66 protein-coding genes (1 of these 66 running past the window's edge) are annotated in these 57020 nt (G+C 37.4%); 11 read left to right on the top strand and 55 right to left on the bottom strand.

Going from position 1 to position 57020, the window contains the following annotated elements; translation table 11 throughout:
• The 7 genes from ACQV2O_RS04750 to tsaE form a co-directional block, all read right to left on the bottom strand.
• Window positions 1-524, bottom strand: the beginning of a protein-coding gene (locus tag ACQV2O_RS04750) for an ABC transporter substrate-binding protein (RefSeq protein ID WP_428875105.1). 553 nt of this gene lie to the left of the window's left edge; 524 of the gene's 1077 nt are visible here — the first part of the coding sequence; it begins with the start codon at window positions 522-524; its stop codon lies off the left edge, out of view.
• A gap of 2 nt (window positions 525-526) precedes the next feature.
• On the bottom strand, window positions 527-1351 hold the full coding sequence (locus tag ACQV2O_RS04745; RefSeq protein ID WP_428873316.1) for an ABC transporter permease: 825 nt from the start codon (window positions 1349-1351) through the stop codon (window positions 527-529).
• The gene (locus ACQV2O_RS04740) at window positions 1344-2162 is read right to left on the bottom strand and encodes an ABC transporter permease (protein ID WP_428873315.1); all 819 of its coding nucleotides are present in this window, start codon (window positions 2160-2162) and stop codon (window positions 1344-1346) included. The genes ACQV2O_RS04745 and ACQV2O_RS04740 overlap by 8 nt, the downstream gene beginning before the upstream one ends.
• Window positions 2149-3258, bottom strand: a complete 1110-nt coding sequence (locus tag ACQV2O_RS04735; protein ID WP_428875104.1) for an ABC transporter ATP-binding protein — start codon at window positions 3256-3258, stop codon at window positions 2149-2151. Before ACQV2O_RS04735 ends, ACQV2O_RS04740 begins: the two co-directional genes overlap by 14 nt.
• Window positions 3259-3437: 179 nt before the next feature.
• Window positions 3438-4337, bottom strand: a complete 900-nt coding sequence (gene murB / locus ACQV2O_RS04730) for a UDP-N-acetylmuramate dehydrogenase (RefSeq protein WP_428873312.1) — start codon at window positions 4335-4337, stop codon at window positions 3438-3440.
• An 85-nt stretch (window positions 4338-4422) separates the two neighbouring features.
• The gene (locus tag ACQV2O_RS04725) at window positions 4423-4986 is read right to left on the bottom strand and encodes an N-acetyltransferase family protein (protein ID WP_428873310.1); all 564 of its coding nucleotides are present in this window, start codon (window positions 4984-4986) and stop codon (window positions 4423-4425) included.
• A gap of 3 nt (window positions 4987-4989) precedes the next feature.
• The gene (gene tsaE, locus ACQV2O_RS04720) at window positions 4990-5478 is read right to left on the bottom strand and encodes a tRNA (adenosine(37)-N6)-threonylcarbamoyltransferase complex ATPase subunit type 1 TsaE (protein ID WP_428873309.1); all 489 of its coding nucleotides are present in this window, start codon (window positions 5476-5478) and stop codon (window positions 4990-4992) included.
• Between the two features lie 124 nt (window positions 5479-5602).
• On the opposite strand from tsaE, the gene ACQV2O_RS04715 reads away from it, so the two are divergent.
• Window positions 5603-6142, top strand: coding sequence for a DUF4430 domain-containing protein (locus tag ACQV2O_RS04715; protein WP_428873308.1), 540 nt, complete (start codon window positions 5603-5605; stop codon window positions 6140-6142).
• A gap of 68 nt (window positions 6143-6210) precedes the next feature.
• On the opposite strand, the gene ACQV2O_RS04710 is transcribed toward ACQV2O_RS04715, so the two are convergent.
• The 3 genes from ACQV2O_RS04710 to ACQV2O_RS04700 all read right to left on the bottom strand — a co-directional run bounded on the left by ACQV2O_RS04710 (window position 6211) and on the right by ACQV2O_RS04700 (window position 10489).
• The gene (locus ACQV2O_RS04710) at window positions 6211-8241 is read right to left on the bottom strand and encodes an amidase family protein (RefSeq protein ID WP_428873307.1); all 2031 of its coding nucleotides are present in this window, start codon (window positions 8239-8241) and stop codon (window positions 6211-6213) included.
• A 144-nt stretch (window positions 8242-8385) separates the two neighbouring features.
• Window positions 8386-9363: a phosphate acetyltransferase gene (gene pta / locus ACQV2O_RS04705; protein ID WP_428875103.1), complete on the bottom strand. Its 978-nt coding sequence runs from the start codon at window positions 9361-9363 to the stop codon at window positions 8386-8388.
• Window positions 9364-9484: 121 nt separating this feature from the next.
• The gene (locus ACQV2O_RS04700; RefSeq protein WP_428875102.1) at window positions 9485-10489 is read right to left on the bottom strand and encodes a DUF4349 domain-containing protein; all 1005 of its coding nucleotides are present in this window, start codon (window positions 10487-10489) and stop codon (window positions 9485-9487) included.
• A 136-nt stretch (window positions 10490-10625) separates the two neighbouring features.
• Here ACQV2O_RS04700 and ACQV2O_RS04695 point away from each other — a divergent pair, with 136 nt between their 5' ends.
• The 8 genes from ACQV2O_RS04695 to ACQV2O_RS04660 all read left to right on the top strand — a co-directional run bounded on the left by ACQV2O_RS04695 (window position 10626) and on the right by ACQV2O_RS04660 (window position 20977).
• Complete coding sequence (locus ACQV2O_RS04695) at window positions 10626-11075, top strand: CopY/TcrY family copper transport repressor (protein WP_428873301.1); 450 nt, start codon at window positions 10626-10628, stop codon at window positions 11073-11075.
• A gap of 17 nt (window positions 11076-11092) precedes the next feature.
• Window positions 11093-11299, top strand: coding sequence for a heavy-metal-associated domain-containing protein (locus ACQV2O_RS04690; protein WP_428873300.1), 207 nt, complete (start codon window positions 11093-11095; stop codon window positions 11297-11299).
• A gap of 23 nt (window positions 11300-11322) precedes the next feature.
• Window positions 11323-13794: a heavy metal translocating P-type ATPase gene (locus ACQV2O_RS04685; protein WP_428875101.1), complete on the top strand. Its 2472-nt coding sequence runs from the start codon at window positions 11323-11325 to the stop codon at window positions 13792-13794.
• Between the two features lie 159 nt (window positions 13795-13953).
• Window positions 13954-14439 carry a nucleoside 2-deoxyribosyltransferase gene (locus ACQV2O_RS04680; protein ID WP_428875100.1) on the top strand — a complete coding sequence of 162 codons (486 nt, stop codon included), beginning with the start codon at window positions 13954-13956 and terminating at the stop codon, window positions 14437-14439.
• Between the two features lie 42 nt (window positions 14440-14481).
• Window positions 14482-16035, top strand: a complete 1554-nt coding sequence (locus tag ACQV2O_RS04675; RefSeq protein WP_428875099.1) for a Ppx/GppA family phosphatase — start codon at window positions 14482-14484, stop codon at window positions 16033-16035.
• A gap of 23 nt (window positions 16036-16058) precedes the next feature.
• Window positions 16059-18338 (top strand): RNA degradosome polyphosphate kinase, encoded by a 2280-nt coding sequence (locus ACQV2O_RS04670; protein ID WP_428875098.1) that lies wholly within the window; start codon window positions 16059-16061, stop codon window positions 18336-18338.
• Window positions 18339-18480: 142 nt separating this feature from the next.
• Entirely contained in the window at window positions 18481-20112 is a 1632-nt protein-coding gene (locus ACQV2O_RS04665; RefSeq protein ID WP_428873293.1) for an ABC-F family ATP-binding cassette domain-containing protein, read from the top strand.
• Between the two features lie 151 nt (window positions 20113-20263).
• Window positions 20264-20977 carry a YebC/PmpR family DNA-binding transcriptional regulator gene (locus ACQV2O_RS04660; RefSeq protein WP_428873292.1) on the top strand — a complete coding sequence of 238 codons (714 nt, stop codon included), beginning with the start codon at window positions 20264-20266 and terminating at the stop codon, window positions 20975-20977.
• A 374-nt stretch (window positions 20978-21351) separates the two neighbouring features.
• Here the strand turns inward: ACQV2O_RS04660 and ACQV2O_RS04655 are convergent, their stop codons facing one another.
• Genes ACQV2O_RS04655 through ACQV2O_RS04615 form a run of 9 tightly spaced genes read right to left on the bottom strand, consistent with a single transcriptional unit; the run spans window position 21352 to window position 29782 of the window.
• The gene (locus ACQV2O_RS04655; RefSeq protein ID WP_428873290.1) at window positions 21352-21978 is read right to left on the bottom strand and encodes a V-type ATP synthase subunit D; all 627 of its coding nucleotides are present in this window, start codon (window positions 21976-21978) and stop codon (window positions 21352-21354) included.
• 6 nt (window positions 21979-21984) lie between these two features.
• The gene (locus ACQV2O_RS04650) at window positions 21985-23361 is read right to left on the bottom strand and encodes a V-type ATP synthase subunit B (RefSeq protein WP_428873289.1); all 1377 of its coding nucleotides are present in this window, start codon (window positions 23359-23361) and stop codon (window positions 21985-21987) included.
• Window positions 23354-25135 carry a V-type ATP synthase subunit A gene (locus tag ACQV2O_RS04645; protein WP_428873287.1) on the bottom strand — a complete coding sequence of 594 codons (1782 nt, stop codon included), beginning with the start codon at window positions 25133-25135 and terminating at the stop codon, window positions 23354-23356. Before ACQV2O_RS04645 ends, ACQV2O_RS04650 begins: the two co-directional genes overlap by 8 nt.
• Window positions 25136-25148: 13 nt before the next feature.
• A complete protein-coding gene (locus ACQV2O_RS04640) occupies window positions 25149-25460 on the bottom strand; it encodes a V-type ATP synthase subunit F (RefSeq protein WP_258436826.1) in 312 nt (103 codons plus the stop codon).
• A complete protein-coding gene (locus ACQV2O_RS04635) occupies window positions 25450-26460 on the bottom strand; it encodes a V-type ATPase subunit (RefSeq protein WP_428873286.1) in 1011 nt (336 codons plus the stop codon). Before ACQV2O_RS04635 ends, ACQV2O_RS04640 begins: the two co-directional genes overlap by 11 nt.
• Before the next feature lie 12 nt (window positions 26461-26472).
• A complete protein-coding gene (locus tag ACQV2O_RS04630; protein WP_428873284.1) occupies window positions 26473-27051 on the bottom strand; it encodes a hypothetical protein in 579 nt (192 codons plus the stop codon).
• A 12-nt stretch (window positions 27052-27063) separates the two neighbouring features.
• Window positions 27064-27528: a V-type ATP synthase subunit K gene (locus tag ACQV2O_RS04625; protein WP_428873344.1), complete on the bottom strand. Its 465-nt coding sequence runs from the start codon at window positions 27526-27528 to the stop codon at window positions 27064-27066.
• Between the two features lie 17 nt (window positions 27529-27545).
• Complete coding sequence (locus tag ACQV2O_RS04620; protein WP_428873283.1) at window positions 27546-29471, bottom strand: V-type ATP synthase subunit I; 1926 nt, start codon at window positions 29469-29471, stop codon at window positions 27546-27548.
• Window positions 29462-29782 carry a hypothetical protein gene (locus tag ACQV2O_RS04615; protein ID WP_428873282.1) on the bottom strand — a complete coding sequence of 107 codons (321 nt, stop codon included), beginning with the start codon at window positions 29780-29782 and terminating at the stop codon, window positions 29462-29464. The genes ACQV2O_RS04620 and ACQV2O_RS04615 overlap by 10 nt, the downstream gene beginning before the upstream one ends.
• A 202-nt stretch (window positions 29783-29984) precedes the next feature.
• On the opposite strand from ACQV2O_RS04615, the gene ACQV2O_RS04610 reads away from it, so the two are divergent.
• Window positions 29985-30905 (top strand): peptidase U32 family protein, encoded by a 921-nt coding sequence (locus ACQV2O_RS04610; RefSeq protein ID WP_428873281.1) that lies wholly within the window; start codon window positions 29985-29987, stop codon window positions 30903-30905.
• A 9-nt stretch (window positions 30906-30914) separates the two neighbouring features.
• A complete protein-coding gene (locus tag ACQV2O_RS04605) occupies window positions 30915-32159 on the top strand; it encodes a peptidase U32 family protein (RefSeq protein WP_428875097.1) in 1245 nt (414 codons plus the stop codon).
• Window positions 32160-32238: 79 nt separating this feature from the next.
• Here the strand turns inward: ACQV2O_RS04605 and ACQV2O_RS04600 are convergent, their stop codons facing one another.
• From ACQV2O_RS04600 to rpsJ, 36 genes are all read right to left on the bottom strand, one after another.
• Window positions 32239-33705, bottom strand: coding sequence for a phosphate:AMP phosphotransferase (locus tag ACQV2O_RS04600; RefSeq protein ID WP_428875096.1), 1467 nt, complete (start codon window positions 33703-33705; stop codon window positions 32239-32241).
• Complete coding sequence (locus tag ACQV2O_RS04595) at window positions 33699-34232, bottom strand: GNAT family N-acetyltransferase (protein ID WP_428875094.1); 534 nt, start codon at window positions 34230-34232, stop codon at window positions 33699-33701. Before ACQV2O_RS04595 ends, ACQV2O_RS04600 begins: the two co-directional genes overlap by 7 nt.
• Window positions 34225-34995: a tRNA pseudouridine(38-40) synthase TruA gene (gene truA / locus ACQV2O_RS04590; protein WP_428875093.1), complete on the bottom strand. Its 771-nt coding sequence runs from the start codon at window positions 34993-34995 to the stop codon at window positions 34225-34227. The genes ACQV2O_RS04595 and truA overlap by 8 nt, the downstream gene beginning before the upstream one ends.
• 124 nt (window positions 34996-35119) lie before the next feature.
• Window positions 35120-40090, bottom strand: a complete 4971-nt coding sequence (locus ACQV2O_RS04585; RefSeq protein ID WP_428875092.1) for a S8 family serine peptidase — start codon at window positions 40088-40090, stop codon at window positions 35120-35122.
• A 181-nt stretch (window positions 40091-40271) separates the two neighbouring features.
• Complete coding sequence (locus ACQV2O_RS04580; RefSeq protein ID WP_428873272.1) at window positions 40272-41075, bottom strand: energy-coupling factor transporter transmembrane component T family protein; 804 nt, start codon at window positions 41073-41075, stop codon at window positions 40272-40274.
• Window positions 41068-41973: an energy-coupling factor ABC transporter ATP-binding protein gene (locus ACQV2O_RS04575; protein ID WP_428873270.1), complete on the bottom strand. Its 906-nt coding sequence runs from the start codon at window positions 41971-41973 to the stop codon at window positions 41068-41070. The genes ACQV2O_RS04580 and ACQV2O_RS04575 overlap by 8 nt, the downstream gene beginning before the upstream one ends.
• Window positions 41943-42782, bottom strand: a complete 840-nt coding sequence (locus tag ACQV2O_RS04570) for an energy-coupling factor ABC transporter ATP-binding protein (RefSeq protein WP_428875091.1) — start codon at window positions 42780-42782, stop codon at window positions 41943-41945. Before ACQV2O_RS04570 ends, ACQV2O_RS04575 begins: the two co-directional genes overlap by 31 nt.
• Before the next feature lie 247 nt (window positions 42783-43029).
• On the bottom strand, window positions 43030-43410 hold the full coding sequence (rplQ, locus tag ACQV2O_RS04565; RefSeq protein ID WP_258436808.1) for a 50S ribosomal protein L17: 381 nt from the start codon (window positions 43408-43410) through the stop codon (window positions 43030-43032).
• Between the two features lie 23 nt (window positions 43411-43433).
• On the bottom strand, window positions 43434-44378 hold the full coding sequence (locus ACQV2O_RS04560; protein WP_428873268.1) for a DNA-directed RNA polymerase subunit alpha: 945 nt from the start codon (window positions 44376-44378) through the stop codon (window positions 43434-43436).
• Window positions 44379-44451: 73 nt separating this feature from the next.
• The gene (gene rpsK, locus ACQV2O_RS04555; protein WP_090289495.1) at window positions 44452-44844 is read right to left on the bottom strand and encodes a 30S ribosomal protein S11; all 393 of its coding nucleotides are present in this window, start codon (window positions 44842-44844) and stop codon (window positions 44452-44454) included.
• 25 nt (window positions 44845-44869) lie between these two features.
• A complete protein-coding gene (gene rpsM, locus ACQV2O_RS04550; RefSeq protein WP_428873267.1) occupies window positions 44870-45223 on the bottom strand; it encodes a 30S ribosomal protein S13 in 354 nt (117 codons plus the stop codon).
• 22 nt (window positions 45224-45245) lie between these two features.
• Window positions 45246-45359, bottom strand: coding sequence for a 50S ribosomal protein L36 (rpmJ, locus tag ACQV2O_RS04545; protein WP_006908512.1), 114 nt, complete (start codon window positions 45357-45359; stop codon window positions 45246-45248).
• 23 nt (window positions 45360-45382) lie between these two features.
• The gene (gene infA, locus ACQV2O_RS04540; protein WP_090289497.1) at window positions 45383-45601 is read right to left on the bottom strand and encodes a translation initiation factor IF-1; all 219 of its coding nucleotides are present in this window, start codon (window positions 45599-45601) and stop codon (window positions 45383-45385) included.
• A gap of 25 nt (window positions 45602-45626) precedes the next feature.
• The gene (locus ACQV2O_RS04535) at window positions 45627-46280 is read right to left on the bottom strand and encodes an adenylate kinase (protein ID WP_428873266.1); all 654 of its coding nucleotides are present in this window, start codon (window positions 46278-46280) and stop codon (window positions 45627-45629) included.
• Window positions 46281-46315: 35 nt separating this feature from the next.
• On the bottom strand, window positions 46316-47608 hold the full coding sequence (gene secY, locus ACQV2O_RS04530; protein WP_428873264.1) for a preprotein translocase subunit SecY: 1293 nt from the start codon (window positions 47606-47608) through the stop codon (window positions 46316-46318).
• Window positions 47608-48048, bottom strand: coding sequence for a 50S ribosomal protein L15 (gene rplO, locus ACQV2O_RS04525; RefSeq protein WP_428873262.1), 441 nt, complete (start codon window positions 48046-48048; stop codon window positions 47608-47610). The genes secY and rplO overlap by 1 nt, the downstream gene beginning before the upstream one ends.
• Window positions 48049-48079: 31 nt before the next feature.
• Window positions 48080-48259, bottom strand: coding sequence for a 50S ribosomal protein L30 (rpmD, locus tag ACQV2O_RS04520; protein ID WP_428873260.1), 180 nt, complete (start codon window positions 48257-48259; stop codon window positions 48080-48082).
• Between the two features lie 11 nt (window positions 48260-48270).
• The gene (rpsE, locus tag ACQV2O_RS04515) at window positions 48271-48774 is read right to left on the bottom strand and encodes a 30S ribosomal protein S5 (protein WP_428873259.1); all 504 of its coding nucleotides are present in this window, start codon (window positions 48772-48774) and stop codon (window positions 48271-48273) included.
• 20 nt (window positions 48775-48794) lie between these two features.
• Entirely contained in the window at window positions 48795-49151 is a 357-nt protein-coding gene (rplR, locus tag ACQV2O_RS04510) for a 50S ribosomal protein L18 (protein WP_428873258.1), read from the bottom strand.
• Between the two features lie 51 nt (window positions 49152-49202).
• Window positions 49203-49739, bottom strand: coding sequence for a 50S ribosomal protein L6 (rplF, locus tag ACQV2O_RS04505; protein ID WP_428875090.1), 537 nt, complete (start codon window positions 49737-49739; stop codon window positions 49203-49205).
• Window positions 49740-49770: 31 nt separating this feature from the next.
• Window positions 49771-50169, bottom strand: a complete 399-nt coding sequence (rpsH, locus tag ACQV2O_RS04500) for a 30S ribosomal protein S8 (RefSeq protein ID WP_428873254.1) — start codon at window positions 50167-50169, stop codon at window positions 49771-49773.
• A gap of 34 nt (window positions 50170-50203) precedes the next feature.
• Complete coding sequence (locus ACQV2O_RS04495; protein WP_428873252.1) at window positions 50204-50389, bottom strand: type Z 30S ribosomal protein S14; 186 nt, start codon at window positions 50387-50389, stop codon at window positions 50204-50206.
• A gap of 14 nt (window positions 50390-50403) precedes the next feature.
• Complete coding sequence (gene rplE / locus ACQV2O_RS04490) at window positions 50404-50946, bottom strand: 50S ribosomal protein L5 (RefSeq protein ID WP_428873250.1); 543 nt, start codon at window positions 50944-50946, stop codon at window positions 50404-50406.
• 20 nt (window positions 50947-50966) lie between these two features.
• Window positions 50967-51272, bottom strand: a complete 306-nt coding sequence (gene rplX, locus ACQV2O_RS04485; protein ID WP_428873248.1) for a 50S ribosomal protein L24 — start codon at window positions 51270-51272, stop codon at window positions 50967-50969.
• 26 nt (window positions 51273-51298) lie between these two features.
• Entirely contained in the window at window positions 51299-51667 is a 369-nt protein-coding gene (rplN, locus tag ACQV2O_RS04480) for a 50S ribosomal protein L14 (RefSeq protein WP_090289509.1), read from the bottom strand.
• A 31-nt stretch (window positions 51668-51698) separates the two neighbouring features.
• Complete coding sequence (gene rpsQ / locus ACQV2O_RS04475) at window positions 51699-51962, bottom strand: 30S ribosomal protein S17 (protein WP_428873246.1); 264 nt, start codon at window positions 51960-51962, stop codon at window positions 51699-51701.
• Between the two features lie 25 nt (window positions 51963-51987).
• Window positions 51988-52182: a 50S ribosomal protein L29 gene (rpmC, locus tag ACQV2O_RS04470; RefSeq protein ID WP_090289511.1), complete on the bottom strand. Its 195-nt coding sequence runs from the start codon at window positions 52180-52182 to the stop codon at window positions 51988-51990.
• Complete coding sequence (gene rplP / locus ACQV2O_RS04465) at window positions 52172-52606, bottom strand: 50S ribosomal protein L16 (protein WP_258436790.1); 435 nt, start codon at window positions 52604-52606, stop codon at window positions 52172-52174. Before rplP ends, rpmC begins: the two co-directional genes overlap by 11 nt.
• Before the next feature lie 2 nt (window positions 52607-52608).
• Complete coding sequence (gene rpsC / locus ACQV2O_RS04460) at window positions 52609-53265, bottom strand: 30S ribosomal protein S3 (protein WP_428875089.1); 657 nt, start codon at window positions 53263-53265, stop codon at window positions 52609-52611.
• Window positions 53266-53268: 3 nt separating this feature from the next.
• Window positions 53269-53625: a 50S ribosomal protein L22 gene (gene rplV, locus ACQV2O_RS04455; protein ID WP_428873243.1), complete on the bottom strand. Its 357-nt coding sequence runs from the start codon at window positions 53623-53625 to the stop codon at window positions 53269-53271.
• Window positions 53626-53643: 18 nt separating this feature from the next.
• The gene (gene rpsS / locus ACQV2O_RS04450; RefSeq protein WP_090289515.1) at window positions 53644-53925 is read right to left on the bottom strand and encodes a 30S ribosomal protein S19; all 282 of its coding nucleotides are present in this window, start codon (window positions 53923-53925) and stop codon (window positions 53644-53646) included.
• Between the two features lie 31 nt (window positions 53926-53956).
• A complete protein-coding gene (rplB, locus tag ACQV2O_RS04445) occupies window positions 53957-54787 on the bottom strand; it encodes a 50S ribosomal protein L2 (protein WP_428873242.1) in 831 nt (276 codons plus the stop codon).
• 33 nt (window positions 54788-54820) lie between these two features.
• Window positions 54821-55117 carry a 50S ribosomal protein L23 gene (locus tag ACQV2O_RS04440; RefSeq protein ID WP_428875088.1) on the bottom strand — a complete coding sequence of 99 codons (297 nt, stop codon included), beginning with the start codon at window positions 55115-55117 and terminating at the stop codon, window positions 54821-54823.
• The gene (gene rplD, locus ACQV2O_RS04435; protein ID WP_428875087.1) at window positions 55117-55740 is read right to left on the bottom strand and encodes a 50S ribosomal protein L4; all 624 of its coding nucleotides are present in this window, start codon (window positions 55738-55740) and stop codon (window positions 55117-55119) included. Before rplD ends, ACQV2O_RS04440 begins: the two co-directional genes overlap by 1 nt.
• 25 nt (window positions 55741-55765) lie before the next feature.
• Window positions 55766-56401, bottom strand: coding sequence for a 50S ribosomal protein L3 (gene rplC / locus ACQV2O_RS04430; RefSeq protein ID WP_428873239.1), 636 nt, complete (start codon window positions 56399-56401; stop codon window positions 55766-55768).
• 25 nt (window positions 56402-56426) lie between these two features.
• Window positions 56427-56735 carry a 30S ribosomal protein S10 gene (rpsJ, locus tag ACQV2O_RS04425; protein ID WP_428873238.1) on the bottom strand — a complete coding sequence of 103 codons (309 nt, stop codon included), beginning with the start codon at window positions 56733-56735 and terminating at the stop codon, window positions 56427-56429.
• Between the last annotated feature and the right edge of the window lie 285 nt (window positions 56736-57020).

Raw genomic sequence — 57020 nt, 5'->3', positions numbered from 1 at the left:
TCAATTATCATAATCTTATTACGATATTCTTCTCGCCAAAGGTCATTCCAACTGGTAATTTCGTCTTCCGCAATTTGACTGCTATCATAAAGAATACCTAAAGTACCCCAAAAATATGGCACTGAATATTGATTGCCTCGATCAAAAGGCTGGTCCATAAATTCTTCATCAATATGTTTGAGATTAGGTAAGCGTTTATGATCAATTTTTTCTAATAAATCCATTTCCATCATTGTTTCTACCATGTATTCACTCGGCCCAATTAAATCATAATTGGTACCAGCTTGTTGAATTTTTGTGAGCATGGCCTCATTAGAATCAAAGGTTTCATAAACTACCACATAACCCGTTTCTTCTTCAAACTCATCGATTAAATCAGGATCAATATAATCGCCCCAATTATAAAAATTGACAATATTACTCTCACCCGTTAATCCTTGACTAGATTGTAGGTAGTAACGCCCAACAAACATCAAAGCCACTGCAAGTAGAATGGCAATCATTACTTTTACTAATGCTTTCATTACTAACCTCCTCTAGCTTGACGCATTTTAAGTGCTGCTTTTCGCTGTTCTCCGACCCTGAGCGTGTAATAGCCAAAGACTAAAAGTAAAGCTAACAAGAACATTAAAGTAGAGAGCGCATTAATTTCCAAGCTTACCCCTGTTCTAGCACGTGAATATACCTCAACTGATAACGTTGAGAAACCATTCCCAGTTATAAAGAAAGTAACAGCAAAATCATCTAAGGAATAGGTGAAAGCCATGAAGTAACCGGCTAAAACACCACTTTTAATGGAAGGTAAAATAATTCTTGATAGAATCTGATTCTGGTTGGCTCCCAAGTCTTGAGCCGCCGTAATCATGGCTGGATTCATTTCATAAAGTCTTGGCAAGACCATTAAAACCACTATCGGCACATTAAATGCAATATGTGATAACAAAACAGTGGTGAAGCCAAATTCAAACTTTAATAAGAATGAAAACATCAAGAGAAAGCTAGCTCCCATCATGACATCGGGTGTAACCATTAAGACTGAATTTAGATTAAGAATAGCTTGACGACTACGATTAGAACGATAGTAATAAATAGCTATCGCTCCTAGAGTGCCAATGATGGTTGCAATTAAAGCGGATAAAAGAGCGATAATAAAGGTGTTTAAGATGAAGGTCATCAGACGTTTATCTTCAAAAAGGGTTTGATAATGCTCTAGCGTAAAACCAGAAAAGTTAGTCATGTCTCCACCAGCATTAAAGGAATAAAACATTAAATAAATCAAAGGTGCGTACATTAATAAAAAGACAAACGCAATATAAAGGGTAGAACCCATTCTTTTTTTAGTTTTATGCATCTTGACCACCTCCTGCCTTAGAACGATCCCTAGTAGTAAATAGAATGATGAACATAATCAACATTAAAACTACACCGATGGTTGATCCCATCCCCCAATCCTGGGTAACTAAGAAATGCTGCTCAACAGCCGTACCTAAAGTGATTACACGGTTTCCTCCAATTAAGCGGGTAAGCATGAAAAGAGAAAGAGAAGGAATGAAGACCGCTTGGACACCCGAGCGCACTCCTCTCAGTGATAAAGGAAAAATCACACGCCGAATGATGGTCATCTTAGATGCTCCCAAGTCATAGGCCGCTTCTAATAGACTGGGTTGAATCTCATTGATTGAGTTGAAAATCGGCAAGAACATAAAAGGCAACTCAATATAAGCTGCTACTAGAAGGAAGGAAACATCAGTAAACAGCAACTGTTGTCTACCGAAACCAAGCGCTTCAAAGAAATTATTTAAAGGACCCGAATTACCTAAGATGCCTATGAAGGCATAGGTTTTAAGCAATAAATTAATCCATGTTGGTAAAATAATCAGCATCAACCACAAGTCTTTATTTTTGCTTTTAGAAAGAATATAAGCTAGTGGGTAGGCTAATAAAAAAGTGAATAAAGTTACAAGAAAGGCATACCAAAAGGAAGACAGAGTCATTCGGATATATTCCATTGAAGTGAAAAAATGCTGGTAGTTAGCTAGGGTAAATTGTCCATCAATGCCTATAAATGACCGTTGAAAAAGCACTAGTAAGGGAGTAATCACAAAGATGGCTAGCCATAAATAATAGGGGATAGCCAACAAATGAATATTAGTCTTCTTCATTTTCCCCCTCCTCATATTGCTCTAAACGAGCGTCAAATTCCTCCTCTGTTTCATTAAATCTCATAACATGAATTTCATCCGGACCAATTTGCAAACCGATTTTTTGTCCAATATCAACCTTCTCTGTTGTGTGAATCATCCATTCGTTTTGCTCATCATCATAGGCAATAATTTCATTGAACATCCCTCTAAAGAGCATAGTATCAACTGTTGCGTTAATCTGACCCTGATTAGGAGCAGTGATTTTTACATCTTCTGGTCGAATCACAACCTCTACTGCTTCGCCTTTAGGAATCCCTGCATCCTCACAATCGAATTCATGACCGACAAATTTAACCCGGTAATCAGCCATCATGGTTGCATCAATAATATTTGATTCTCCAATAAAGTCAGCAACGTATCGATTAATCGGCTCATCATAAATATCTGAAGGCGTACCCGATTGCACAATTTCTCCTCTATCCATAACAAAAATCCAATCAGACATAGCTAAAGCTTCTTCTTGATCATGTGTGACAAAAACGAAAGTAATCCCTAGACGCTGTTGTAATTCACGTAATTCATACTGCATATCGGTTCTTAATTTTAAGTCTAAAGCTGATAAGGGCTCATCTAAAAGTAGAACGTCCGGCTCATTGACCAGTGCGCGTGCAATCGCTACCCTTTGTTTTTGACCACCTGACATTTCATTAATATTTCGTTCTTCATACCCATCTAACCGCACCTGCTTAAGCGCAGCTTGAACTTTGTTTTTAATGATTTGTTTGTCAACATTTTTGACAGATAAACCAAAGGCAATATTATCAAAAACATTCATATGTGGAAAAAGTGCATAATCTTGAAAAACGGTATTAACTTTACGTTTATTAGCAGGAATGTTGGTTACTTCATTTCCTTCAATCGATACTGTCCCTTCACTTGCTTGAGTAAAGCCTGCGATAATTCTTAAAATTGTTGTTTTACCGCATCCTGATGGTCCAAGCAAAGTATAAAACTGTCCTTGTTCCAACTCCATATTAATATTTTTTAATACCATTTGATCATCAAAGTGCTTTGAAACGTTCTTTAACTCGACACTTAGTAATGCTTCACTCATGCTTGACACCCTCTTTTGTATTTTTTGAAGGAAACCTTCCGCCCGATTATATCATGTTATACTCACGCTTTGTAAGTTAGATTTTAAAATAAAAATCGACAAACATTAATATTCAGTAATCTATCTGTAAACATTAAAAAAGCCACATGTACACATGTGACTCCTAATCTATAAATAAATTATTCGACATCCTCACCAATAATACGGACTTCTGTTTCTAGATGTACTTGGTTCTTTTCCCAAATAGTTGCTTGGATAAAAGCAATTAAGTCAGTATAGTTTGTTGCCGTTGCATTATCCACATTGACAATAAAGCCTGCATGCTTCTTAGACACTTCAGCTCCACCGATACGATAGCCCTGTAGACCAGCATCTTGGATTAACTTCCCTGTATAATAACCTTCAGGTCTCTTGAAAACAGATCCACATGAAGGATATTCTAAAGGCTGCTTGGATTGGCGTAAATGTGTTAGATGATCCATTTCTTCTTCTATATGTGCAAAGTCACCAGCTTGCAATTTAAAACGAACAGATAAAATCAAATCATTTTGCTCTTGAAAAACAGAATGGCGATAAGAAAAATGACAGTCTGGATTTTTAAAGGTTTTAATTAAGCCATCACGACTGATTACATCGACTTCATCAATGACATCTTTGACTTCTCCGCCATAGGCCCCCGCATTCATATAAACAGCCCCACCGATCGAGCCTGGTATACCACAAGCAAACTCCAGGCCTGTAAGTGAATGTTCGAGCGCTAAGTGAGTTAGTTTAATCAATGACGCCCCTGATTCCGCTTCAAGGATGTTAGAATCGATGCGTCGCATCGACTTCATCTCAGTCATCATGATGACAACGCCACGAATGCCACCATCTTTTACTATTAAGTTGGAAGCATTACCTAAAACCGTTAAATCTAACGGCTGATTTTTTACATAGTTCACAATGGTTTCCACTTGAAAGCGATCATGAGGAAAGACCAAATAATCTGCCTTACCACCTGTTTTTGTATAAGTATATTTTGATAGAGGCTCATCTTTTAATATTTTGATGTTAGGAAATTTTTCTAGTAAATTCATTTTATTTTCCCCTTCAGTATAATCGTCATTCCATTCTAGTTAAAAGGATGTCACTTGTAAAGTGGCATCCTTTTATGTAAGCGATTTACGCAAGATTTTTTTCCATAGTATAGACATCGTAATAAAAATGACCATGTCTTAAACGCTGACTTAAAGTTCCTTTGATATCAAATCCAAACGATTTATAAAGTCGGACAGCCCGTTGATTTTCAGTGACCACTTCTAAAGTTAAAATTTTTAAATCAACTTTTTTGGCAAAATCAATTAATTCTTGCACAATCATTTTGCCAATTCCATAGCCCCAATATTCTTTCACAATCGATACTCCTATTTCAGCGATATGGTCTTGCTTGTGACTTGAGAAATTAGCTAAATTACCGATTCCAATAACTTGATCGTCAACTTCAATAATTAATAATAATGATTTTTTAGCCAACAGGTAGTTTCGAATCAATTCTTTTTCTTGCTGAACATCCAGAGATAATCCTTCAGGTCCGGTTGTAAGATAATTGGTATCTTTACCGATATGTCTCATTAATCCTAAAATGGCGCGAGCATCTTTGACTTGGGCTTGACGAATTGACAGTTGAATCTCTTCTTCGACCATTTCGACTTGTTTTTCTTGGTCTGGATTTTCTCGATAAGACATTGTTTAATCGCCCCTTTCTATATGATCTCTAAACTTTTGAAAGATGATTTGATGCTTATTATCTGCTTGTGGCGATAAACTTATTTCTATTTGACGTTGGTTTTGATCCAATAATTTGAAAGCTATCTCTATATGACTTTTCGGTAAATAATCTGTAATAAATTGTGGCCATTCAACCAGACAAATAGACTGTTGATCGAAAAACAAATCAAAATCAACAGTATCCGCTCCACCTTCTTCTAAGCGATATGCATCAATATGGACCACTCGCTCAGCTACTTGCTGAAGTTCATATTCTTTAACTATGGTATAAGTCGGACTTTTAATGGCTCTATCAATTCCTAAAGAACGCCCAAAAGCCTGAGTAAAAGCTGTTTTCCCCGATCCCAATGGACCTGAAAGCAAAATAAGACTTCCTGGTTGAATGACTTTAGCTAATATTTTAGCCAGGCTTTTTGTATCCTCTAAGTTATGACTTGTAAAGTTTATCATCTTTTTTCCCCATTCACTTGCTGATAGATTAAGTATAACGAAGATTCCGGCAAACATCGAATTATTTGACTTTAGAGGTGATTATTGCTAATTTTATAGTAATAGAAAACGAGGAGGTCAGTTGATGAAAAAAATACTACAAATATCCACAGCACTTATCTTAACCGTTTTTTTAGGCGCTTGCGATATGTTGCCTGGAAATGATAAAGCAAAGGTAGAAAATGCCCCTACCGAAGAGGTTACTACTAATGAAGAAGAAAAAACAGATACTACCATGGCTGCTGAAGAAACCACAATGGAAGAAACTACTGTTGAAACAGCTGCTAATGATGCTGAGGGACTAGAAGGTACTGCAACAATCATTATTAACCAAGAATCGGGAGCCCCTCTTGAATATGAAGTAAATAATATCGGTGGTGTGAGTGTTCTAGAGGCTATGTCTGCGATTGAAGAGTTAGAATTCAACTTCAATGAAGATGAAGGTGTTGTTGATATTATTGATGGTGTAGAGAATGACTACGCTCCAAACACTTGGGTGTATTTAATTAACAAGCAATTTGCCGAGCTGGGTGTTGTTTCTCAAAAATTAGAAGACGGTGATGAAATCGAATGGTATTATGGTACTATCGATGATATTCCTGTTACAATTATTCCAGCAGAATAATCAAAAAAGCTATTAAATGCTATAAATGTAAGAAAACCACTCTTCTGGAAGAGTGGTTTTAAATTGCCTTATTTTTTACGAACGAAGTAACCGGCGATGCCGAATAAAGTAAGGCTTATACTGTACATGACCAGCTGATCACTTTCCCCAGTGTTTGGAAGTGTATCCTTCGCTGAATCAGTGGCTTGAACTTGATGATCCTTTACGACTGGTTGTGAAGAAGGGCTATTGGATAAATGATTGTCTTCAGCCTGTTCTTCAATATTGCTTTGGTCATCCAAGTCCTCAATTTGAGTATCTGCCCCATTTCCTACTGTTTCATCCGCTCCCGGAAATGGATTTAAGATGTTGTCTGTATCTGGCTCCACATCTGGATTTGATTCCTTATCATCACTCGGACGATTATAGTAGGTAATAAAGCGATTGCTTTCTTCTAACAGTTTCCCAATTTGTAGTAAACTGCGGTCGTTTTTAGCAAATGTGTTGAACATTACACCCATCGGCAGTCCTTTATCTGTCAAATATGTTGGTAAGCTCAGTGCAGGTGTACCAGTTAGATTAGCCAATTGAGTGTAAGGAGTCAAAGTCCACGCTGGTAACCATTGATCATAAATTACTTGTAATTTTTCAACTTTACTCAAACCAGACATGTCTTCCATTACTTCAGCCAGCTCTGGACTAATATGATTATAATCAGCCTTTGGAGCTGGGTAAGCATTAGTAGCTGTTAATAAAAATGGATATTTTGAATAGAAAGCGTTCATATCTTCTGTCACTTGATGGATATAGTCCCAAGCTCCAGCTACATCTTCTTTAGTTAAATCCTTTGATGTTTGGTATAAAGCCCAAGTTAGCAATTCCACATCTTCTCTTTGAATTGGTCGACCAAGTGGTCTCTTTGCTATATAGTCCAAAGAGCCAGCAGCCGAAGAAGCAAGAATATAGTATTGCTCCATTAATTTTTTTCCATCTACTGGATAAGCTACTTCCTCGACTAAATAACCTTCACCTTTTAAGAAATTGGCTACCTCTCGAACTGCTTGAATAGCATCTTCTGATATCGGCGTTCCAGCAGGAGTCATAGTTGTGTAGGCTATGGGAGTGGTCTTGTCAAAGCTTCCTTGCAGTACATGTTCACGCGTCTTTTCTTTTAATAAGGTCTCAAAAAGTGTAATTGTATCTTGCATTGATTTAGTCTCTGCAAAGTGGGTGGTTTGATTGTTTATTGAGCTGCTATCCCATGTTAAAATTCCTCTCGATGGATGTAAACCAATTAAACCAGACCAAGAAGCTGGAATTCTAGTAGAACCACCGGCATCACTGGAACTTGCGACTGGTACTTGCCCAATTGCGACAGCTGCTGAAGATCCCCCTGAAGATCCTCCCGGATTATGGGCTAAATTCCAAGGATTATGTGTGTCACCATACAATTCAGAATTAGTTACATTGATCCAACCCATTTGCGGATAAGAAGTTTGACCGATTACAATAAAGCCTGCTTCTTTAAAAGCTTTTACTTGGCGACCATCTCTAGAAGATGTTTGATCTTCCAAAAACTTGAAGCCGAGTGTATTGCTACCCTCTTCCACAGAGTGACCTAGACCCTTCACTAACATCGGCACACCATAAAAAGGCTGACCAGTATCTTCCATCGCTTCAGCTTCAGCTAAAGCAGCTTCTTTGCGTGTTGAAATAACGTTATTTAAATCAGGATTTGTTTCTTCGATTACTTGAAAAGCAAATTCAATTAATTCTTTACTTGTTGTTCTTCCACTTCTAACCATTTCAGCAAGTGTTGTGGCGTCCAACTTTTTATATTCTTCAATAGTTAAGGGAGTTTGTGAAGGTGTTTCGCCTTCACCTTGTGAATCAACTTCCATTCTAGCAGGTGTTTCTTGTGGTTCTTCTTCACTTTCACCAGGAATCACCGCCTTGTCAGATTCTATCTCTGGATTTGATTTTACTTGAATAGATTGCAAGCTGGAATTTAAGCTTTCTACATCTGATTCCATAGCGTTTACATTCACTGCAAGTGGCGTGAAACTATTTAAGGCAAGGGTTGACAACAATAAGAGTCGCTTCATTAAACTTTTTTTCATTGATTTCCTCCAATAAGTAATTTTTCACAAAATCCATTGTAACATGTTCTTCACAAATGTGAAAATGATTCTCATTAGATTTGCATGAGAAAAGCTCCTCAATCAAAAATCTGCTTGAGGAGCTTGGTTTATAATTTATTTAGGTTAGTTATTTAGAGCCTGGTTGGCTGTGATAATCGCTACTTTAAACACATCTTCTTCTACACACCCTCTTGAAAGGTCTGAAACGGGTTTATTCAGTCCTTGTAAAATTGGTCCAACAGCTTGGAAATTACCTAAGCGTTGCGCAATCTTATAGCCAATATTTCCAGATTGAATTTCTGGGAAAACAAAGACAGTCGCTTGTCCATCAAGAATAGACCCAGGAACCTTTTGTGCAGCCACCTCAGGAACAATAGCCGCATCAAATTGCATTTCACCATCAATGGTCAATTCGGGTGCTAATTGCTTCGCAATTTTAGTCGCTTCTGCCACTTTATCTACTTCTGGTGATTTGGCTGATCCATAAGAAGAAAAACTTAACATCGCCACTTTAGGATCAATACCAAAGATTTCAGCTGTTTTAGCACTTTCTACCGCAATTTCAGCTAAAGATTGTGCATCAGGATTAATATTAATAGCGCAATCTGCAAACACTAATTTTTGACCATTGGTATGAGGTGGAACCATGATAAAGGCTCCTGAAATTAATTTTACGCCTGGTCGTGTTTTGATAATTTGTAAAGCAGGCCTTACTGTATCTCCTGTTGAGTAAACGGCTCCACATACCATTCCATCCGCTTGATTGGTATAAACCAACATGGTTCCAAAGTATGCAGGATCTTTTAGGCGTTCAATAGCTTCTTCTCTAGTATTCTTACCCTTACGTCTTTCAACAAAAGCTTCAATCAATTGATCCATTGCTTGATATTCTTCAGGGTCATGGAGAGTAATCCCTTCAATCACCCAATTTTTTTCATTGGCTAGTTGTTTAATTTCTACCTTATTTCCCAAAACAATCGGTTCCACAATATCTTCGGCATGCAAGCGTACTGCTGCTCCTAAAACACGTGGGTCAGTCCCCTCAGGAAACACTATTTTGATGCCTTTTCCTTTTATCTTTTCTTGTAACTGTTGAAACATTGCTCGATCACTCCTTAATATTCACTGTCACTCTTAATGATACACTTTTATAAAATTGTTCTCAATATTTTTATTTAAAATTGTATCTAGTCTTTGGGATAAGGTATATAATCTGATTCATTTACTTTTCATCTGTTTCACTTGGATGGAAATTCTGTTTGATATTCTGTTCATGTTTAGCACGATTTAACATTCGATTTTCTTTCTCATTTTGAGGATAGTATTTACGGTAATTATCGGCAATCTTTTTAAAAAATAAGCGATACAATAAATAGATTGCCAAACAAATCATTAAGAAGGGTAAAGCTGCTACCAATAATAAAACAAGATTTTCTAGCATCCACTTGGTAGAAATCAAAGCTTCTTTAAAAGTATTAGCTATACGACCTATAAAGGAATAATTTTGATTGCGTTCTTCTGCTAGAACATAGCGCTCACTCAAAGTAATATTGATAGTGGCTTGTTCTATTTGATTTTCCAAGTTAGCTTGTTCGGCTAAATATTGATCTCTTTGAATAATAGCATTTTCAATTTCAGTTTGAATTTGGACAATTTCTTCAATTTTTTCTGCTTGATCTAATAAGGCATTTAACCGGTCTAAACGATCCTCTACGGCTTGTAAACGGATGTCAATATCATTGACCGAGCGAGTGACATCTTGGGACCCTCTACTTGACGATTGCAAAGAAACAGCCGGCAGGTCTTGGAGTTTCTCAACTGTTTGATTAAAGTTCGCCTGTGGAATACGCGCAGTCAAAATTAACTCACGCAACTCTTGCTCACTATCAGAAAATTGTCCACCATCTATCAAATACTCATTTTGATAGTGAATGCTGCCTTTGCTTTTTTCAATCACTTCAAATAAAGCTTGTTTGGCCTCCTCATATTTTAAGGTCTCAAAATATAAGTCTGCCTTTTGAATCAAATAGGCTTGGTCAGCAGCTACTTCTTCTTGATAAGTTTCATTAGTCATTCTCATCTGTTGATTATCCAAATTGATGGAATCATTAAGAATTTGGTCTGGGGTTTTTTCTGACTTAAAAGAGCTTTGATTAAAATTTTCACAAGCTACTAAACTCATTGTAACTGCTACTACTAAAATCAATAATTTGTAGTACTTTTTCATTTTATTTACTCCTTCAGATATTTTTCTTTATTATACTAGTAAATTTAATGAAAGACTAAGTTATGACTTGCAATTTGATGTCTACAGTTGTAAACTTTAAGTGAAGTTACATGTGTAATCAGAGAGGAGTTTTCTTATGCAAGAAAGTCTTTCAGTCCCATCGATCACTGATGCAGAATGGGAAATTATGCGGATAGTCTGGGCCCATCATTCACTTACTTCACGCCAAATTATCGATACTGCTAGTCAATTTTCTGATTGGAAAGAAGCTACTATAAAAACTTTAATTAACCGCTTATTGCAAAAAGAACATTTGACTCTTGAAGGAGAACATAAACCCTATCAATATCAAGCAAATATTTCTGAAAAAGAGGCGGTTCATGCAGAAATAAGTAAGCTACTGAACCGCATTTGCAATAAAGATAAGGCTCCTTTTATTCACCAAATAATTAATGATGTCATCTTATCACAAGCTGATTGTCAACAGCTGATAAAACAATTGCAGGATAAGGGCAAGCAGGCTCCAAGCCAAGTAAAATGTAATTGCCCAGTCGGTCAATGTCAATGTCACTCATGGTCTCATTAATTAATGGAGGAATTATCATGAAAAAACAAGATTTTAAAGTCCAAGGTATGTCTTGCAGCCACTGCGCTCAAACTATTCAAGATTTGCTTTTATCAATGGATGGAGTTGAGAAAGTAAATATCCAAGTGGATACTAAAGAGCTTACTATTGAGCACCAAGACTTTTTAGCTATGGAAGATTTTAATCATGTGCTTAAAGATACTCACTATCATTTAAGCAAATAATCGATCCCTAAAGGAGGGCTAAAATGCAATCAAGTACTTATACTATTGATGGAATGTCCTGCGCTTCTTGTGCAATGACAGTCGAAAAAACGCTTAATCAAACAATGGGTGTTGAAACAGCCGAAGTAAATCTACTGAACCACTCTGTAAAAGTCAATTTTGATCCACAAAAGGTCACATTTGAGACACTGGCTGATCGAGTAGAAAAGGCAGGCTATCAGCTATTACCTTCGATTAATGAAGCGCTCATTCAAAACTTTCGGATTGAGGGAATGTCTTGTGCTTCTTGTGCGCAAACAGTTGAAAAAGCAGCCAATCAACTGTCGGACGTTCAGTCTGCTCAAGTCAATTTTGCTACTTCAACATTGAATGTTGAGTGGGATCATAAAGCCCAGCCAGATAAAGCGATTGAGGCGGTGCAAAGAGCGGGTTATAATGCCAGTTTAATTATTTCTCCTGAAGAACAATATCAAAAAGATTTAGAGCGAGAACAGCAATATTTAAAAAAGTCCAAGCAAAAAATTATGGGTATGGTCCTGTTCACTCTGCCACTCTTTCTTTTAGCAATGGGTCCAATGATTGGCCTTCCTATTCCGGATTCTCTTTCAATAAAGCAACATCCAAGCGTTCATGCCCTCATTCAGATGATTTTAAGTAGTGCTGTTTTATATTTAGGTAAAGATTTATTTATTCGTGGATTCAAGAGTCTTTTGAATGGCCACCCCAACATGGACAGCTTAGTCGCAATAGGTAGTGGAGCCGCTTTTGTTCAAGGTCTAGTCGTAACGCTCTTTCTATTCATCAATCCTCTTCAAAATAGTCAAGAGATTGAATTATACTTTGAATCAGCTGCAGTAATTGTCTCTTTAATGACAATCGGCAAGTATTTAGAAGACATTGCTAAAGGACGAACTTCTTCAGCGATTAAAACCCTAATGGATTTAGCACCTAAAGAGGCACGTAGAATTAAAGAGGATGGCTCCATTGAAATTGTTCCAACCGAACGCATTCAACCAGGAGATCATTTGCAAATTAGACCTGGAGATACCATTCCAATGGATGGAATCATTCTTGAAGGTCAATCCAGTGTCGATGAATCGATGTTAACTGGTGAAGCCATGCCGGTTAATAAAAGCAAAGGCGACTGCGTAACTGGAGCTAGTTTAAATAAAACCGGTGGCTTTACCCTGAAGGTAGAACGAGTAGGGCAAGACACTACGCTTTCTCAAATTATTCAATTAGTTAATGAAGCTCAATCTTCCAAAGCTCAAATTGCTAAATTTGCTGATGTGGTAGCGTCTTATTTCGTCCCAACAGTTATGGTGATTGCCTTAATCAGTGGTTTATTCTGGTTCTTTATAATGAATCAATCCTTAACTTTCAGTTTACAGATTTTTATTAGTGTTTTAATTATCGCTTGCCCTTGTGCGCTTGGTTTAGCCACTCCAACAGCTATCATGGTGGGAACAGGTAATGCTGCACAAAAAGGGATCTTAATTAAAAGTAGTGCCAGTCTAGAAACTACTCACCAAGCAGATACTATTTTGCTTGATAAGACAGGGACTATCACCCAAGGTCAACCGAGTGTGACTGATTTTTATCCTGTTGATGAAAAAGATAAAGCTATTCTATTAAGTAAGTTAGCAAGTGTTGAAGCCAACTCAGAACACCCTCTTGGCAAGGCAGTTGTCGATTATGCCGAAAGTTTCGGCATAGAATATCAGGCTTTGAAGCAAATCCAATCAATTACAGGTAAGGGAATTACTGCTGAGATTAATGGCGAAAACATAGATATTGGTAACCAGCGTTTAATGGAAGAAATATTAAGCCAACCCATCCCTCAAGATTTTCTCTCACTAGCAGATAAACTGAGTCATGAAGCCAAAACTGTTATTTTCTATGCAATTAACCGCCATTTCCAAGGCTTATTAGCCATTTCAGATCCGATAAAAGAATCGAGTATGGAAGTAATAAAAACTCTCAAAGCAATGGGTCTTAAGGTGATGATGGTGACAGGTGATAATCAAGCCACAGCAGAACATATCGGTCAATTAGTAGGAGTGGATAAAGTCTTTGCCGAAGTTTTGCCTGAAGATAAGTCACGTATTGTAAAGGAAGTACAAGCAACCGGCAATAAAGTGATTATGGTCGGTGATGGCATTAATGATGCCCCTGCTTTAGCACAAGCTGATATCGGCATGGCGATCGGGTCTGGGACCGACATTGCGATTGAATCTGCTGATATTGTGTTAATGAATAACCATTTAACCACCATTCCGACCGCTATTAATTTGAGTCATGCGACTATCCGCAATATCAAACAGAACCTTTTCTGGGCTTTCTTCTATAATGTGATAGGCATTCCTTTTGCGATGGGCGTTATCTATCTATTTGGTGGTCCCTTACTTAACCCAATGATAGCCGCCTTAGCTATGAGCTTTTCTTCTATCTCTGTTTTACTTAATGCTCTACGCTTAAAATTTTTTGCTGAATAATTAACAACTCATTCGAGGAGTGGCTCAAGTTGAGCCACTCCTTTTTTGTGAATCAATTAATTTTCATGGAATTCCTAGAATTGATACACCAAACTAAAAAAATTTACTATAATAGAAGTATCAGCAATTAAAAAACTTACTTAAAGAAAGGATTTAATCATGACTAAATTATATTTTGCAAGTCCCCTTTTTAATGAAATGGAACTAGCCTTCAACCAAAAAGTTGCTAATGAATTAAGACAAGCCATACCTTCTTTAGATATTTTCTTACCACAAGAACAAGCTGAAATTAACGATAAGCAAGCCTATGCCGATTCAAAGATGATTGCTCGTTTGGATACGGAAGCAGTGCTAGCAAGTGATATCGTTTTGGCCGTCTTAGATGGACAAACCATTGATCCAGGTGTAGCCAGTGAAATTGGTATTGCCTACCAAGCCGGCATTCCTATTATTGGTCTATTTTCAGACTCCCGTCAACAAGGCGCGGATAACCCTCAAAAAATTGAAGCACTCAAAGAAGTTGCAGAATCACAGTTCGCCTATGTTAACTTATACACTGTGGGATTGATCAAACTTAACGGAAAGGTTGTTTCTCACTCTTCCGAGATTGCTGCTGCCATTGAAGAAGTCTTAAATAAAAAATAAAGACCAAGATGTTACTAAGTCACAATAGATGGGTGGAAATATATGTATTCCAATAAAGTAGGTTTAATTGATATCGGTTCAAATACTATTCGTATGGTGATTTATGCAATCGATCAATATTATGATGTTCATGAAATTACTAACCTTAAAGCGCCTGCACGTTTATCTCAATACTTGAATAAAGATGAAAACGACCAGGTAATGATGTCTGATAAAGGGATTCAGAAACTAACTGAAACGCTAGCTAGTTTTAACTATGCCGCTCGAGCACATAAAATTGAGGAGTTAATTGTCTTTGCTACAGCAGCTATTCGTCAATCAGCTAACCAAGAGCAAATCATACAGCGGGTATTAGAAGAAACTGGCATTGAAATTCGCATCTTATCAGAAAAAGAAGAGGCTTCGCTGGGCCAGTACGCTATTTCGCACTCCTTACCTAATCGTAATATGGTGACTATCGATATGGGCGGAGGGTCTTGTGAAATAACCTTGTCAGAAAACAAAGAGATTAAACAATACCATTCCTTTCCATTTGGCGTAGTCAGCTTGAAGGAAAAGTTCTTTAAAGATAAAGACCATAATGATTCAACAGCCATTGAAAAGACAAGACGCTATTTACAAAAAACTTTTAAGTCACTGGATTGGCTAAAGAAGGTTAAGTACCCGATCGTTGCGGTCGGTGGTTCTGCGCGTAATATCGCTCAAGTTCATCAACGCCTACAGAATTATCCCATTGCTGGCTTACATGGTTATCGACTCTCTGAAAAAAATCTAAACACCACACTCGACCTATTCCAGTCAACAAATTACCAAGATATGCAAGATATTGACGGTTTAAGTTCTGATCGAACTGACATCATTATTCCAGCTAACTTAGCATTAATTGAGCTTTTTCAAATCGTCAATGCGCCTACCCTATTCATTTCTAGACAAGGGCTGAGAGATGGTGTTATTACTTACTACTTGAATGATCATTTTAACCAGCCTATTAATCCTGAGCATATTCACGTTCGAAGTGTCGCCAAAGTATGTCGTGATTTCAAAGTGCATCCAAAGGTTGCAGAAATTCGGAGTAAAATAGCGATCGATCTTTATAAACAACTGACTGATTTAGGACAAATGGATTATTCCTATGCTCAGCAAGTTGAATTAGAAATGGCAAGTTATCTCTACCGATGTGGCCAATTCATCTCTAAAGAAGCTGATTCCCAGACAACTTTCTATCTTTTATCCAATATGGATTTGGCCGGTTTTTCACATCGCGACCGTGTCCGCTTAGCTTTATTAAGCAGTTATCGTAATAAATCTTTACTCAATCAATATTGTCAGTCTTTCAGCAATTGGTTTAGTAGTGAAGATATAAAAGAACTACAAGCTTTAGGAGGTATTTTAAAATTTAGCCAATCATTAAACGATTCTAAAACTTCTCCGATTAAAAATATTAAATTAGAAAAAAAGAAAAAAGACTATATCCTAACCCTTTATCACAATGGCCCTGTGGTAGCCGAGCAATATCGAGCAGATCGTCACGCCAAACATATTGCTCGTAGCTTAGATGGAAGCTTAAAACTAAAGTATGTTGACTTAGAGGCTTAAAGAAAACTGAGAGGAGAAATGAAATGACTGAGACCAAAAAAAAGAAAAAGAAAACAGTGAATAAGGATAAGCGCATTTCTAACTCAAGAAAAAATCGCGGACAATTTGATAATCCTGACTTTTATTTTAACCGCGAATTATCTTGGCTAGACTTTAATTTACGTTGTATTGACAATGCTTATGATATGACCAATCCTTTACTGGAACAAATAAATTTCTTAGCCATTGCCTCTTCAAATCTCGATGAATTCTTTATGGTCAGAGTTTCGGGAGTTTATGATCAATACCTTGCTGGTGTGGAGGTTTCTGAAAATAAAACCTGCCAAACACCCGAAGAATTATTAGAAAACATTAGTCAGCGCAATCAACGCAATGTCGCTAAACAATACCAACGCTACCATGAATTAATGCCTCTCTTGCCAAATACTGGCTACCAAATGAAGTCCATCGGTGAATTATCCGTATCTGAACAAGCAGAAATAGACTATTACTTTAAGACCTTACTCTTACCGACTCTTTCTCCTTTAGGAATCGATGCCTACCGGCCTTTCCCTCACCTTGTCAATAAAGTTTTAAACATTATGGTTAAGCTGGAAAAGGATGGCAAAGAGCATCGAGCGATTCTTCCTATTCCTCAGCTGATTGAACGTTATTTCATTATTGAAGGACAAGTCCATACCATCGTCTTAGTGGAAGACATTATCATCCACCACCTTGATCGTATTTTTGAAGGCTATGAAGTTGTGGCTGCTTATCCTTTTCGAATTACACGTAATGCAGATTTTTCAATTGCAGAAGACGGTGCTTCCGATTTGTTAGTTCTAATTGAAGACTATGTCAAACAAAGAAAAAATGGAATGGCTGTCCGGCTTGAAATTGACCGCTCACGCTTAATGAATTTTTCTGAACAAAACCTTACTTATCTACAAGAAGTTTTTGAGTTGGAAGAAAATGCTGTTTACTTAATTGACGGGCCGCTCGATTTAACTTTCCTTTTTGCCTTAAGAGAAGAAATTGGTGAAAATAACCCTCAATTCTTATTTGAGGAGCATATACCCTACCTGAATCCCAAACATTTAGGAGAAGACCTATTCACCCAGGCCAAAGACCATGACATCTTCCTCCACCACCCTTATGATTCGTTTGATCCGGTAGTTAACTTAATAGCGTACGCTGCTCAAGATCCTCAAACCATTGCCATTAAACAGACCCTTTACAGAGTTTCTAAAAACTCTCCCATTATCTCAGCCTTAAAAACCGCTGCCGAAAACGGAAAAGAAGTTACCGTGTTGGTGGAACTAAAAGCACGTTTCGATGAAGAAAATAATGTTTATTGGGCCAAAGAATTAGAAGAAGCAGGCTGTCACGTTTTATATGGTGTTAGTGAACTAAAGACCCATTCCAAAATTTCACTGGTCATTCGCAAGGAGGATAATAAAATCCAACCTTACCTTCATCTAGGAACAGGTAATTACAATGACAAAACAGCAAAAATTTATACCGATATGGGCTTATTTACGACGCACCCTGGTTTAACGGATGATGCTACTGATTTCTTCAACTATTTAAGTGGTTATAGCAGCTTGCCAGATTATAAACATTTACATGTTTCACCTTTTGCCATTCGGGATTCTCTAATGGATTATATTGATGAGGAAATTGCTTTTCAAAAACAATACGGTAATGGTCGTATCATTGCTAAAATGAATTCCTTAACCGATCTTCCCCTCATCCAAAAGCTCTATGAAGCCAGTCAAGCGGGTATTTCAATTGATCTAATTGTTAGAGGTATCTGCTGTTTGAAACCGGGCATTCCTGGAATATCTGATAATATTCGTGTACGTTCAATTGTTGGTCGCTTTTTGGAACATTCCCGTGTGTATTACTTTAACCATAATAGTGATAACCACCTATTCCTCTCTTCAGCTGATATGATGACGCGCAATATGATTAAGCGTGTCGAAATTGAATTCCCGATCTTAGATAAGGATATCGAGGCCGATATAGTGGACTATTTAGAGCTTCAATTAGCTGATAATATGAAAGCACGTGAACTGCAAGTAAACGGCGAATATATCCGCCCAGTTATCATTGAAGACCAAAAAATCAACTCGCAAGAAATTTTAATCGAGCGAGCCAGCCAACGTCAAAAAGATCTCGATGAGCGCTTAGCTAAAGAAAAACAGAGTCGCAAAATTCGACTCAGTAAACTAAATCCCGCTCGTGATAATCAGACTAAACTGTCAAGTCCGCAAGATCCTTCTATAATCAAACGCTTCTTAGCTTGGTTACGCAGTCTATAAAATTTTGACTCTGTCCCTAAATGGACAGAGTTTTTTATCTTCTAATAAGTTTATCAATAAACTATATTTCTTAATGCTTTTTAGTCCTTATCATGCTAGAATGAAGGCGTATGTCTATGAATCTAAGATGGAGGTTATGTTTGTGATCAATGTATCGAATGTTAGTTTACAATTCCCAGACCGGAAATTATTTGATGAGGTCAATATTAATTTTACACCTGGCAACTGTTATGGTGTGATCGGAGCCAATGGTGCTGGTAAGTCAACCTTTTTAAAAATTTTATCAGGTGACATTGCACCTACAACGGGAAATGTGTCCATGGATCCTAATGAAAGATTAGCTGTTCTTAACCAAAACCACTACGGATTCGAAGACTATGAAGTGATCGAAACCGTGATGATGGGTTATAAGGAACTTTATGAAGTAAAGAAAGAAAAAGATGCCATCTATATGAAAGCTGATTTTTCTGATGAAGATGGGGTGCGCGCTGGCGAATTAGAAGGTTTGTTTGCCGAAATGGGTGGTTGGGAAGCTGAATCAGAAGCTTCTAATATGTTACAAGGCTTAGGAATCCCTACTGAACAACATACAGCCAAGATGAGTGAGCTTATCGAAGCTGATAAAATCAAAGTTTTACTGGCTCAAGCACTTTTTGGTAAACCGGACAATCTGCTCCTAGACGAGCCAACTAACGGTCTAGATGCTCAAGCTATTGATTGGCTAAGTAACTTCATCATGGACTTCCCAAACACTGTCATCGTTGTTTCTCACGACCGTCACTTCCTAAACACAGTATGTACTCATATGGCGGATGTCGACTTCGGTAAAATAAAAATTTATGTGGGAAACTATGACTTTTGGTTACAATCCAGTCAATTAGCCGCTAAATTGCAAGCGGATCAAAATGCTAAAAAAGAAGAAAAAATTAAAGAATTACAAAACTTTATTGCGCGCTTTTCTGCTAATGCTTCTAAATCAAAACAAGCGACCTCTAGAAAGAAACTTTTAGAAAAAATTACCCTGGATGACATTCAACCTTCCAGCCGTCGCTATCCATTTGTCGGCTTTTCACCTGAACGTGAAATCGGTAATGATTTACTTAGCGTAGAAGGACTGTCAAAATCAATTGACGGTGAAGCCCTCTTTGATAATGTTACTTTCACTTTGAATCGTGATGATAAGGTGGCTTTTGTCTCCCGCAATGACAATGCCATTTCAGCCTTTTTTGAAATCTTGATGGGAAACTTGGAAGCAGATAAGGGAAGCTTTGAATGGGGTGTTACGACTTCACAAACCTATCTGCCACGTAATTCGGGCGATGAATTTGATGGAGTCGAGTTGTCAATTGTCGATTGGTTAAGACAATATGCTTCTAAAGAAGAAAGTGACAATACCTTCTTACGCTCCTTCTTAGGACGCATGCTCTTTACAGGAGATGATGTCTTAAAACCTGTCAACGTCCTTTCTGGTGGTGAGAAAGTCCGCTGTTTACTTTCAAAAATGATGCTATCGAAAGCCAACGTTTTAGTGATGGATCAACCAACCAACCACTTAGACCTTGAATCCATTACTGCTTTAAACGATGGTTTAATTAAATTTAAATCCGCTATTCTCATCGCCTCACATGACTACGAAGTCTTAAATACAACAGTCAATCGTGTAATTGAAATTACTCCAACTGGGGCCTTTGATCGCATGAATACCAGCTATGAGGAATTTGTCAATGATAAAGATTTACAAGCGCGAATAGATAAAATGTATCCAAAAGATTAATTTTAAGCGACTCAGCAGTCGCTTTTTTTCTTTTGCTATCAAAAGTTTGACAGAAATCTTGCAAGCTAAAAATTTTTGAAAAAAATTCTATAAATGAAGCTTGTTTTTCGCTATAATACAAACAGACTATAATGAAAGTGAAGTGAATTAAATGGGTCGTAAATGGATGAACATTCGCGAAAAAAAAGCGAAAACCGATCAACAAACCTCAAGAATTTATGCAAAATTTGGCATTGAAATTTATGCAGCAGCCAAATCAGGAGACCCAGATCCGGAGACCAACCAGAAACTAAAATTTGTTGTCGATCGTGCTAAAACCTATAATGTACCATCTCACGTCATCAACAAAGCCATTGACAAGGCCAAAGGCTCGGCCGATGAGACCTTCCAAGAATTGCGATACGAAGGTTTTGGCCCGAATGGTTCAATGATTATCGTGGATGCTTTAACAAATAACGTAAACCGCACTGCCGCCAATGTTCGCATGGCCTTTAATAAGAACGGTGGAAATATGGGGGTTGCTGGATCCGTTTCTTATATGTTTGATCATGTGGCTGTTTTTGTGATGGAAAACCAAGATGAAGAAACCATTACAATGGCTTTATTGGAAGCAGATCTCGATGTCAAAGATGTTTATACTGAAGAAGGATCTGTGGTTGTATATGGTCAACCTGGTGATTACGGCACTATTAAAGAATGTCTGGAAAGTATTGGTATTACTGACTTTTCAGTGGCTGAAACTGAAATGATTGCCCAGACTGAAGTGGACCTCAACGCAGAAGACTTGGAAACTTTTGAGAAGTTAATTGATGCATTAGAAGATGATGAAGACGTGCAAAAGGTTTATCATAATGTGAATATGTAATTAATTCACGTAAATTTAAAGGTCTATATTCCTATGTTAACAAATAGCCTCCTATCCGTTGAATAGGAGATTGTTTGTTAACATCCGTTTAAATATCAATCTTATTATTTATATTTTTGTACACGATACGATCATAATACAATAAATAATTCCACCAAATAAAAGGTATTAATAAAGGAATTGCTCTTCATAAATAAAAATAATCCGAATAGTTATAGAAAGAACATTCAATCCAACTATTGATGCTCTCTTATAGATTAAACGTTTAGAGAAGCATCAGTGGAGTGAGTAATAAATCCATTGATTTATTTGACAATCTTTCTACATACTATTCGGATTTTTTCATAAGACTAATTTATTAATCTTTCTACTAATTATAGATCTTTAACCTTCATCATACGAGTGATACTTGCTCGCTCATTTTCTTCTAACTTCATTGAAATATAGTTGATTGTCTCTTCGGTATCCGGAATCATTCGATATTCAAGAGCGTTAACACGTCTTCTTGTTTTTTCGATTTCATCGGCTAAAAGCTGACAAGTCTTTTCAATTTCGACTAAATCTAATAACTTGGGCAAAATGGACCTTAAACCTTCTAAAGCTTCATCTAATTCCGCATTGGAATTCAAATAACCATAGCGTAAAGGCTCATCATCAATATCATCATCTAAATTAAAATCCATTTTAGGAACATTGACACTCATAATATTTTTAAGGTCAATTGAAAGATCAATGTTTTCACCTGAAATGGCCGCTATCTCTTCAATAAAATGATCGCTCATTAAAGACTTCGCTAATACAAATGATTGTAAGGCATTTGAAAGTTCTGCTTCCACTTGATCTCTTAGTTCATTGTTTTTACGAATCAAATCAATAAAATGGCGCATCAATTCATCTTGCTTATCTTTAAGTAACTTATGCCCGCGACTAGCCAGTGCGTGCGTACTCTTTAAAGCTGACAGCTCCATCCGGGTGGGCTTTACCCCTAATACGTTTGCCATAGTGCATTACTCTCCTTTCGGTAAGTATTGCTCGATCATTGGATCCTTGATCCGTTTCAATTCGCTCTTCGGTAAAATCTTTAATAAGTCCCAGGCAATATCAAGCGACTCAAAGATGTCACGGTTCTTATCAAAGCCTTGGTTAACATAGCGTTTCTCGAATTCATCAGTAAATTTAACATACTGTTTATCGATATCTGAAAGGGCTGACTCACCCAATACAATCGCTAATTCTTTTGCTTCTTTACCTTTGGCATAAGCTGCAAATAGCTGGTTCATTGTCGGTGCATGATCTTCACGTGTTTTTCCTTCACCGGTTCCCTTATCCTTCAAACGCGATAAGGAAGGAAGAACATTAATAGGCGGCTTAATACCTTGGTTATCTAATGAACGGTCTAAGATGATTTGTCCTTCAGTAATATAACCGGTTAAGTCAGGGATTGGATGAGTAATATCATCTTCAGGCATGGTAAGAATTGGGATTTGAGTAACCGATCCCTTAGATCCTACTAAACGTCCTGCGCGTTCATAGAGTGTAGATAGGTTGGTATATAAGTAACCTGGATAGCCACGACGGCCTGGTACCTCACGACGGGCTGCTGACACTTCACGTAAGGCCTCACAATAGTTCGTCATGTCTGTCATGATAACTAAAACGTGCATATCTTTTTCAAAAGCCAAGTATTCGGCAGCAGTTAAGGCGATTTTTGGAGTCGCTAACCGCTCAATTGCTGGGTCATTAGCTAGGTTAACAAACATTACTGAACGATCGATTGCTCCGGTTTCACGGAAAGAATCCATAAAGTATTCAGCCTCATCATAAGTAATTCCCATGGCTGCAAAGACAACTGCAAAATTTTCATCAGAATTTAAAACAGTTGCTTGACGTGCAATTTGGGCTGCTAACTCTTTATGCGGCAAACCAGAACCAGAGAAAACGGGTAGTTTTTGTCCACGAACCAGTGTATTCAAATGGTCGATGGTTGAAATACCTGTTTGAATAAATTCATCCGGATAGTCACGCGCCATTGGGTTAATCGCTTGACCATTGATATCAGCAAACTTTTCAGGAATGATTTGCGGTCCGCCATCCATCACATTACCCATACCGTCAAAGATGCGTCCCACAATATCTTCGGATAAAGCAAATTCTAAGGGCTTGCCTTTAAAACGCGCTTTAATATTGGATAGCTTCATTGAAGAAGTACCACCATAAATTTGAACAACGGCTTTACCCTCTTTAGCTTCTAACACCTGACCCATACGAATTTCACCATCGTGGAGCTCAATTTCAACTAGTTCGTCATAGGCTATATCTTCGACGCCATCTACAATCATCAAAGGACCATATAGGTCAGAAATATTTGTATATTCCTTAAGCATTTGCTCCACCTCCTTGTTCTAATACTTGTTTCATGTAGGTAGCAATTTGCTGATCAATCTCATCCAAGCGGTGAATTTCTTCTTCTGGAATAAATTTAGCTCGAGCAATTTGCTCACGAACTTCTTGAGTACCTTCCATAATTTCATTATAGTAAGCACCCAGTTTCATTGCTTCTCTTGCCTCAATTTCAAAATCAATAATTAAATTCAATAATTTCAATTGTTTTTCTTCAGAGGTTGTCGTATCAACATCGTCAAAAGCATTTTGTTGTAAGAAGTCTTCACGAATCATCCCTGCGATGGCAAGCGTTAATTTATCTTTTTCAGAAAGTGAATCTAAACCAACCAAACGAACAATTTCTTGCAAGCTTGATTCTTCTTGAAGAAGGGATAAGCAATGACGTACTTTCTCACCCCAACTTGGGTCAATGTGTTCATCATTATGTGCTTGAACATCGGTTGAATATTGAGAATAAGAATCTAGCCAGTTAATAGCTGGGAAGTGACGTTGTTGTGAAAGTTTAGAATCTAAACTCCAGAATACTTTTACGATACGTAAAGTATTTTGGGTAACGGGTTCTGAAGTATCCCCACCTGGAGGTGAAACCGCTCCAATGGCAGAAACTGAACCAACGCGCTCATCTGATCCCAATACTTGGACCAAGCCGGCACGCTCATAGTATTCTGCAATACGTGAACCTAAATAAGCTGGATAACCTTCATCCCCTGGCATCTCTTCCATACGTCCTGACATTTCACGTAATGCTTCTGCCCAACGTGAAGTAGAATCCGCCATGATGGCCACTGAATAGCCCATATCACGGAAGTATTCCGCAATAGTGATACCTGTATAGATTGAAGCTTCACGAGCCGCCACCGGCATATTGGAAGTGTTAGCAATTAAAATAGTACGTTGCATGATAGACTCGCCCGTTTTAGGATCAATTAATTCTGGAAACTCGTTAATAACGTCCGTCATCTCATTTCCACGTTCACCACATCCTACGTAAACCACTACGTCAACATCAGCATACTTAGCGATTTGGTGCTGAACGACCGTTTTTCCAGCCCCGAAAGGTCCAGGAACAGCAGCTACCCCACCCTTAGTGATTGGGAAGAATGTATCAATTACACGTTGTCCTGTCTTTAGTGGTGCTTTGGGAGTTGATTTAGCTTTATAAGGGCGTCCCAAACGAACCGGCCATTTTTGAACCATATTTAATTCATGTTCGCCTGATTCTGTTTCAACCACACAAACGGTATCTTCAATTTTGAAAGAGCCAGATTCGATGGATTTAATTGTTCCTTCAATGCCAACAGGAACCATAATGCGGTGCTCAATAATTTTGGTTTCTTGAACGACCCCAATAATATCGCCAGCTACCACATGGTCACCCACTGCTTTACGGGCTTCAAATTCCCAAACCTTGTCTCGATCTAAAACATCAATGTTACTTCCTCTTACTAAAAAATTACTCTCTGTTTTTTGCATGAAATCTTCTAATGGTCTTTGAATCCCATCAAACATCTTGGTTAATAGACCTGGTCCTAATTCAACTGAAAGAGGATGTCCTGTAGGTCTTACGATTTCGCCCGGTTTCAACATCGAGGTCTCTTCGTATACTTGAATGGATGCAACGTCTTGGTGCATTTCAATAATTTCACCAGTAAGTTGCATTTCTCCAACCAAAACAATTTCACGAATTGAGGAGTCTTTCATTCCTTTAGCCTTCACTAAAGGTCCTGAAATTTCTTGAATAATTCCAGTTGTCATTTTTTTCCTCCTTTTATAATATGTTCTGTCCGATTGCTTTTTCAACGTTGTCATTGACTTTGGCTTTACCTATTCCAAGAGATCCTTTATGAGTTGGAATTAGAATAACCGCAGGGGTTGGTAAAGTGTCAAAGTGACTAATCGTATCGGGTATTTCATGAGCTAGATTTTCTGTCAATAATACGACACCAATATTTTCTTCTTTTAAATCGTGTAGAATTTTTCTAGCTTCCTCGCCACTACTTGCTGGATAGACTTCAAATCCTAATAGTTTAAAGGCTAATACGACGTCACGGTTACCGATTACTGCTATTTTATATGCCATGAATAGGTCGCATCCTTTCTTTAATTAGTTGATTGTCTAAATTATTTTCTTTCCCAATTAAGATGAGACGTACGTTGTCACTCTCATTTTCCAAGAAATATAGATAAGTAAGTACTGGCATCGGCCCGAAGGCATCAAATGAGAATGATCTTAAAATCCGACTAAACTCGCCTTGAATTAAAGCATTTAGTTCAGTTGGGTTGACCTTTTCATCATTCAATTGATCCCAAACAGGGTCTAAATTAATCATGTATTCAGCTGTTTGATAAGTTTCAACTAAACCGTTCAAATCTTTTTCTCGCCAATTTTCAATGATATCATCACGACTCACTGCCCCTTGACTTGATAAAGAGGTGAAAATAAATGATGTACTTTGACCTTGTTTAAAAGCACGGACAAAAGTTAATAAATTTTGAAAATCAATTTTCATTTTTACAAATCGACTGAGTTCTTCATGCTTCATTGCATCGGCATGAGATCGGATATGTCTTAGATAGGCTGTATCCAAAATGACATCAATCGAATGGGTATCGCCTGTGTCTTCTACTGCTGTGATAGCGTCATAGACAGCTTCTTCTAATACAGGATGAAGGTCTTCATTTTGTCCTTTTGTAGACACAACTTGAGCAAGTTCCTCTTTTGAAAAACTGCCAATCGGAATGTACAAATGAGACAAATCTTCATCCAGATATTTTTCTTTAATTAAAAGCTTCAAATTATGATAAGTATATCTTAATGAGAAGATTTCGATTATACGCCTATCAGGTGATGCCTCAAGTAATTCTTCATATACATAAACCAAACGTTGTTGAATGATTGGCTCAAAACTACGATTTAAACGCACTTCCTCCGGAATAGAATAAGCCGTCTTACCTAAGTAGTCTAAAACAGCATCAGAATGGTCCATTTGTAATAACGTTTCATAGTCTGATTGACTGAGAAGTTGAGCTTCATAGAGGCGCAGGGTCGTATTTAAACCAGCATACTCTAATTCTTTCATTATAAGCCCCCCTTATGCTTTCAGTTGTTTTTCAAGTTCAATAAGCAGTTGAGGCTTCAGTTCATTAATAATATCTTCAAATAAATAATTCATATTCATCCCTTTTTGGGTAAGAATAAAACCAGATTTATCCGCAACGTTTTCGCCCCATTGCATCATATTATAATCTGCATGAAATTTATTCGCTTGATCATCAGAAATAAATTGACGTGATTTTTCACCGATTCTTAGTTCAAAAGCTTGATTTGAATCCAACTTTTGCATTGCCGCTTGAATCATTTGACCCAAATTATTAGCTATCGAATGGTTTATTTCTTCAGGAACGTCTTGGATAATTTCTTCTAATAATTTTTGCTTATGAGTAAGCTGTGAGTTGCGCAATTCATTAGCCAATGATTGCTTACGAATTTCAAATTGTTGCTCTTGCTTACGAATAAAGTTTTCTTTATCATGCTCAAATTGTTTATTAATCCGATTTTTGTAATCGTCCATTGCTTGGGACAACTCATTTTGAAGATCTTGAACTTGTGCTTCACCTGTGGCTTGAACTTTCCCTAAGATTTTATTTTGTAAAGTTTCAATGTTTCCCACAAGTTTGACCTCCTATCCTTGAACAAGTAAGAATGAGAATACGAATGCTAAAATTGCATAAGTTTCAACCATTACTGAATAAATAATTGCATTAATAACTTTTTCAGGACGTTTAGCCAAAATCTGCATACCTGCTGCAGCTACTTTACCTTGGTGAATACCTGATACCCAACCTACAAAACCAACAGGCATAGCAGCAATTAATAGATTAAGTCCTGTTTGTAGTTCCATGCCTTGTTGTAACTGTAAGAAAATTAAGAAGCCAATCGCAAATCCATAAAGGCCTTGTGTACCTGGTAGTAACTGTAAGATTAAAGATTGAACGAATTTTTCAGGTTGATCTTTAGTTAAAGCTGCAGCGGATGTACCTGCAGTACCAACCCCATTAGCTGAACCAAAACCTGAGAAAATAACTGCCACTGCTATCCCTAAAACGGCGAATAAATAACCACCATATTCTTGTAAAAATTCCATTATATTACCTCCTAGTAAATTTATTTAATATTAATGTATTTGCCTAAGTATTTTAATGGGGCAAAGGCTTGACCCCCAGCTTCATAGAATTTACCGAAGAACTCAACGAAGATTAAACGTGCAGAGTGAACATAAGCACTTAAGACCGTTAAGCCAAAGTTAAATAACTGTAAAGCAATGATTAATAGAATACCCACTGAAAATCTTGCTGCAGGAGGTAAATATGCCACCAAAATATTAAAGGCTAAGGCAATTGATCCTCCAGCTATACCAAGGGCCATTAGTCGACTATACGATACTAAATCTCCTAAATAAGAAGAGATGCCATACAAATCGTATAAACCGGCTCCGAAACCGGCAAATTTATTTTTACTTTTAATAATAGCTACTACCAAAATTGTTATGGCTGCAAACCCAGCTAAATATAGGCCTAATTGTTGTAGACTTTCAATGTTTAATAACATTGGTCCAAGGACTGCAATTAAAAAGCCAAATAGCATGATAATCCATGATAGTCCATCCTTAATTGCATCTAATCGATTACTTTCCCAATTTAGGAGTGTGTTTAGGATGAGTCCATGAATGATTTGGATAAATCCTAAACCAATCGACAAGGCCAATACCTGAATGACGTCTTCAGTAGGTGATAGCAACTTGAAAGGCAAGGATTCACCAAAAAACGACCCGTAAATTAAGCCCCATAGCAAAACAGCATATGATAAGAGATGGAAGAAACGTATGTTTTTTTTCATCCCTTTATCGATCGTAAAGAATTTTAATGGGATAAAGGTTCCTAACCAGAGTAAAATTCCATAACCTAAATCGGCAATCATCATTCCAAAGAATGTCCAATAATAAGGCGTTAAAGAGGATGTCGGGTCAAACCCCTTATATCCAGGTAGACCATACATTGAAGTAACTGTTTCAAAAGGTTCAACCAAAGGGTGATTTTTTAATTGAATGGGTACTTCTTCGCTTTCTTCTTCAGTTGGTGTCACATAATCTAAATAAACTTCTCCATTTAGCGCTTTTATAACTTCTTCTAAGCTTGCTTGAGCTTGTTGCTCTTCAATCCAACCTTCTAGAGCGAACAACTCCCCTTTGTTTAATCCTAATTCTGTTGCTTTTTGTCTTTCTACTTTGGCATAAAAAACTTCTTCAGCGATTTTTAATTGGTTATATTCTTGTCTGAAACTTCCCAATTCTTTTCTTAGATCTCTGGCTTTGTTTCTTAAGTTTTCCGCTTCTATATGGGATTCTTCTAGCAGTTTAACCGGAAGGTCTTTGAAGCGATAATCTAAGATCTGGAAGCGGTTTTGATTAAGAAATTGATTCACTTCGAAGGCATCATCCTTATCAAAAGCAACTGCCAGGCCAATTTCTTCTTTAGACTGATAGACCTCTTCCAGTGCAATTCGGTCTTCTTCTTTCAAAGCATTGTAATATTCATTATCCGCTGTTTGAGGAATTGTCCCTAATAACAAGCGTGTATAGCGATAATCTTTAGCGTAATCTGGAAGTGCTTTTAGATTGCGCCACTTATGATAAAAATCGGCTTCATTCTCGCAAATTTGAATTTGGGAATCAATTTCTTCTAGCATCTTTTTCTTTTCCCATACTTTATCAGTAATCTTCTTAGCTTGCTCATCCATTTGACTTTCTTCAATTTCAGCCATACTCATTTCTGGTAATGGCGTTAGATACTTGTCTTTAAAGGATTCAGCTGTTAGATAACTTTCTAAATATTTTTTTGCTGATCGGACATTTTCTAACTGATCGAGATATTCTGTCAGTTGTTTTGATTCCATTTTTGGCTCTTGGTCCAACAATTCAGAGTTAATTGTCTTCACTTGAATGTTTTGCATTTTTTGAAATGCCTGCATCAAGTCGTCACGATTTTCTTTCTCAACAATTGCTAAAACCTTAGCCATTTTAGCTATTGCCATATTTCTTTCACCACCTTTTCAGCAATTTTTTGCGTCAAATCCTCACGGCGGTTAGCAATATCGGATTCAATTTGAACAACCGACAATTGATTTTCATTTCTTAAGTCATTTTCAACCTCAAGAAATTGATGATTATATTTTTCTTTAGTCGTTTGTTTAAATTGAGCGAATTCCGAATCAACCTGCCTTTTAAATGTGAGTTTTTGATCTTCAAAGTTTTCTTGCATTTCTTGCAATTTTTTTTGATAATCAGCAACTTTTTCAGCACTTAATGCCTCTAATTCGTTAACTGTCTCAATTAAATTTGCCATTCGTTCACCACCCTTCTTTTCCTATTTCAAATAGGAAATAAATAATTAGCGACACTGATATTATAACATGAATTTTGATTCCGTTTCCAATATTATTTAGTTTGTGAAAAAGTTACTATGTATTAAAATGCTGTTTATTATCTCTGTTTACTCGTATATAATTGATAGATGAATAAAATAACGATTAGAAAGAAGGGTTCTAATGATCAAGTTGATTGCAACAGCTGAATCGATAGGACAAGCCAAAAAACTAATCGATCTTGGGATCGATCAAGTTGTTATTGGTGAGGAAGTATTTGGTTTGCGCTTGCCGGCTTATTTCTCGTTTGACGAAATGAAAGAGGTTATCGATTACGCCCACCAATACAAAAAAGAAGTCATCATTGCCATGAATGCTATTTTGCATAATGAACAAATTAAGCAAGCACGATCTTTTCTAAAGAAGATCAAAGAAATCGGTGCAGACCAAATTATGGTTGGCGATACTGGCTTAATTCAAATTCTTAAAGATGAAGACCTCTACTTACCATATATTTATAATGCTTCTGTTTTAATGACCTCATCCGGTCAAGTAAATTTTTGGGCCAAATATGGCGCTAAGAGAGCCTTTGTCGCAAGTGAAGTGCCATTTGTTGAATTAAAGGATATGTTAGCTGAAAGTCAAATTCCTCTTGTTTATCAAGTCTATGGCTCTACTTGTATTCATCAAAGTCGAAGACGCTTATTGAATAATTACTTTAACTATATTCATAAGGATGTTGAGGAGTTAACCGATCGTGATCTTTTCTTGTCTGAGCCTAATAAAAAGGATAGCCATTATTCGATCTACACCGATCAACACGGTACACATATCTTTGCCAATAAAGATTTAAATTTAATTGAATATTTACCCGATTTAGCAAATGTTCAACAAACGCATTGGTATTTAGATGGATTATTTACACCCGAAGAAGCGTTCAAACAAGTCGCAAGACATTTTATACGTGTGAAGGAATTAATTGAACAAGACCAAGTGACTTTAGAAGGACTAAAACTACATCGTGTAGCGGTTGAACAATATCACACTAAAAATCGGGAATTGGGTACAGGTTTCTTCTTATATGAAGCAGACCAGGTACAATAGGAGGCGCTTATGGAAAACTTAACTTTTAAAAAACCAGAATTATTAGCACCCGCAGGAACGCTCGAAAAACTAAAAACTGCGATTCACTATGGAGCAGATGCAGTATATATTGGCGGTAATGATTACGGACTTCGTAAAAGAGCCGGTAATTTTTCTTTTGAGGATATGGCTGAGGGAGTCGCTTTTGCCCATGCAAGAGATGCGAAGGTATATGTCGCTGCTAATATGGTTACTCATGAAAATGATGAGATAGGTGCTGGTGATTTTTTCCGGCAAGTAAGGGATATTGGCATTGATGCGGTCATTGTGTCTGATCCGACTCTTATGCAAATATGTGCCAGTGAAGCTCCGGGACTAGACATTCACCTTTCCACCCAGCAATCAGCTGTCAATTATGAAACCTTGAACTTTTGGCAGGAAGCCGGACTGACACGTTGCGTTTTAGGACGTGAGGTCTCTATGGCAGAAATTAAAGAAATCCGTGCTAATACGGATGTAGAAATCGAAGCTTTTATTCATGGTGCTATGTGTATATCTTATTCCGGTCGTTGTACTCTCTCCAACCATATGGCTAATCGTGACGCTAATCGAGGCGGCTGTTGTCAATCTTGTCGTTGGCACTATGGCTTATTCGAACTGCCTGAGTTGGACCAAAAAGTAATGGTGGGGGCAGGTGAACCGGGTATTAAAGAACCTTTCTCGATGTCAGCTGTTGATATGGGGATGTTAGACCATATCCCTGAAATCATTGAGGCAGGGATTGATTCGCTGAAAATTGAAGGCCGTATGAAATCCATCCATTATATCTCAACCGTTGTTAACGTTTATCGTAAGGCTATTGATAGCTTCTTTGCTGATCCTAAAAATTATGAAGTAAAAAAAGAATGGTCTGATGAATTATGGAAAATTGCTCAACGCGAGCTTTCAACTGGCTTTTATTACGACGCACCAAGTGAAAAAGAGCAATTGTTTGGCAAGCGTCGACGTCGACCAGAGTATTCCTTTATAGGGGAAGTTTTAGATTATGACCCTGATACAACCATCGCTACTATTCAACAACGCAATAACTTTAAAGTTGGTGAAACCATTGAATTTTATGGTCCTGGCATGCGCCGTCATCAAGAAACATTAGATCAAATGTGGGATGACACAGGAGCTGAAATCAAAGTGGCTCCTCACGCTATGCAAATTGTTACTATGAAAGTCAGTCAACCTGTTGCTAAGCACGATATGCTTCGTAAACACTTAAAATAAAACGAAAGCAACTCATAGATGATACCTACCACTTTTGCTGGATAAACAGTCAAAGGGTAGGTATCTTTCAGAGTTGCTTTTATTTAGCTATTATTTTTTCTAAGTGCTCAATGAAGTATTTCAAGACTTGAATACGGGCATAGCGTTTATCATTGCTGGCTACGATATACCAAGGAGCATATTCGGTATCTGTGCGAACCAACATTTCATTCATAGCCTCTAAATATTGTGGCATTTTCTCACGATTGCGCCAATCTTCAGCTGTTATTTTATAGTTTTTGGCTGGATCTTCTACCCGATCTTCAAATCTTTCATATTGTTCTTGACTATCAATATATAAGAAAAACTTCATGACAGCCGTGCCGTGGTCGGCCAAGGTTCTTTCCATTTGATTAATTTCTTCATAAGCGCGTTCCCAATCTCTTTCAGGGGTGAAATTTTCTACCCTCTCAACTAAGACCCGCCCATACCAAGAACGATCAAAAATAACCATCTGACCATCTTCGGGCATTTCTTTTTGAAAACGCCATAAATAATGAAATTTTTCTTCTATAGGGTCTGGTGCGTTAATTCCAAATATTTTATAAGAACGAGGATCAATGTGCCGGGTCAACCGCTTAATTGCCCCACCTTTACCAGCTGCATCCATTCCTTCAAAGGCTAAAACAATGGGGATTTTCTGATCATAGCATTGGTAAACCAATTTAGCCGCTTGCTCTTGTAAGTTAGCTAACTCCTTGTGGTAATCATCTTTTGAAAGACTCTTACTTAAGTCAAATTGGTCAAGAACATCGTAAACCTGATCACGATCTCTTTTAATCGCTTCATCCCTAGTCCGGCACTGAACGATCCGTTCTATACCACGATGAATTTCATCAATTACCGTCCCTAAGACCATTTTAGAAGCATATTTTTTGTCCTCAGCTGCAACGATATGCCAAGGTGATCGTTTATTATTAGTTTGGGTAAGAATCTTTTCAAACCATTCTTGGTGGTCTTGGTAGTTTTTATTTTGTTCATAGTCTACCTCAGATAACAAATGCTTTCCTTCAACTGTCTCTTCAAGTTTCTTGATGCGTTTTTTTTGTGTTTTTTCCGTTATATTTATGAAAAACTTAATAACAATCATACCGTTATTTATCAAAGTACTATCTAGTTCTGTTAATTCACGAACACGCTGCTCTAGTTTTTCATCATTTTTTTGATCATGATTAAAGACTTGATAGTAAAAGGAACGATCATAGACAACTATTTCTTGATTAGAGGGAATTTTTTGCCAAAAACGCCAAACAGAAGGATGCGCTTTTTCCATTTGATTGGCCTTGTCAAAGACTTCTACTCTCACATAACGTGGATCGAGTTCACGCGTTAAATCGTTGATCACATAGCCTTTACCTGCCGATTCCCAGCCATCAATTAAAATTAAAACTGGAATTTCAAGTCCTTTAACTGTTCGTTGTAATTGATCGAGCCTTTCACCCAACTCTGATCTTTTATAGTTATCAAAGCGTTGGTCATTTTTTTCAAAATCAAAGTCTTTTAACATGGATTCTCCTTCTTTCTGTAATATTGGTAAGCATCTCTAGGATCGCCATTTTCTAAAAAAATAATGCCACAAAACTGAAATCCTAGCTTTGCTAAAATATGTTTCATTGGTTGATTTTCCTCATGTGTGTCAATTCTGATATTCGAATAATGTTCCAAGGTCCAGTCTAATAATGCTTGCCCACTACCTTTTGCTGATGGTAAAGATGCTAGTCGATGAATAGTCACATACTCTTCATCATTCAGCCACTGTCCCTGAATGTTTTTATAAGTAGGGTCTTCACCTGCTAGCAAAGCCATCACTGCTAAAATTTCATGATCGAGCCTATCTTCTACTATATAAGAATGTGCTGAACGATAATCATTTAGAATGACCTCTCTGCCAGGATAGCCATCAATCCATTGATTGAGATTACCAGTAGCCAATTGAAATCGACGTGCTTGATCATAAATGGCTTGCAACTTATCGATATCTTTTAATTCTACTCGACGAACCTGCCAGTCACTTGTTTTTTTTATCTTACTCAAAAGGATCCTCCTCATATTCTACATGCATTAAATATAAACCTTGTGGAGGCGCTGTAGGACCTGCCTGGTTGCGATCTTTTATATCTAGAAGTCGTTGCATCTCGATAGGTTCTTTAAGGCCGTCACCTATTTGAAGGGAAGTTCCCACAATAATACGGATCATATTGTATAAAAATCCGTTCCCTTTAAAATCAAAAACTAACTCTTGATTAGGAATATCTAGATTAGCCTTTACTTCATATAAGTTTCTCACTTTATTCTCTTTATCTGTTTTAGTAGAGCAAAAACTTGTGAAATCGTGTTCTCCTTGTAGATAAGCTAAACCTTCTTGAATGCGCTCAATTTCAAAAGGATAACCATGGTGAGTGGTAAAATTTCGTTTAAAAGGATCTGGGAAAGCTTGAGTATCCACGCGATAGCGATAGGACTTTCCAATAGCATGGTAGCGGGCATGAAAATCTATCTTCGTCTGGTTACATTGAATAATACGAATGTCTTTTTCAAGAATAGAATTCAAAGCACGCAAAAGATTGATAGCCGGAATCGAAGCAGGAAAATCAAAATGGATCACTTGCCCCATGGCATGAACCCCTGCATCTGTTCGACCGGAACCTATAATTTTAATAGGGTTTTCTGGGCTTTTTTTAGCAATAAGAAGCAAGGCATTTTCAATTTTCTCTTGAATAGATATACCATTTTTTTGAATTTGATAACCGTGATAGTGACTTCCATCATATTGAACTTTAGCTACATAACGTGGCAAACTCCCACTCCTTTCCATCTCATTTAATTATAGACATTCTTTTCTTCATTATAAAGGCTAATGGTTGCCTAACAAAAAAACTCTCTCATTCAATTTGAATGAGAGAGAAAAAAGTAATGTGTTATTAATCTTTTAATTTTTTCTTTGAATACGCAAGGCTGCCTAAACCTAAGAAGGAAAGTATTGTTGCTACGATAGGATAAGCATGCTGACTCGTTTCTCCAGTAGCTGGTAAGACGCTAGCGCCTTCAGCATCAGATCCTACACCTTGATTCTTATCAAAACTTTCACCTTGCTGTGGTCTTGAACCAGCCTTAGGCTTCAAGTCTTTAGAATATCCCATTACAAGATTTTGCAATTCTAATAATTGAGCTTTTGTTAAATCGTTTAAGTTACTTGCCTCAATTTCATTCACTAAAGCTTGAGCTTTCTTAAGATCAAAATCTTTAGGCTTACGATAATCTTCGATATTCTTTAACTTATATTTAAACATTTCAAAGTAAGCATTGAAGTTTTTAATTTCTTCTGATAATTCGTCTTCTTTTGCTTGTTCTGGTTTTGTTGGATCAGTTGGACTGGATGGTTCTTTCGGACTTAAATGCTCATCATTTACCTTAGTACCCATTAGAATGATCTCTGTTTGAGCCGGACGAATAACTTCTCCGGTTAACGGATTCAACAACCCTTTAACTCCTTCTTGAATAGTTAATTCGATTCCTTCTAATAAATAAGAGTCTGATTTTTTATCCGTTTCAAAATCAATTTCTACTGGACCATATTCCACAACTTTATCAGTCGCGTCTATAAGAATAACTAATTCACCATCTTCATCGATATTAGCTTTTCCTTCTTGACCTTCTTGGACAACGTTCATTTCACCCACAGCTAAATCTGCATTAAAACGTTTCACAACTTTAAATGGAATAGCTTTTAAATCTCTTAATTGAACTGGGATAGATGTTGCTTCACTTTCATTACCAAAGTCATCATAAACAGTAAAGGTTAGCTCTTTTCCTAACTTAGATTTAGGAATAGTATATAAAACTTTTCCTTCGACTGGGATAGGATTTAATAGTGAATCGAATGTCTTATCTACGCGACCGATCATGTCATTATCCGCCCATAATTCAACATAGTTCATGTTATCACTGAAGTCGATCTCGAAGTATAATAAATCCTTATCTGGACCAAAGACTTGGTTAACTTTAAGTTTTGGCGCTTCAATATCTCGTCTTATTCTTTGAGCCACTTGCTGCTTAACTAATTTATCGTTAGGACTCTTAACATAAGCAATCATTTCAATACTGTAAACTTTATTTTCGGTTAACTTCTCAGTAGATATATCTTCCTTAAAGTAGATCATACCCTCTATTTCTTCAAAAGCGACTGGGTGATTTTCTATAATGATATTTCCGTCTTCGTCACTCACTCGATACTCTAAATAATGAAGCTCATTATAATTTGAGATTTCACCTGAAAGGTCAATGAATTCTTGATACTCACCATATGGCTGGAAGTACCAAGGGCTATTAGTAACAATTGATGGTAAGTCGGTTGTATCTAAGCCTTTTTCTGCAATATATTCTTCTGGATTGCTCGGAGCCTCACCATAAGCTTTGTTCTCTTCAGTTACCTCTGCTTCTGGTTCTTCTCCTGGTTTAATATCAGATCCTCTTTCGACTTCTTCTAAAGTACCATCAGCTAATAAGCGATATTGTTTAATATTTCGAGCGTTGTCATATACCCAAATATCTAAGTCTTTATCTTCAAAACCTTCTTCTAGATTAATTGTAAATGTTTCTTTTAGTAATTGTGGATTATCATTCTTATTAACTTCTTGCCAAGATACAGGTTGATCGCCACTATAAACCTCTACTGCAAAAATGCCAGATAAGTTATCTTCTACTGATAAAGTTACTTTGTTTTGTTCACGTTTGGCTTCTAACATAGCATCACTATTATCTAGTACAAACTTATACTCATAACGCTGTCTTTCAGCATCTGGCGCATCAATTTGTGCTTCGATTACATAATAATATTCACCTTCATCTACTTTCTCACCAAATGTATCGGTGAAATCCCAGCCAGTTCCCCAAGGATCTTGTAAGAATCGATATTGATCTTGGTATAAACGAGCAACTTTAAACATACGATTGATGATGGAAAGATCACGTATTTTTTCTCCAGCAGCATTTTCCACGTGGAAAGTTACATCGACTGCGTCACGTAAGAAAGCTAATTTCGGCGTTACTTTGTTTTCAAAGCCATCTTTCTCATTACTATTAACAAAAATCACCTTATCATCTTCAACTCGCCATGCATTAAAGTAATCCCAACCCTGTTCTAAACGCTTACGAACAAAGGCTGTTTTGTCGACACTACCATCCTCGTATTCAATCGGTAAGAAGTTGACATCTTTAGCGTCGGCAAAATCAATCATTTCATCAATAATCGGTAATTTATCCCATTCCCCCTTGAAACCAAAGAAAGGCAATGACAATTCAGTGGCTTTAGAATCAACTGGCTTGAAGAAGAAGTATCCTTGGACGTATTGATTTTGATCGATACCCATAGTTGAAATGATTTGTTCCATTGTTGCTGTTTGACCAGCTTTAACAGTAATTTCACCTAAACTCTCTTCCTTAATCGTTTCGGTTGTTTCTGTATAGCGACCTTCTTCATTAATCTTATCTTTTAATAAAACATAAGAAACAGTATAGGTCTGATCGTCTTTACCATAGTTTTTCAGTTTTAGATTAGCTACAAATTGATCTTGAACTTCTTTTATTTCAAGCTTTCCGTCTTCTTTTGTATCTGTCTCATTAGTTGCCACAACAGTCACAAGATTATCTAAGGCTTTTTTGATATTCGCAAGACCTGCACCTTGTTGAATAGGAGTGTAATAAGAAGCTCCCTCTTCAAGTGTATTTAACTTTGGAACGGCTGTATTCATTAAAATCAGCATTGCTAAGTCATCCTGTAATGGATCTTTTTCTTTCCCATTACGGACTAAAATACCTTCATCATAAAGTCTTTGCATTACAAGAGCAGCCATGCCCGATAAGTGAGGTGTTGCCATCGATGTTCCCGACATATTCTGATAACGATCATCACTCATTAAACTATAAATGAAACCACCTGGTCCGGCGATGTCCGGTTTTAATAGTAAGTCTGTAGAAGGCCCCCAAGAAGAAAACTCGCTGAGATTACCTGCCGTGAAAGCATCAAATGCTTGTAGTTCTTTAGAAATTTTGAAAAGGGCATCTTGATTAGAACTAGCAATTTCCTTAAGCTTCTGTCCAGACTCCTTAGTCACAAACATAATTGGAATATCTAAATTCTCTAAACCTGTCATTTCCATAGTATAAGGGCTTTCTAAATTATCATAAATAATTAGTCCTGCCGCATTGCGTTCTCTAGCTAACTGATATTTCTCATTAAATGAAGCATCCCCACGTTGGACCAGAACAATTTTCCCAGTAAAATCGACCTCTGCATTGTTGGTATCTTTATACAGTTCGTAATCTTCTACATTACCTTTGCCAAATTCTACAAGTGGTAATTCTTCACTGAATCCTTCAGGATAGGTAAAGGAGCCTGGGAAGTATTTAACTTCTTCTCCTGCTTTTACTTGAACATAGCGTTTCATTTCTTTTAAGTTATCGAATGAAGCAATCGACATGGAAGGATCCACACTGGCTGGATAGCCCATCGTGCTATTATCTGGATTTTTACCTAGTTGAGTATAATCTGTCCCCCAAGTAGCGTTACGGTCATTACCTGCTGCAATCATTGGAAGAATTCCTTTATCGCGAGCGTTTTGAACGGCTTTTGCCATTGGAGTATCACCCATAATGTTAAAGCCACTTGACATACCTAGAGACATATTAATGATATCAGCACCTAATTTAACCGAATCATCAAACGCTTTCATCCAAATGTCTTCATAAACTGTTGCGTTTACTTGATCTTCTGAGAAGGCTTTCATTAATAGTAATTGTACATGTGGCGCGATTCCACGAATACCACCCTCTTCTGGGTCACCATTCGCTCCAATCGTACCAGCTACGTGGTTTCCATGCTCATCTTTAGACTGTAAAGTGTCTACATTGTCAGCATAATTATAACCATATGCAATTTTATTAGAGTACCATTTACCTGGTAATCCTAATTTTTGAATCATTTCATTCATTTCTGCTTCATCATAACGTTTTTCGATATCATCAGCTAAAATGAAATCACGATGATAAGGATCAAAGCCTGTATCAATAACTGACACAACAATGTTTTCACCCTTATATTCTGTTTGGTAATCAGCTAATAAATCCATTCCAATTAAAGGACCAGAATTAATCATATTAGCTTCGGCTACTGGGCGTGTGTAACTTTGCGATACATTTACAGACAAGACTTGAGTCATCGACTTAAGTTGATCAATTGTAGCTTGGTTAGCTACAGCTGAGAAACCTGTAAATGAAGCTGAATATTCTTGTTCACCTTCTAAAGTAAGCCCTTGACCAGCGAGAAGATCAGTAATTTCTTTGATGGTTTTCTTTACTTCTTCTTCACTTTCTTTAATAGCTAACTGATAGAGTGTCTCGTCACGATAGTCTGCTCGATCAATAGCTGCTAGGTTATTGGTGCGCACAATTATCTTAACTTTATCTTCGGCTACTGCTTCATCATCTTTAGCTTCTGTTGTTTTAGTTGGCTCTGCTGTTTCTTCTAAGACTGTTGTTTCAACAGCTTCACTTGTTTCAACCGTTTCACTTGTTTCAACTATCTCAGTGTTTTCAATAGTCTCAGTTTTTTCAATTGAAGTTGATGTCTCCACTATTTCACTTGTCTCTATGATCTCTTTTTTAGGAATCGCTTTCAATTTTTCATTTGAAAATTCTTTCGCTTGCTGTTTTTCCTCCACTGAATTCGTGGTAACTTTTTGATCCGACTCCCTAGTAGTCTGTTGATGACTGTTTTCTTGAAGCTGAACTTGATCCACTTTTACTTCTTGTTCTTCAGCATTAACTTGATTAGCCTGTGCCATCATCATTAACGCAAGCCCACAAGAACTAAGCACCTTCAATCGATTATTCATAAAATTCCTCCTCAAACGTTTTCATATGGATACATTTTAACAGATTTTTTTTAAATTTGATAGTGAATATAAGAAATAAATGAGTGTTTTATTAAATTGTAAGGGCTTGATTTTAATATTGTTAAACTATTAAAAATCCCTAAACACTAGGTTTAGGGTGCAATAAGATTGTAGTTTTAAATTAAATATAAAACCGAATAGTTAGAATGATTACGGTGATTAAAATCATGACAATTAAAACAATCACGTCGTTGCGATCATAATCTAAGTAACGGTACTTTGTTCGCCCCTCAGCACCATGATACCCACGTGATTCCATGGCCGTAGCTAGTTCCTCTGCTCGATTAAAAGCGGAAACAAATAGTGGAACAAGTATAGGAACAATTGCTTTCATCCGTTCCATCATAGACCCTTCATCAAAATCCACTCCTCTTGAACGTTGAGCATTCATTATAGTTTGAGCCTCATCTAAAAGTGTCGGTACATAACGTAAGGCAATTGACAACATTAAGGCTACTTCATGCGATGGAAATCCAAAATGTGTTAAAGGACGCAACAGATGTTCAATACCATCAGTTAACTCAAGCGGAGCAGTTGTTAAAGTTAAAATGGTTGACATCATAATAATTAAGAACAAACGCATAAAGATATAAAAGCCGCCTAATAATCCTAGCGATGTAATCGAAATGGGTCCCCAATTAAAATAAACCTGTCCTCCTGTTGTAAACAATATCTGAAAAATGACCGTAAAAAGAATAATCCATAGCATAGGCTTTAATCCCTTAAAGAAAAAACTAAGCTTCAACCGACTCAATTTGATGCCTATTAACAATACTAGAAATAAAGTTCCATATCCTACTACATTATTTGCAAAAAAAACAAGTAAAATAAAATAGAAAGTAGCAATCAATTTAGTGCGAGGATCGAGCGCATGAATCCATGAATCAATTTGAATATAGCGACCGATTAATATCTTATCATTCATTAGCGCTAGCCTCCCAATCATTTTGTTGATGATTAATGTCAATTAGAATCTCTGCTAGTTGTTCTACTGTTAGAGGAGATTGCTTAATTTTTTTCATGAGATCTTCAGGAATTTTATCATCTAATAAATCAATAAACGCTAAAGTCTGTGGTAAACCTAATTGCTTTTCTCTCAACCATTCGGGATCAGAGAATACTTCTGAAGGAGTTCCTTGCTTAACAATCTGGCCATTTTCTAAAACCACCACATTATCGGCATACTTGGCCACATCATCCATCTGATGAGTAACTAATACGAGAGAAAGATGATAGTCCTTTTGCAATTGCATAAACATTTCCAGCATGGTGATTTGTCCCAGTGGATCCAGACCAGCCGTTGGCTCATCTAAAATTAAAACTTCTGGTTGCAATGCCAGTACACCGGCGATAGCAACTCTCCGCATTTGACCTCCACTTAAATCAAATGGTGACCGCTCAAAAAGTTCTTCATCGATTCCCACTAAACTTAGCATATCACGGGCAATTCGCTCGGCTTCTTCTTTAGAAACACCAAAATTTTGTGGACCGAACATAACATCTTTTAACACTGTTTCTTCAAAGAGTTGACTTTCGGGAAATTGAAAAACTACACCGATTTTTTTTCTTAGTGCTTTAAGGTTTTTATCTTTTGATTCGGATGTGATCACCCGACCGTCAATAATCAATTTGCCCCTAGTTGGTTTTAATAAGACGTTTAAGTGTTGGATAAGGGTAGATTTACCTGATCCTGTATGACCTATAATAGCTGTGACTTTTCCTTGTGGGATTTCTAAATCAATCCCTTTAAGTACAGGAACTTCAAAGGGGGTTCCTGGCGAATAAGTGAAATCTACTTGTTCAAATACGATTGAGATAGCCATTCTGCCATTTCCTCCTCTGTTAAGTAGTAGTCTGGGACATCCATTCCCTTTTCTTTTAGTTGCAAACGTAATTTCTCAGCAAAAGGAAGATCTAAACCCATTTCAATTAGGGATGTGCCCATAGAAAAAATGTTAGCAGGAATATCTTTATAAATTACTTTTCCTTCTTTTAAAACGATGATTTGATCAGCTAGACTGGCTTCATCAATATCATGAGTAATGGAAATGACCGTCAATCCATACTTTTCTTTGATTTCTCGAACGACTTCGACCACTTCTTTACGTCCTAAAGGATCCAACATAGCCGTTGATTCATCCATGATGATAATGTCTGGACGTAAAGCAACAACTCCAGCAATGGCAATTCTTTGTTTTTGCCCACCTGAAAGTCTTGCTGGCTCTTTTTTTAAGAAATCAAGCATTCGGACTTGTTGAACAGCTTCTTTTACGCGAATTTTCATTTCTTCACGATTGACCCCGTTATTTTCAAGACCGAAGGCCACGTCATCTTCGACAGTCGCACCGACGAATTGGTTATCAGGGTTTTGAAAGACCATACCAACTGATCGACGAATATCCCAAACAGTCTCTTCTTGTAACTTCATGCCTTTAACGTATATTTCTCCTTCGTAAGGCACTAGAAGACCATTAATCGTCTTTGAAAGAGTAGACTTGCCCGATCCATTCGGACCAATGAGCGCTACCCATTCCCCTTTATTGATACTTAAAGAGATATCCTTAATAGCGTCTTTCTCGGCGCCAGGATACTGAAAAGAAACTGAATCGATTCGGATAATTTCTTCTTTCATTATTGTCTCCTTAAAAGATATTCTTATATTAATAGTTAAAGTCGTTTGCTTTCCTTAACTATTAATACAAGTTTTATGTATAAAAAAAACACTTCAAGATGATAGCAGGATTGAGATTAGAAATTCGGCTAATCCCAATCCACCAATTATATTGGTTGCTATAGAGCTAGACTCCTCGATTATCTCTTGAAATCATAACACTCTCCATCATCAAAGTGAATTAGTCAACTTAAGAAATAGCGTTATCTTAAACTAGCTCTAAGATAACCATCGGTGCACCGTCGCCACGACGAGGACCTTTCTTAAGGATACGTGTGTATCCACCATTACGTTCAGCGTAACGCTCAGCATAAGTATCAAACACACGATTTAATACAGTCTCAACCACTACCTCATCACCTTCGATACGAGCATCTGCAATTTCATTGCGTAAGAATGCTGCTGCACGACGACGAGAAGCTAAATCACCTTTTTTACCCAGAGTGATCATTTTATCAACTGTCTTACGAACTTCTTTAGCGCGGGCTTCAGTTGTTTCGATACGCTCGTTGATAATCACATCTGTCGTTAAATCACGTAGTAAAGCCTTACGTTGTGAACTCGTACGACCTAATTTACGATATGACATTCAGTTTCCTCCTTTACTCTCTACTAGTCTTCTTCACGTAAGCTTAATTCTAAACCAGCTAATTTATTTTTCACTTCATCTAATGACTTACGGCCGAGGTTACGAACCTTCATCATTTCAGCTTCGGATTTATTAGTTAGCTCTTGAATTGTATTTATTCCGGCACGCTTTAGACAATTATAAGATCGAACAGACAGATCAAGTTCTTCTATCGTCATGACAAGAACTTTTTCTTTTTCTGCTTCTTCTTTTTCTACCATAATTTCAGTATTACGTGCTTCATCATTCAAATCTACAAAGATATTTAAATGTTCAGTTAAAATTTTTGCAGCTAAACTTAGAGCTTTTTCTGGACTTATTGACCCATCGGTCCATATATCCAATGTAAGCTTATCATAAATATTTCGCTGTCCAATCCGAGTATTTTCAACTTGATAGTTTACTTTTTTGATTGGAGTGTAGATCGAATCAATCGGCAATACACCAATTGGTGTATCTTCTCGCTTATTATGTTCACTTCGAACAAATCCACGACCATTTGACACATTCATTTGCATATTCAATTGAGCACCTTCTGCTAAGGTACAAATATACAAGTCAGGGTTTAGGATTTCGATTTCATTATCATGAATAATATCTGCTGCTGTTACTGTTTTAGGACCTGCAACATTTAATTCGATCACCTTATCTTCTTCTGTATGTGTATTGAAAGCTACTTCTTTTAAATGCAAAATGATGGTTGGAACGTCTTCAACCACACCTTTTATTGTAGCAAATTCATGAACTACGCCTTCAATTTGAACACTTGTAATCGCTGATCCTGGTAATGAAGATAACAAAATTCTACGTAATGAATTTCCAAGGGTTGTTCCATAACCACGTTCAAGTGGCTCAACGACAATTTTACCATACTTAGCATCGTCACTGATTTCAATCGTTCTAATATCTGGTTTTTCAATTTCGATCATCGATTATTTGCCCCTTTCAAAACGTTTGTCGCGATGATAATTTCGTTTCTAAACGGATTCTACACAATTATCATTATACACGGCGACGTTTTGGTGGACGGCATCCGTTGTGTGGAATTGGTGTAACATCACGAATAGCTGTAACATCTAATCCAGTTGCTTGTAATGAACGGATTGCAGACTCACGACCTGAACCTGGACCTTTAACAGTTACTTCGACTGTCTTCATGCCATGATCCATTGCTCCTTTAGCTGCAACCTCAGATGCCATTTGCGCTGCAAATGGAGTTGCTTTCTTCGAACCACGGAATCCAAGTGATCCAGCTGATGACCATGAAACAGCATTTCCATTCACATCAGTGATCATAACAATCGTATTGTTAAAGGTTGAACGAATATGAGCAATTCCTTTTTCAATATTCTTTTTAACACGACGACGACCTCTACGTGCTTGTTGTTTTGCCATGAATTTTAACCTCCTTTGTTAAGTTCTATCTAATTGGTTTCTTAGGACCTTTACGAGTACGTGCATTATTTTTAGTGTTTTGTCCACGTACAGGTAAGTTACGACGATGACGGATACCTCTTAATGAACCAATATCTTGAAGACGTTTGATGTTCATGCTGACCTCACGACGTAAGTCTCCTTCAACACGAATCTTATCAATGATTTCACGGATACGATCCAATTCGTCGTTCGTTAAATCTTTTACACGTGTATCTTCAGAAACATTTGCCTCTTCTAAGATTTTCTTAGCAGTTGAGTTGCCGATACCGAAGATATACGTTAAAGAAATAACCACACGTTTTTCGCGGGGAATATCTACTCCTGCAATACGAGCCATGCAATTTCCTCCTTCTTAATTATTATCCTTGACGTTGTTTGTGTTTTGGATTTTGACAAATCACCATAACTTTTCCTTTACGGCGAATAACTTTGCATTTTTCACAAATTGGTTTTACTGATGCTCTAACTTTCATTATACTCCTCCTTATTTCGTAGACTACTTAAAGCGATAGGTAATGCGGCCACGAGAAAGGTCATAAGGGGATAATTCAACAGTGACTTTATCTCCAGGTAGAATACGGATATAATTCATACGGATTTTACCAGAGACGTGTGCTAATATTTCATGACCATTCTCAAGTTCTACCTTGAACATAGCGTTCGGTAGAGTTTCCATAATAATACCTTCTACTTCAATTACATCATCTTTTGCCATTCACTTACCTCCTATGGACGAAGTTTTATAATTTACTTAACACTTCTTGAATCTTGCTATAAACTTGATCGATAGAATTTTCTCCACTCACTCGGTGCAACAATCCAAGTTCTTCGTAATAAGCTAGAATTGGTTGAATCGATTCCATTTGGAGATTAATACGATGAGCAACTTTTTCAGGTTTATCATCTTCACGTTGATAGAAGTCATGAGCGCCACATGAATCACATGTGTTCTCTACTTTTGGTGGATTATAAATCTTATGGTAACTTGCTCCACAAGATCCACAGATAATTCTTCCACTTAAGCGTTCTTTTAGAACTTCAGGAGCCACATCAATGTAAATAACGGCATCGATTTTAGAATCGAGGCTTTCAAGGTTGTCACTTAAAGCGCGGGCTTGTTGTAAAGTTCTTGGATAGCCATCCAACATAAAGCCATTTTCTTTTACGTCGCTTTGATTTAAACGTTCTTTAACAAGTCCGTTAGTAATTTCATCTGGAACGAGATTACCATTGTCGGTATATGATTTCGCCTCTAGTCCTAGTGGCGTCTCATCTTTAATCGCTTGCCTGAATATATCGCCAGTAGCAATATGGACAACCGGATAGTCTCGAGTAATTTGTTCACTCTGAGTTCCTTTACCAGCCCCAGGTAAACCCATTAATAATATATTCATTAATTAATCATCCTTTATATTTGTCTATTACGCAATTATAAATTCAAGAAACCTTGATACCGACGTTTAATCATACGACCTTCAATTTGCTTAGCTGTTTCAATCGCTACTCCAACTACAATTAGCAAACTTGTACCTGACAAAGCAATATTAGCGGGAACTTTCCAAATGAAGCTCACGACAATTGGTAATAGTGCAATCACTGTTAAGTAAATTGAACCTACACCACTCAAGCGATTAATTAAACGAGTAATATAATCTTCAGTATCTTTTCCTGGCCGTACACTCGGAATATATGCAGCTTGTTTCTGTAAGTTTTCAGCTACCTTTTCTGGATTCACTTGAATTAATGAATAGAAGAAGGTGAATGCGATTAAAAGAATTGTATAGAATACCGCACCATACGGATGCTGAATGTTTAATACCTTGCTAAGTAATTCCATCACGCCACCTTCAGGATTTGGATTAATTAAACCGATAATCGTTTGAGGCGTAGTTAAAAATGATGTCGCAAAGATGACTGGAATAACTCCAGCAGAGTTAATTTTTAGCGGCAAATGCGCCATATGTCTAGCGCCAGATACTTTTTTGGAGTGGTGGATCGGGATGCGACGCTGAGCCCTTTCCATTATGACGACAATGGTTGTCATAACAATAAGAGCTAGAACAACTCCTAAACCAATTAGAATATTGATTCCCAATTTGTCGCCAGCTCCAATGATCATCGTATTCACAAAAGCGACAACTTCCTGTGGAATTTGTGCTAGAATACCTGACATAATTAAAATAGAAATCCCATTACCGACACCCTTACGTGTAATTTGTTCACCTAACCAAACGAGTAACATGCTGCCAGCTGTTAAGACAAGAGCAATTGTTAAATAGGTGGAAGGTTGTGGATTCTTAATTAAACCTAAACCGGACATACGGTTTAAACCATATGAAAGACCAGCTGATTGGATATAGCCTATGACTATGGCTAAGTATATCGTCCACTGGTTTAATTTACGTCGTCCCACTTCACCTTGCTTGGCCCATTCAGTAAACTTTGGAATAATATCCATTTGTAAGAGTTGAACAATAATGGAAGCTGTAATATAAGGCGAGACTCCCATAGCAAACAGTGAATACCGGCCTAAGGCTCCTCCACCAAATGTGTTTAAGAGCCCCAAAAGACCATTACTTGCTATTGAATCTAAAACTTTCGCATTTACTCCTGGCATAGGGATATGCGATCCTAATCTAAAGATTGCTAAAATAAACAAGGTGAAAAGAATTCTTCTTCTAACATCTCGCGAACTAAAAGCATTCTTAATAAATGTGAACATTAGATCACCTCGATTGAACCGCCAGCTGCAGTAATAGCTTCCTCTGCAGTTTTAGAGAACTTGCTAGCTTGAACAGTCAATTTTTTCTCTAAGTTACCCTCACCTAAGATTTTTACTCCTGATAATTCTTTTTTAATAACACCTGATTCAATCAATAAAGCCGGTGATACAACGGTTCCCTCGTCGAACATATTTAATGTCTCAAGATTAACAATTGCATAGTCTTTACGATTAACATTAGTGAAACCACGTTTTGGTAAACGTCTGAATAGAGGTTGTTGTCCTCCTTCAAATCCTAACCGTACACCGCCACCTGAACGCTGTTTATGTCCGCCTTGTCCACGACCAGCTAATTTACCGTTACCTGAACCTTGTCCACGACCTACACGGTTACGTTCCTTGCGCGCACCTTCAGCGGGTTTTAATGTGTGTAATTTCATATTGGCACCTCCTTATACTAGTATACTAGATTTAAGCTTCTTTTACTTCTACTAAGTGACTAATTGTTTGGAGCATTCCACGAATAGCTTCATTATCAGGTTTTATAACGGTTTTATAAGTTTTTGTTAACCCTAAAGCTTTGGCAGTAGCTACATGATTCTTTTTACGACCAATTAGGCTACGTTTTAAAGTGATTTCTAAGTTTGCCATGGACTTTCCTCCTAACTTAATAATTCTTCTACTGTTTTACCACGCAATTGAGCCACTTCTTCAACCACTTTTAGTTGCTTCAAAGCTTCAACAGTCGCGCGAATCATATTAATAGGTGTATTAGAACCTAATGATTTAGAAGTTACATCAGCAACACCTGCTAATTCCATAACGGCACGAACAGGCCCTCCTGCAGCCACTCCAGAACCGGCTTGTGCTGGTTTAAGCAGAACGCGTCCACCACAGAATTCACCGATAACTTCATGAGGAATCGTTGTTCCTGCCATTGGGACAGTTACTAGGTTTTTCTTAGCCGCTTCGATTGCCTTACGAATTGCTTCTGGAACTTCTTGAGCTTTACCGGTTCCAAAACCAACGTGTCCTTCTTTATCTCCAACAACTACAAGTGCTGAGAAACGTAAACGACGTCCACCTTTTACAACTTTAGTTACTCGGTTAATCGCTACTACACGTTCTTCAATTTCACCTAAATTTTCTGGTTTAATATTAACCATCGATCGGTTTCCTCCTTTTCTTAAAATTCGAGTCCATTTTCACGTGCAGCTTCAGCTAAGGCTTTAACACGTCCGTGATAGATATATCCGCCACGGTCAAATACTACGACTTTAATTCCTTTTTCAGCAGCGCGTTCAGCAATTAATTTTCCAACTGCAGAAGCTTGTTCTGTTTTACTTGCCTTAGCTACTGACTCATCTTTACTAGAGGCACTTGCTAGCGTCACACCCGCTACGTCATCAATTAATTGAGCGTAGATGTTTGTATTTGAACGAAATACGTTTAAGCGTGGGCACTCAGCAGTACCAGAAATCTTATTACGAATACGATTATGGCGTTTTTTACGCGACTTATTTTTATCTGGTTTAGTAATCACAATGGTCACCTCTTTAATTTAATTTTGAATTTAATTTGATAAATAATTCGATTATTTACCAGTTTTACCTTCTTTGCGAATAACATATTCATCAACATAACGAATTCCTTTGCCTTTATATGGTTCAGGTGGTCGAATGCCACGAATATTAGCTGCTAATTCGCCAACTTTTTCTTTATTATAACCGTTAACAATGATTTGTGTGTTTGAAGGAACTTCAAATGATACACCTTCTGAAGCTTCAAACTCAACCGGGTGTGAAAGACCTACGTTTAGAACTAACTTAGTACCTTGTAATTGAGCACGATATCCAACACCAATTAATTGAAGTTCTTTTTTAAAGCCTTCAGAAACACCAACAACCATATTATTAATTAAAGAACGGGTTGTTCCATGTAATGAGCGATTTACTTTTGAATCGTTTGGACGGCTAAATGTAATCTCTGATTCATTAATTTCAATCTTGATGTTTGGACTAACTTCTCTAGTTAATTCACCTTTTGGTCCTTTGACAGTCACTGTATGACCATCCATTGAAACGGTTACGCCAGCTGGAATTGTTACGGGATTATTTCCTATACGACTCACAGGGGCTGCACCTCCTTTAATTTTATAAGTTTTACCAAATATAAGCTAACACTTCGCCACCAATACCTTGTTGACGAGCTTCTTTATCTGTTATCACACCATTTGATGTTGAGATAATTGCAATCCCTAAACCATTTAGTACTTTAGGAATATCTTCTGACTTAGCATAAATACGTAATCCTGGTTTAGAAATACGCTTGATACCAGTAATAACCTTTTCATCATTACGGCCATACTTCAAGAAGATAGTGATTTCATTTTGTTTGTTATCTTCAGTGATTTCAAAGTTTTTGATGAAACCTTCTCTTTTTAAGATTTCAGCAATCGCAACTTTAGCATTTGAAGAAGGTGCAGATACTATTTTATGTCCTACACTGTTTGCATTACGAATTCTTGTTAGAAAATCTGCAATTGGATCTGTCATTGCCATGTGGATTTACCTCCTTTGATTAATTATATATTTCTTACCAGCTTGCTTTTTTAACGCCTGGAATTTGTCCTTTATAAGCAAGTTCGCGGAAGCAAATACGGCAAAGCTTGAACTTACGGTACACAGAGTGCGGACGACCACAACGTTCGCAGCGAGAATACTCTTGAACCTTGAACTTTGGTTTGCGTTGGTTTTTAATTCTCATTGATGTTTTAGCCAAAGATAATGCCTCCTTTATTTCTTGAATGGCATGCCTAATTCTTTTAGAAGGGCATGTGATTCTTCATCAGTGTTTGCAGTAGTTACAACAACAATGTCCATTCCACGTACTTTATCTACATTATCGTAACTAATTTCCGGGAAGATTAATTGTTCTTTAACACCTAGTGTGTAGTTACCACGACCGTCGAATGCACGGCTTGAAATCCCTTGGAAGTCTCTTACTCGTGGTAGTGCGACCGAGATTAATTTATCTAAGAAATCATACATTCTTTCGCCACGTAAAGTTACTTTTGCACCAATCGGCATGCCTTCACGTAAACGGAAACCAGCGATTGATTTCTTAGCTTTAGTAATGATTGGTTTTTGCCCAGAAAGTAAAGTTAATTCATCCACTGCTTTTTCTAAGTTTTTAGCATTTCCAGTTGCGTCACCCACACCCATGTTGACTACGATTTTCTCAACTTTTGGGACTTGCATAATTGAAGAATAATTAAATTGCTCTACCAATTTTGGGGCAACTTCATTAAGATATTTTTCTTTTAAACGATTTGTCATTTAAAGTTCCTCCCTTCTAATTAATTGATAGTTTTATCTGATTTTTTAGCAAAACGAACTTTTTTGCCATCTTCAAAGCGGTAACCTACACGACTTGCTTCGCCAGTTTCTGGATCCACTAATTGAACATTTGATACATGAATCGCTGCTGGGAATTCTTCAATTCCACCAGTTTGTGTTTGACTTGGCTTACGATGTTTCTTCGCAATGTTAATTCCTTCTACAACAACTCTATCTTCACTTGGAATACTTTTAATAACCGTACCTTGTTTCCCTTTATCTTTACCAGAAATCACAAGGACTTTATCTCCTGTTTTAATACGCATGAACTGTTTCCTCCTTTTTCTTAAAATTACAGAACTTCTGGAGCTAATGAAACAATCTTCATGAAGTTGTTATCACGCAATTCACGTGCAACTGGTCCAAAGATACGTGTCCCACGTGGGCTCTTATCGTCTCGAATAATTACACATGCATTTTCGTCAAACTTAATATAAGAACCATCCTTACGGCGAGCTCCTGATTTAGTTCGAACGATTACCGCTTTAACAACATCACCTTTTTTGACAACTCCACCTGGCGTTGCGTGTTTAACCGTTGCAACGATGACGTCGCCTATATTAGCTGTTTTGCGCCCTGATCCGCCTAACACTTTAATTGTCAACACTTCACGAGCTCCTGAATTATCAGCAACTTTTAATCGACTTTCCTGTTGAATCATTTCGTTATCCTCCTTCCGATTTTCGCAATTATTAGATAATTACTGCTTCTTCAACAATTTCTAATAAACGGAAGCGTTTCGTAGCAGATAATGGACGAGTTTCCATGATACGTACGATGTCGCCTTCTTTAGCTTGATTTAACTCATCATGAGCTTTATATTTCTTAGAATATTTTACACGTTTACCGTATTTAGGATGAATTTTACGTGTGTCTACTTGCACAGTAATGGTTTTGTCCATTTTATCTGACACTACACGTCCTTGGTAAACTTTACGTTGGTTACGTTCAGTCATTTAATATGTGCCTCCTTTGTCGTTTTTACTTAGACAATTCTTGCTCACGCAAGACTGTTTTTATGCGAGCAATAGATTTACGTACTTGACGTAAACGGGCAGTGTTTTCTAATTGTCCTGTTGCTAATTGGAATCGAAGGTTAAACAATTCTTGCTTAAATTCTTTTTCTTTTTCAACCATTTCAGCAGTGGATAATTCTCTTATTTCATTAATTTTCATTCGATTCACCACCATATTCTTCACGTTTTACAAATTTTGTCTTGATTGGCAATTTATGGGAAGCTAAACGGAAGGCTTCTCTAGCGATCTCTTCGCTCACACCGTCAATTTCAAATAGAACTTTTCCACGTTTTGTAGGTGCTACCCATCCTTCGGGTGCCCCTTTACCTTTACCCATACGAACACCAATAGCTTTACTTGTATATGATTTATGAGGGAAGATCTTAATCCATACTTTCCCACCACGTTTCATATAACGTGTCATAGCGATACGGGCAGCTTCGATTTGACGGTTGGTAATCCAACCTGTTTCTGTAGCTCTTAGACCGTATGATCCAAAGTCAACTTGCTTTCCACCTTTTGCTTCTCCGCGCATTTTACCACGGAATTCACGACGGTGTTTTACACGTTTAGGTACTAACATGATTAATTTCCTCCTCTCTGAGAGTTATTTTTAGTTGGTAAGATTTCACCACGACAAATCCATACTTTCACTCCAAGTTTTCCATATTGAGTGTCTGCTTCTTCCCAAGCATAATCAATATCAGAACGTAGCGTATGTAATGGAACTGTTCCTTCAGTATAGTGCTCAGTTCTTGCCATATCCGCACCATTTAAACGGCCAGAAACCATCGTTTTAACTCCTTTAGCGCCAGCTCTCATCACACGTTGGATAGCTTGCTTTTGAGCCCGACGAAATGCCACACGGTTTTCTAATTGTTGAGCGATATCTTCTGCAACTAATTTAGCATCTAATGCTGGTTCTTTAATTTCAACAATGTTTAATTGAACTTGTTTGCCGGTTAATTTATTTAGTTCAGCACGTAATACGTCGACTTCTGATCCACCTTTACCAATTACCATACCTGGCTTAGCTGTGTTAACAGAAACTACAACGCGGTTTGCTGCACGTTCAATTTGAATAACGGATACAGAGGCATCAGCTAATTTCTTGTAGAGATACTCACGAATCTTGATATCTTCGTGTAAATAGTCTGCATATTGCTTGTCTGCGTACCATTTAGTATCCCAATCGCGGATGATGCCAACTCGCATTCCAATCGGATGTACTTTTTGACCCATTAATTAAGCCTCCTCTTTTTCTGATACCACAATTGTAATGTGGCTTGTACGTTTTAAGATCGGTGAAGCTGACCCTTTAGCACGAGGACGGAAACGTTTCATGGTTGGTCCTTCGTTAACGTATGCTTCACTTACATACAACGTTTCTAAATCTAAGTCATAATTATGTTCAGCATTTGCAATAGCTGACATTAATACTTTTTCTATAATTGGTGAACCAGCTTTTGGAGTGAACTTCAAAATAGCCATTGCTTCTCCAACTTGCTTGCCCCTGATAAGATCCATTACTAAGCGAGCTTTACGAGGAGCAATTCGAACTGTTTTTGCCATTGCTTTAGCAGATGTAATTTGTTCAGACATCTTATATACCTCCTCTTATTAGCGTTTCTTAGTTTTCTTATCTTGGTCAACGTGGCCTCTATATGTACGTGTAGGAACGAACTCTCCTAACTTATGACCGACCATATCTTCTTGGATAAATACAGGCACGTGCTTACGGCCATCATATACAGCAATTGTCATCCCAATAAAATTAGGGAAAATTGTTGAACGACGAGACCATGTCTTAATCACTTGTTTTTTCTGGGCATCTTGTTGAGCCTCTACCTTTTTCATTAAATGTTCATCTATAAAAGGTCCTTTTTTCAAACTACGAGTCACAATGTAGCCTCCCTTCAGAATTTATTGGTTATTATTTCTTACGTCCACGAATAATTAATTTGCTAGATTTCTTCTTAGCGTTACGAGTTTTAACACCCATAGCTTTTTTACCCCATGGTGTCATTGGTGATGGTCGACCGATTGGAGTACGACCTTCACCACCACCGTGTGGGTGATCGTTAGGGTTCATTACAGATCCACGAACAGTTGGACGTTTTGATAACCAACGAGAACGTCCTGCTTTACCAATATTAATCAATTCGTGTTGTTCGTTACCAACTGTTCCGATCGTTGCACGGCAAGTTGATAAGATCATGCGTACTTCACCTGAGTTCAGACGAACTAGAGTGTATTTGCCTTCTTGTCCTAAAACTTGAGCACTTGTACCAGCTGAACGAATTAATTGTCCACCTTTTCCTGGTTTTAATTCCACGTTGTGAATAACTGTACCAACCGGAATATTAGATAGTGCTAAAGCGTTTCCTATTTGGATATCCGCATTGTCACCGGACTCAATTTTTTGGCCTACTTTAAGGCCTTTAGGTGCTAGAATATATGTTTTAACACCGTCTTCATAATGCACTAGAGCAATGTTAGCAGTACGATTTGGATCGTATTCAATTGTTTTAATTGTTCCGACTACTCCATCTTTATTACGTTTAAAATCAATCACACGGTAAGCACGTTTATTTCCACCACCGTGGTGACGTACGGTTATTTTTCCTTGACCATTACGACCTGCACGTTGTTTTTTTGACTCTAACAAGCTTTTTTCAGGTGTTTTTGTAGTGATCTCTGAAAAATCATATCCAGTCATGTTACGACGTCCATTAGTCGTCGCTTTATAATGTTTAATTGCCACTGCGTTACCCTCCTATTTTAATATTTTCCAGAATTACTCAGCGTCTTCGCCAAACAATTCGATCCGGTTTGAATCTTCTGTTAAGGTAACCACTGCTTTTTTGTACTTACGAGTGAAACCTTGATAACGTCCCATTCTCTTTGTTTTTCCATCTACATTAATAGTATTAACTTTCGCTACTTTAACACCTTCAAACATTGCTTCAACAGCTTGCTTGATGTGAGTCTTATTAGCACGACGGTCAACTTCGAAAGTATATTTATTATCATCAATGGCTAGCATTGATTGTTCGGTAATTACTGGACGTAATAAAACTTCTGATAATTGCATTATGCTAAAGCCTCCTCTACTGTTGAAAGCGCAGCTCTTGTAATTAAGATACGATCCGCATTAATTACATCTAAAACATTCACATTCAAATCATCAATCACTTTTACATTTGGAATGTTACGTGCAGATAAGTACGCTGTTTCATTTGCACCTTCTAAGATTAATAATGTTTTGCTATCAATATTTAAGTTGTTTAATACCGCTTTGAATTCTTTTGATTTTGGTGCGTCAAAGACTAATTCATCAACAACTGTTAACTTCTCATCCATAACTTTTTGAGATAGTACAGAGTTTAAGGCTAAACGACGCATTTTCTTAGGTAATTTGTAACTGTATGAACGAGGTGTTGGTCCAAAGACAATTCCACCGCCTACCCACTGTGGTGATCTAGTAGAACCTTGACGCGCACGTCCAGTTCCTTTTTGTCTCCACGGTTTACGTCCTCCACCGCTAACGGCTGAGCGATTTTTAACCGCGTGAGTCCCTTGACGTAGTGAAGCTCTTTGCATTACGACTGCTTCGAAAACTACCGCTTCATTAGGTTCAATTCCGAAGATTGCTTCGTTTAATTCAACTTCTCCTGCTTGTGTTCCATCTTGTTTAAATAATGTAACTTTTGGCATTTGCTCGTTCCTCCCCTCTTAGATATTATTTAACTGTTTTAATTGCTTGTTTAATTTCAACGAGTGACTTCTTAGCACCTGGAACGTTTCCTTTAATAAGAATCACATTGTTTTCGCTATCTATTGATACGATTTCCAAGTTTTGAATAGTGATACGTTCGCCACCAGTTTGTCCAGGTAATTTTTTACCTTTAAACACTTTAGAAGCGTCTGACGCCATACCCATTGATCCAGGACGACGGTGGTAACGAGAACCGTGAGCCATAGGTCCACGAGATTGTCCGTGGCGCTTAATAGCTCCTTGGAAACCTTTACCTTTGGATGTACCCGTCACATCGACGATGTCACCAACTGCGAATGTTTCAACTGTGATTTCTTGCCCTACTTCATATTCTCCTAGCTCAACATCACGAAATTCGCGAACGAAGCGCTTAGGAGTAGCATTAGCTTTTGCTACATGACCCTTATGTGGTTTGTTAGTCAATACTTCACGTAAATCTTGGTATCCTACTTGAACTGCTTCATAGCCATCTGTTTCAACTGTTTTAACTTGTAAAACAACGTTTGCAGGAGCTTGGATAACAGTAACAGGAATTAATTCACCATTTTCAGTAAAGTATTGAGTCATTCCGACTTTAGTTCCTAAGATTCCTTTGGTCATGAGTACACCTCCATTATTTTATTTTTTATAATTTGATTTCTACGTCCACACCGCTTGGTAAGTCTAACTTCATTAAAGCGTCTACTGTTTTAGCAGTAGGGTTAACGATGTCAATCAAACGTTTGTGTGTACGCATTTCGAACTGCTCACGAGAATCTTTATACTTGTGTGTTGCACGAATAACTGTATAAACAGAACGGTCTGTTGGTAAAGGGATTGGACCCGATGTCTTAGCCCCTGTTCTTTGAGCAGATTCAACTATTTTCGCTGCAGAAACATCAAGAGCACGGTGCTCATAAGCTTTTAAGCGAATACGAATTTTTTGATTTGCCATTTTTATTTCCTCCTTCGTCAATATAAAATATGTGACTTGCTCCACAAGAATTTCTAACAAACCAGCCCTTGGCAACTTGGCCTGGCGTGTCACAACCTCTCGTTTCACTGCATATCTCCCTCTTCTCGAGGGATTGTGCCCATTTCGGGGCAGAACCCTCCAATTGACACAACCGATATTATACCGAAGATAGATTGCTAATGCAAGCGATAATCAAAGCTTTCTTGAGTATTTGTTAAACGTAAATGATAATGTCTCAAGAGAACACAAATCAAAATGTCCCAC

The sequence above is a fragment of the Facklamia sp. P13055 genome, assembly GCF_050409445.1.
Taxonomy (GTDB): domain Bacteria; phylum Bacillota; class Bacilli; order Lactobacillales; family Aerococcaceae; genus Facklamia.
This window is presented reverse-complemented; position numbering and strand designations above follow the sequence as displayed.

What these genes read in the sequence shown, in the direction of transcription:
- ACQV2O_RS04745 (WP_428873316.1), bottom strand. Translation starts at nt 1,351, where the DNA reads ATGCATAAAACTAAAAAAAGAATGGGTTCTACCCTTTATATTGCGTTT.
- ACQV2O_RS04740 (WP_428873315.1), bottom strand. Translation starts at nt 2,162, where the DNA reads ATGAAGAAGACTAATATTCATTTGTTGGCTATCCCCTATTATTTATGG.
- ACQV2O_RS04735 (WP_428875104.1), bottom strand. Translation starts at nt 3,258, where the DNA reads ATGAGTGAAGCATTACTAAGTGTCGAGTTAAAGAACGTTTCAAAGCAC.
- murB (WP_428873312.1), bottom strand. Translation starts at nt 4,337, where the DNA reads ATGAATTTACTAGAAAAATTTCCTAACATCAAAATATTAAAAGATGAG.
- ACQV2O_RS04725 (WP_428873310.1), bottom strand. Translation starts at nt 4,986, where the DNA reads ATGTCTTATCGAGAAAATCCAGACCAAGAAAAACAAGTCGAAATGGTC.
- tsaE (WP_428873309.1), bottom strand. Translation starts at nt 5,478, where the DNA reads ATGATAAACTTTACAAGTCATAACTTAGAGGATACAAAAAGCCTGGCT.
- ACQV2O_RS04715 (WP_428873308.1), top strand. Translation starts at nt 5,603, where the DNA reads ATGAAAAAAATACTACAAATATCCACAGCACTTATCTTAACCGTTTTT.
- ACQV2O_RS04710 (WP_428873307.1), bottom strand. Translation starts at nt 8,241, where the DNA reads ATGAAAAAAAGTTTAATGAAGCGACTCTTATTGTTGTCAACCCTTGCC.
- pta (WP_428875103.1), bottom strand. Translation starts at nt 9,363, where the DNA reads ATGTTTCAACAGTTACAAGAAAAGATAAAAGGAAAAGGCATCAAAATA.
- ACQV2O_RS04700 (WP_428875102.1), bottom strand. Translation starts at nt 10,489, where the DNA reads ATGAAAAAGTACTACAAATTATTGATTTTAGTAGTAGCAGTTACAATG.
- ACQV2O_RS04695 (WP_428873301.1), top strand. Translation starts at nt 10,626, where the DNA reads ATGCAAGAAAGTCTTTCAGTCCCATCGATCACTGATGCAGAATGGGAA.
- ACQV2O_RS04690 (WP_428873300.1), top strand. Translation starts at nt 11,093, where the DNA reads ATGAAAAAACAAGATTTTAAAGTCCAAGGTATGTCTTGCAGCCACTGC.
- ACQV2O_RS04685 (WP_428875101.1), top strand. Translation starts at nt 11,323, where the DNA reads ATGCAATCAAGTACTTATACTATTGATGGAATGTCCTGCGCTTCTTGT.
- ACQV2O_RS04680 (WP_428875100.1), top strand. Translation starts at nt 13,954, where the DNA reads ATGACTAAATTATATTTTGCAAGTCCCCTTTTTAATGAAATGGAACTA.
- ACQV2O_RS04675 (WP_428875099.1), top strand. Translation starts at nt 14,482, where the DNA reads ATGTATTCCAATAAAGTAGGTTTAATTGATATCGGTTCAAATACTATT.
- ACQV2O_RS04670 (WP_428875098.1), top strand. Translation starts at nt 16,059, where the DNA reads ATGACTGAGACCAAAAAAAAGAAAAAGAAAACAGTGAATAAGGATAAG.
- ACQV2O_RS04660 (WP_428873292.1), top strand. Translation starts at nt 20,264, where the DNA reads ATGGGTCGTAAATGGATGAACATTCGCGAAAAAAAAGCGAAAACCGAT.
- ACQV2O_RS04655 (WP_428873290.1), bottom strand. Translation starts at nt 21,978, where the DNA reads ATGGCAAACGTATTAGGGGTAAAGCCCACCCGGATGGAGCTGTCAGCT.
- ACQV2O_RS04650 (WP_428873289.1), bottom strand. Translation starts at nt 23,361, where the DNA reads ATGCTTAAGGAATATACAAATATTTCTGACCTATATGGTCCTTTGATG.
- ACQV2O_RS04645 (WP_428873287.1), bottom strand. Translation starts at nt 25,135, where the DNA reads ATGACAACTGGAATTATTCAAGAAATTTCAGGACCTTTAGTGAAGGCT.
- ACQV2O_RS04640 (WP_258436826.1), bottom strand. Translation starts at nt 25,460, where the DNA reads ATGGCATATAAAATAGCAGTAATCGGTAACCGTGACGTCGTATTAGCC.
- ACQV2O_RS04635 (WP_428873286.1), bottom strand. Translation starts at nt 26,460, where the DNA reads ATGAAAGAATTAGAGTATGCTGGTTTAAATACGACCCTGCGCCTCTAT.
- ACQV2O_RS04620 (WP_428873283.1), bottom strand. Translation starts at nt 29,471, where the DNA reads ATGGCAATAGCTAAAATGGCTAAGGTTTTAGCAATTGTTGAGAAAGAA.
- ACQV2O_RS04615 (WP_428873282.1), bottom strand. Translation starts at nt 29,782, where the DNA reads ATGGCAAATTTAATTGAGACAGTTAACGAATTAGAGGCATTAAGTGCT.
- ACQV2O_RS04610 (WP_428873281.1), top strand. Translation starts at nt 29,985, where the DNA reads ATGATCAAGTTGATTGCAACAGCTGAATCGATAGGACAAGCCAAAAAA.
- ACQV2O_RS04605 (WP_428875097.1), top strand. Translation starts at nt 30,915, where the DNA reads ATGGAAAACTTAACTTTTAAAAAACCAGAATTATTAGCACCCGCAGGA.
- ACQV2O_RS04600 (WP_428875096.1), bottom strand. Translation starts at nt 33,705, where the DNA reads ATGTTAAAAGACTTTGATTTTGAAAAAAATGACCAACGCTTTGATAAC.
- ACQV2O_RS04585 (WP_428875092.1), bottom strand. Translation starts at nt 40,090, where the DNA reads ATGAATAATCGATTGAAGGTGCTTAGTTCTTGTGGGCTTGCGTTAATG.
- ACQV2O_RS04580 (WP_428873272.1), bottom strand. Translation starts at nt 41,075, where the DNA reads ATGAATGATAAGATATTAATCGGTCGCTATATTCAAATTGATTCATGG.
- ACQV2O_RS04575 (WP_428873270.1), bottom strand. Translation starts at nt 41,973, where the DNA reads ATGGCTATCTCAATCGTATTTGAACAAGTAGATTTCACTTATTCGCCA.
- ACQV2O_RS04570 (WP_428875091.1), bottom strand. Translation starts at nt 42,782, where the DNA reads ATGAAAGAAGAAATTATCCGAATCGATTCAGTTTCTTTTCAGTATCCT.
- rplQ (WP_258436808.1), bottom strand. Translation starts at nt 43,410, where the DNA reads ATGTCATATCGTAAATTAGGTCGTACGAGTTCACAACGTAAGGCTTTA.
- ACQV2O_RS04560 (WP_428873268.1), bottom strand. Translation starts at nt 44,378, where the DNA reads ATGATCGAAATTGAAAAACCAGATATTAGAACGATTGAAATCAGTGAC.
- rpsK (WP_090289495.1), bottom strand. Translation starts at nt 44,844, where the DNA reads ATGGCAAAACAACAAGCACGTAGAGGTCGTCGTCGTGTTAAAAAGAAT.
- rpsM (WP_428873267.1), bottom strand. Translation starts at nt 45,223, where the DNA reads ATGGCTCGTATTGCAGGAGTAGATATTCCCCGCGAAAAACGTGTGGTT.
- rpmJ (WP_006908512.1), bottom strand. Translation starts at nt 45,359, where the DNA reads ATGAAAGTTAGAGCATCAGTAAAACCAATTTGTGAAAAATGCAAAGTT.
- infA (WP_090289497.1), bottom strand. Translation starts at nt 45,601, where the DNA reads ATGGCAAAAGATGATGTAATTGAAGTAGAAGGTATTATTATGGAAACT.
- ACQV2O_RS04535 (WP_428873266.1), bottom strand. Translation starts at nt 46,280, where the DNA reads ATGAATATATTATTAATGGGTTTACCTGGGGCTGGTAAAGGAACTCAG.
- secY (WP_428873264.1), bottom strand. Translation starts at nt 47,608, where the DNA reads ATGTTCACATTTATTAAGAATGCTTTTAGTTCGCGAGATGTTAGAAGA.
- rplO (WP_428873262.1), bottom strand. Translation starts at nt 48,048, where the DNA reads ATGAAATTACACACATTAAAACCCGCTGAAGGTGCGCGCAAGGAACGT.
- rpmD (WP_428873260.1), bottom strand. Translation starts at nt 48,259, where the DNA reads ATGGCAAACTTAGAAATCACTTTAAAACGTAGCCTAATTGGTCGTAAA.
- rpsE (WP_428873259.1), bottom strand. Translation starts at nt 48,774, where the DNA reads ATGGTTAATATTAAACCAGAAAATTTAGGTGAAATTGAAGAACGTGTA.
- rpsH (WP_428873254.1), bottom strand. Translation starts at nt 50,169, where the DNA reads ATGGCAATGACAGATCCAATTGCAGATTTTCTAACAAGAATTCGTAAT.
- rplE (WP_428873250.1), bottom strand. Translation starts at nt 50,946, where the DNA reads ATGACAAATCGTTTAAAAGAAAAATATCTTAATGAAGTTGCCCCAAAA.
- rplX (WP_428873248.1), bottom strand. Translation starts at nt 51,272, where the DNA reads ATGCGTATTAAAACAGGAGATAAAGTCCTTGTGATTTCTGGTAAAGAT.
- rplN (WP_090289509.1), bottom strand. Translation starts at nt 51,667, where the DNA reads ATGATTCAACAGGAAAGTCGATTAAAAGTTGCTGATAATTCAGGAGCT.
- rpsQ (WP_428873246.1), bottom strand. Translation starts at nt 51,962, where the DNA reads ATGACTGAACGTAACCAACGTAAAGTTTACCAAGGACGTGTAGTGTCA.
- rpmC (WP_090289511.1), bottom strand. Translation starts at nt 52,182, where the DNA reads ATGAAAATTAATGAAATAAGAGAATTATCCACTGCTGAAATGGTTGAA.
- rplP (WP_258436790.1), bottom strand. Translation starts at nt 52,606, where the DNA reads ATGTTAGTACCTAAACGTGTAAAACACCGTCGTGAATTCCGTGGTAAA.
- rpsC (WP_428875089.1), bottom strand. Translation starts at nt 53,265, where the DNA reads ATGGGTCAAAAAGTACATCCGATTGGAATGCGAGTTGGCATCATCCGC.
- rplV (WP_428873243.1), bottom strand. Translation starts at nt 53,625, where the DNA reads ATGTCTGAACAAATTACATCTGCTAAAGCAATGGCAAAAACAGTTCGA.
- ACQV2O_RS04440 (WP_428875088.1), bottom strand. Translation starts at nt 55,117, where the DNA reads ATGCAATTATCAGAAGTTTTATTACGTCCAGTAATTACCGAACAATCA.
- rplD (WP_428875087.1), bottom strand. Translation starts at nt 55,740, where the DNA reads ATGCCAAAAGTTACATTATTTAAACAAGATGGAACACAAGCAGGAGAA.
- rplC (WP_428873239.1), bottom strand. Translation starts at nt 56,401, where the DNA reads ATGACCAAAGGAATCTTAGGAACTAAAGTCGGAATGACTCAATACTTT.
- rpsJ (WP_428873238.1), bottom strand. Translation starts at nt 56,735, where the DNA reads ATGGCAAATCAAAAAATTCGTATTCGCTTAAAAGCTTATGAGCACCGT.